The sequence below is a fragment of the Salmonella sp. NW884 genome (assembly GCF_051700745.1).
GTDB classification, from domain to species: domain Bacteria; phylum Pseudomonadota; class Gammaproteobacteria; order Enterobacterales; family Enterobacteriaceae; genus Salmonella; species Salmonella enterica.
This window is the reverse complement of sequence record NZ_JAMMDE010000012.1, coordinates 1-57,671: the sequence shown is the minus strand read 5'-3', so window position 1 is coordinate 57,671 and position 57,671 is coordinate 1. Positions and strand designations below refer to the sequence as shown.

Sequence of the window (57,671 nt, the reverse complement as noted above, 5' to 3'; positions counted from 1 at the left end):
GATCGCGGGCGGGATACTCGGATTCCTGCTGAGCCATTTTGGTTATCAGGCCGATGTTGAACAGACCGCGCGTTCACTCACCGGTATTGCGCTGATGATGACGCTCATTCCGGCTCTGTTCCACCTTGCGGTTGGGCTGCTGATGAAAAAATATCTGATTAACAATAAATATTATCGTGATATTCAGCTCGCCCTGGCGCAGAAACAGGCATAAGGAGGCGCAAATGAAGGCCATGAATAAGGTTTGGGTTATCGGTGATGCCTCCGTTGATCTGGTGCCGGAAAAACAGAACAGCTATCTGAAATGCCCCGGCGGAGCGTCGGCGAATGTGGGGGTATGCGTTGCCAGGCTGGGCGGAGAGTGCGGTTTTATCGGCTGTCTTGGCGACGATGACGCCGGTCGCTTCCTGCGCCAGGTTTTCCAGGATAACGGCGTGGATGTCTCTTCGCTGCGGCTGGATGCGGACCTGACTAGCGCGGTGCTGATCGTCAACCTGACGGCTGATGGGGAGCGCAGCTTTACCTATCTGGTGCATCCGGGGGCTGATACCTACGTTTCGCCGCAGGATTTGCCGCCGTTCAGGCAGTACGAATGGTTTTACTTCAGCTCAATTGGCCTCACCGACAGTCCCGCTCGCGAAGCATGTCTGGAAGGGGCGAGACGCATGCGAGAAGCCGGTGGCTACGTGTTATTCGACGTCAACTTACGCAGCAAAATGTGGGGGAATACCGATGAAATCCCTGAACTGATCGCCCGGTCCGCCGCGCTGGCTTCTATCTGCAAAGTCTCGGCAGATGAGCTGTGCCAGCTCAGCGGGGCCAGCCACTGGCAGGATGCGCGTTATTACCTGCGCGATCTGGGCTGCGACACCACGATCATTTCGCTGGGGGCCGATGGCGCGCTGTTGATTACCGCCGAGGGGGAATTCCATTTCCCCGCACTGCGCGTCGATGTTGTCGATACCACCGGGGCAGGCGATGCTTTTGTCGGCGGGCTGTTGTTCACCCTTTCCCGCGCAAATTGCTGGAATCATACCCTACTGGCGGAGGCCATCAGCAATGCTAATGCCTGCGGCGCTATGGCGGTGACGGCAAAAGGCGCAATGACCGCTTTACCGTTTCCTGACCAACTCAACACTTTTCTTTCCAGCCATTCACTGGCACAAGCCATGACCGTGAAATAAGGAGTCATCATGCACGTTGATCAAAACAAAATACTGGGATGCCTGGTGGGCGCCGCCGCCGCGGACGCGATGGGAGCCGCGACGGAAGTACGCACCCAGCAGCAGATAAAAGACTATTTTGGCGGCTGGGTGACGACCTTTCAAAAACCGCCTGCGGACACGTTTGGCCGCTGCAATGAAGCGGGTATGTGCACGGATGATTTTATTCAGGCGAAGTACATTATGGATGCGCTGCTGCGCCATCAGCGTGAAGTCAGCGACGAAGCGATGCGCGAAGCTTTTCAGCAGTGGCTGGATTACCCGTACTACGCCAACTTTACCGGCCCGACGACGCGTGCGGCAATGAAGGCAATATTCAATGATAACCGCGCCTCTTTACAGGGTGAGCTGGAAGGCGAAAAACAATCGGTACAGATCATTAATAAGGGTAATGCGGAGGCAACGAACGGCGCCGCCATGAAGATTTGGCCAGCGGCGGTGCTGCATCCGGGTGATATTGACGCGGCGATTGACTGCGCGCTGCAGATTTGCCGTTTTACGCATAATAACGTGCTGGCGATGTCCGGCGCAGCGGCGATGGCGGCGGCAACCAGCGAGGCGTTAAGAGCGCAGACCAATGCAGACAGCATTATTGCCGCCGGTATTTACGGTGCGCAAAGGGGCTATCTGCTGGCGCAGGAGCAAGGGGCGATGATGGTGGCCGGGCCTTCCGTTGCCCGACGCATTGAGCTGGCCGTAGATATCGGTAAACGTCATCGCCATTGGGAAACGGCGGTGGTGGAACTTGCTGATATTATTGGCTCCGGGCTGCACGTGAGTGAAGCGGTGCCAGCGGCCTTTGGCCTGTTCGCGTGTTGTCCGAATTCTGCCGTAGATGCTATTATCTCCGGCGTTAATATCGGCAATGATACTGATACTGTCGCCACCATGGTCGGGGCGATTTCCGGCGCATTCCATGGCGTGGAGGCTTTTCCCGCCGATTATTTAACGACTTTGGATCGTATGAATCATTTCGATTTGGCAGAACTGGCCAGGCAAATCGCAGGGTAGCGAATTCACCCTGCCGGGGACGGTAAAACGTCCCCTGCTGGCGAAGACGTGAGGTGCGCAGCTTGCAGGTTGATAAAACGAGCTTTACTCCGCTTTATAAGCAACTATTTTTTATCATCTGTCAGCAGATCCAAAATGGATCCCTGCCTTTAGGCAGCCAGCTGCCGACGCAAAAAGAGATTGCCAGATCCTACAACGTCTCGCTGATTGTGGTTAAACAGGCCTGGAGCGAATTAATCAATGCGGGCATTATTTCCTCCCAGCGCGGGAGTGGTTCGGTGGTGTGCTCGGTGCCGGAAGGCGTGAGCTACGGGCACACGTTTCGCGGTATTACCCGCGATCTCCAGGACGCCAGCGTGGAGATTGAGAACCGTATTCTGGAAATCGCGCCGCGCCGCGCGCGCGACGCTCAGGCAGACGGCTTGAGCCTGCCCGCACAGCATCACTATCTCTATATTTCGCGTATTCGTTGCCTGAATAACCGTCCGTTTAACCATGAGAAAATTTATCTCGATCTTAGCTTCTTTCCCGATCTGCAACTTACACCGCAGGCGCTGGAGCATACGTCGCTTTATTCGTTATTAAACGTCACAAGCGACTCGGCGATAGAAAAAGTTGAGGCGATTTTACCTTCCGCTGACCTGTGCGAAAAATTGCAAATCGCCGCCAATAAACCGCTGTTATCCGTCGCCAGACAGACGTTTCAGGCCGGGAAGGACAGCCCTTTTGAGTATTGCCGCTATTACGTGCTGTCTGAATACTTTGGTGAAATTCATTATCACTGATCTGTCCGCTTAATCCTGCGATAACCCCACTATATCTGGCGTTTACCTGCCTGACTGTCCGTCGTATTCTTGCTGAAAAAATCGTCAGGAGACAGGTATGTCGCTCTGGTTGTCCCATCCTCTGTTCCTCCCGTCCATCATCGTTGGCGTTACTATCCTTCTGTGGGCGACTTCGCTACTGCCGGAGTTTATGACCGCACTGCTATTTTTTGCTGTGGCGATGATCGCCAAAATCGCGCCGCCGGAGGTTATCTTCGGCGGCTTTGCTTCATCGGCCTTCTGGCTGGTGTTCAGCGGCTTTGTGCTGGGGATCGCGATTCGCAAAACCGGGCTGGCGGACAGGGCGGCGCGGGTGCTTTCGTCGCGGCTCACCGACTCATGGCCGCTGATGGTTGGCAGCGTGGTGCTGCTCAGCTATGCCCTGGCCTTTGTTATGCCTTCAAATATGGGGCGCATTGCGCTGCTGATGCCGATTGTGGCGGCCATGGCGAAACGCGCGGGGATTGAGGATGGCACACGCGGTTGGTATGGGCTGGCGCTGGCGGTGGGATTCGGTACTTTCCAGCTGTCGGCCACCATTTTGCCTGCTAACGTCCCGAATCTGGTGATGAGCGGCGCGGCGGAAGGTTCATACGGCATCCATCTGAATTATGTACCTTATTTACTTCTGCATACGCCGGTGCTCGGTTGGCTAAAAGGGGCGGTACTGATTGCGCTGATATGCTGGCTGTTTCCCGGTAAACCGCATCCGCCGCGCGACATGACGCCGCTGCCGCCGATGAGCCATGATGAGAAGCGCCTGGCATGGCTGCTGGCGGTGGTGTTGACGCTCTGGGTGACTGAAAGCTGGCACGGCGTGGGGCCAGCCTGGACGGGGCTGGCGGCGGCGGTGATAACGCTTCTGCCGCGCGTTGGTTTTATCAACGGCGACGAGTTTTCCAGCGGCGTGAATATCCGTACCTGTATTTACGTCGCCGGGATTCTGGGGCTGGCGATCACCGTCACTCACACGGGTATTGGCAGCGTCGTGGGAAATGCGCTGCTGCATATTATGCCGCTGGATAAAGAGAGTCCGTTTACCAGCTTCCTCGCGCTGACCGGAATTACCAGCGCGCTGAACTTTATTATGACCGCTAATGGCGTACCGGCGCTGTATACCACCTTCGCGCAGAGCTTTTCCGATGCTACCGGTTTTCCACTATTGAGCGCGATCATGATTCAAGTACTGGGGTATTCCACGCCGCTGCTGCCGTATCAGGCGTCACCGATTGTGGTGGCGATGGGACTAGGGAAAGTTCCTGCGCGGGCGGGAATGCTGTTATGTATCGCGCTAGCGGTGGTGAGCTATTTGATTCTGCTGCCGCTGGACTACCTGTGGTATCAGGCGTTGGGGAAACTGTAGCCTGTTCCGCTTGGGGATTTTCCCGGAGGCGGTGCTACGCACCTGTCCGGGCTACCAGGCGATAACCCCGGTTGCGAAGCGCGACCGGGGAAAGACCCGCTAAAGCGAATTACGCTTTTTTAGCAGCTTCTGCTGCTTTCACGATCACCGCGAAGGCGTCAGCTTTCAGAGAAGCGCCGCCTACCAGCGCGCCGTCGATGTCCGGCTGCGCGAACAGTTCGGCTGCGTTGGAGGCATTAACAGAACCGCCGTACTGGATAATGACCTGTTCAGCGATTTTCGCGTCAGCTTTAGCAATGTGGTCACGGATGAATTTGTGCACTGCCTGCGCCTGCGCAGGAGTTGCAGATTTACCGGTACCGATCGCCCATACGGGTTCGTAAGCGATAACCGCGCCTTCAAAGGCTGCCGCGCCCTGCGTTTTCAGTACCGCGTCGATCTGGCGTGCGCACACTTCTTCTGTTTTGCCCGCTTCGTTTTCCGCTTCGGTTTCACCGATGCACAGTACCGGCGTCAGACCTTGTTCTTTCAGTACGGCGAATTTTTTGGCGATCAGCTCGTCAGATTCTTTGTGATAAGTACGACGCTCGGAGTGGCCGATAATAATGTACTGCGCGCCGATATCCTTCAGCATTTCAGCCGAAGTTTCACCGGTGAATGCGCCAGACAGATTCAGATCAACGTTCTGCGCGCCCAGCATAATGTGGCTACCGGCAGCAGCGCGTTTCGCCAGATCGATATACATTTCCGGCGGAGCGATTGCCACGTCGCAGCCTGCTACGCCCGTCAGTTCTTTACGCAGGTTAGCCACCAGTTCGTTTACCATGTGGCGGCTGCCGTTCAGTTTCCAGTTACCCATCACTAAAGGATGTCGCATTTCATTTCTCCACGCTTAGTCAGCGAATTAAGGAAGATGGCCGCTCGTCAGAGCAGCATGGTCTGTGAAACAGTATAGAGATTCATCCCCGGAAAGGCTTTGCTTTTTGTCATCAATTCGCCCCTTCTAGATTTTCAGATAACGCCAGCTTAATCGGTTCAACCGCGAAGGTCAGCCCCTTTTCGCCGTTATCTGCGACAACATAACGTACCGCGCCTTCGGTCTCGGCGTAATAGTGTTTACCTTTACCGGCGATAAGCATCTTTTGCAGTTTTTTCTGGCTTTGCTCTTTTGTCAGCAACGGGGCGACAGTGCGAATAATGGCGGCCATATATTCCAGCGCTTTCGCTTTCGCCGCTTTCTGTTCCGGCCCCTGAATGGGCAGCCAGGTAATCTGCATACTTTTCACTTTGAGCGTACCGCGCTCCAGCGCCGTGGAGGCATACAGATTTTCGTTAATCTTACTGGCGGCGCGGGTCAGATTCGCCTTATCGCGGCTATTCTCAATGGCGCGAAATTCATTGAGCGGCAGATCGGGATTCTGGCGGTTAAAGTTCTCACGAAACTGGCTAATAGAAAGATCAAAGGTTGGCGAGCCCGCCAGCAGATAGGGCGCTGTCGTGGTCGATGAAGAGAGCTGCGCGTGCGCCGTTATGCTGGCGGTGAGAGCAGAAAACAACAGTAAAAACAGAGTACATCCTGGCTTCATCAATCTTACCTTTCGTTAGGACTGCTCACGATTAAAACGATAACTGTCGGGCTTGTCAAAAGGGTAAACTGTAGCGGAAGGCAAAATATAAGGAACTTACATGACCATACAGCAATGGTTATTCTCATTTAAAGGGCGTATCGGACGCCGTGATTTCTGGATTTGGATCGGCCTCTGGTTTGCCGGGATGCTGGCGCTATTTTCGCTGGCGGGGAAAAATCTGCTTGATATCCAAACGGCGGCATTTTGCCTGGTGTGCCTGCTGTGGCCGACCGCCGCCGTCATGGTCAAACGTCTGCATGACCGGGGACGCTCCGGCGCGTGGGCGTTGCTGATGATTCTGGCGTGGATGCTGCTGGCCGGAAACTGGGTGATGCTGCCGGGGATGTGGCAGTGGGTCGTCGGGCGATTTATTCCGACGCTGATCCTGGTGATGATGCTTATCGATCTGGGCGCGTTTGTCGGTGTTCAGGGGGAAAATAAGTTTGGGAAAGCGACACAGGACGTGAAGTTTAAGGCAGAGCTGTAACGGGCGGTAAACCGTAATTTGCCCGGTGGCGCTGACGCTTACCGGGCCTACAGATTGGTGATGATTTGCAGGCCGGATAAGCCCCAGCCGCCATTCGGTAAAACATCACCAGTAATGTTCAGCCGTCATATGCCCCGGTCGGCGGCGCAGATGTTTAGTCATCTGTCGGGTCTCTTTCAGCAGTTGCTGCGTATCGCGCACCATCTGCGGGTTCCCGCACAGCATGACGTGGCTGGTCTCTTTATCCATCGGTAATCCAACGGCTTTTTCCAGCTCGCCGTTTTCAATGAGCGCTGGCACGCGTCCGGTAAGCGAGCCTGGCACGCTCTCCCGGCTGACCACCGTTTGGATGCGCAGCTTGCCTTCATAACGCTGTTGCAGTTCCAGCATTAGCGGCAGATAGCTTAAATCGGCGGCGAAGCGTGCGGCGTGGACCAAGACCAGATTTTTAAAGCGCGCGACATCCTGCCCATATTGCAGAATAGACAAATACGGGCCAATAGCGGTTCCGGTCGCCAGCATCCATAGCGTCTCGCAGTCAGGCACTTCATCCAGTACAAAGAAACCCGACGCGTCGCTGACCACTTGCACCTCATCGCCAGGTTTTAGCGCCGCCAGCCGCGGGCTGAGCTTTCCTTGCGGCACCGTCACCAGATAAAACTCTAAATTCGGATTGTCAGGCGCATTGACATAGGAATACGCGCGCTGAACGCGCTCGCCATCGATCTCCAGTCCGAGTTTGGTAAATTGGCCTGCAGTAAAAGGATTAATGGGGGCGTGAACGGTCAGGCTGAACAGTGCGTCAGTCCAGTTTTGCACCTTAGTGACTTTACCTGTTACCCAATCGGCCATGGTTTTCTCCTGTTCTGAATCGCTAACCTTATCTTCGTTCGTCAGGAGAAAGATTTCCAGCCCCGCGAGGCTGGAAGGCTCTAACTAACAAATACGCTAGAGGATATGCGCCTGTACATCCGGATCTTTACGATCAAGATAGTGGATAGACTGAATGCGGCGGATGGTGCGTGATTTGCCGCGGATCAGCAGCGTTTCCGTCGTGGCGATATGGCCTTTTCGGCTAATTCCTTCCAGCAGATCGCCTTTCGTGATGCCGGTCGCGGAGAAAATAACGTTATCGCTACGCGCCATGTCGCCCAGGCATAACGCCTTGCCCGCTTCAATGCCCATTGCTTTGCAGCGCGCCAGTTCCTGTTCGCCAATGCGGCGGTTTTCTTCGCTGTCGCCTTTCACGTCATGGCGCGCCAGCAGACGTCCCTGCATATCGCCGTCCAGCGCGCGGATCACCGCTGCGGATACCACGCCTTCTGGCGCGCCGCCAATCCCGTACAGCACGTCGACTTCGCTATCCGGCATACAGGTCAGAATTGAGGCCGCGACGTCGCCGTCAGGAATGGCAAACACGCGTACGCCCAGTTTGGCCATCTCTGCGATGACCTCGTCATGACGCGGTTTTGCCAGAATGGTCACGGTCAGATCGCCAAGCGGTTTACCCAGCGCATCCGCGATGTTGTGCAAATTATCCGCCAGCGGCAGATTGAGATCGATCGCCCCTTTGGCGCCCGGACCGACAATCAGTTTTTCCATATACATATCGGGCGCATTCAGGAAACAGCCTTTATCGCCGACCGCCAGCACCGCCAGCGCGTTCGCCTGACCCATCGCCGTCATGCGCGTGCCCTCAATCGGATCGACGGCGATATCTACCGCATCGCCGTGGCCGGTACCGACTTTTTCGCCGATATAGAGCATCGGGGCTTCGTCGATTTCGCCTTCGCCAATCACGATGGTGCCGTCAATGTTGACCTGGTTGAGCATGATACGCATGGCGTTGACCGCCGCGCCGTCCGCGGTATTTTTATCGCCGCGTCCCAGCCATTTGTAGCCAGCCAGCGCCGCCGCTTCGGTCACACGGGAAAATTCGATGGCAAGTTCTCGTCTCATAACAAACTCGTAGCAAAAAGGAGTGGCGCGCAGTGTAGCACAGGGGAAGGAGGGAATAATTGATGTGTGTGCGGAGTTGCCTCCGCACAAAGATTTTGCCGGATGGCGACCTTACTTGTCGTGCTCTTCCCACGCCATTGCGCGTTTAACCGCTTTCTTCCAGCCGCTGTAACGGTAGTTACGCTCGGTGGTTTCAATGCCGGGGCGGAATTCTCGCTCAATGACGGCTTTTTCCTGCAGCTCGTCCAGGTTCTGCCAGTAACCGACGGCCAGGCCAGCCAGATAGGCGGCGCCCAGCGCGGTCACTTCGCGCACTTCCGGGCGTTCCACCCGCGTGCCGAGAATATCTGACTGGAACTGCATCAGGAAGTTGTTGGCCACTGCGCCGCCGTCCACACGCAGAGCGTGCAGGCGGATACCGGAGTCGGCCTGCATTGCTTCCAGTACGTCGCGGGTCTGGTAAGCGATGGATTCGAGCGTCGCGCGGATAATGTGATTAGAGTTCACGCCGCGGGTCAGGCCAAAAATGGCGCCGCGGGCATACGGGTCCCAGTACGGCGCGCCCAGACCGGTGAAGGCCGGAACCACGTAGACACCGTTGGTATCTTTCACTTTCGTGGCGAAATATTCGGAGTCGAACGCGTCGCTGATGAGCTTCATTTCATCACGCAGCCATTGAATGGACGCTCCCGCCATAAACACCGCGCCTTCCAGCGCATAGTTGACTTCGCCGCTTGGGCCGCAGGCGATGGTGGTCAGCAGGCCGTTTTCCGATTTTACCGCTTTCTCGCCGGTGTTCATCAGCATAAAGCAGCCGGTGCCGTAGGTGTTCTTTGCCATTCCTTCCTTTACGCACAGTTGGCCGAATAGCGCGGCCTGCTGATCCCCGGCAATCCCGGCGATAGGAATACGTGTACCGCCTTTACCGCCAATATTGGTCTGGCCGTAGACTTCGGAGGACTTACGTACCTGGGGCAGCATCGCGCGTGGGATATCCAGCACGTCCAGCATTTTATCGTCCCAGTCCAAATCATGGATGTTGAACAGCATGGTTCGTGAGGCGTTGGTGTAATCCGTAACGTGGACGCGGCCCTGCGTCATCTTCCAGATAAGCCAGGTATCCACCGTACCGAACAGCAGCTCGCCACGCTTCGCGCGTTCGCGCGAACCTTCCACATGGTCAAGGATCCATTTCACTTTAGTGCCAGAGAAGTACGGGTCGACGACCAGACCGGTATTGTCGCGGATGTAATCTTCCAGGCCGTCGCGTTTAAGCTGTTCGCAAATATCGGCGGTACGACGGCACTGCCAGACAATAGCGTTGTATATCGGTTTGCCGGTTTCACGTTCCCAGACGATCGCGGTTTCACGTTGGTTGGTGATACCGATAGCGGCAATCTGATCGGAACTGATATCGGCCTTAGCCAGCACTTCTACCAGCGTTGAGCTTTGGGACGCCCAAATTTCCATCGGGTCGTGTTCTACCCAGCCTGGCTTAGGATAAATTTGCTCAAATTCACGCTGTGATACGCTGACGATATTCGCGTCATGATCCATAACGACCGCGCGGGAGCTGGTGGTACCCTGGTCGAGCGCAACGATATATTTTTTTTCAGTCATAATTTTGTCCCGTAATCAGATTACAGCGAAGCATTTTGTTGTGTGGTCGCGGTGGAGTCCTTCTCTTCCACGACGCAGGTATCGCACGGCAAATGACGGCCAATAAATTTGCGATAAGCAAACGCGCCCAGAATGGCGCCGACGATGGGGCCAAACAGCGGCACCAGGAAGTAAGGAATGTCTCTACCGCCGGTAAACGCAATTTCACCCCAGCCGGCAAGCCCGGCGAACATTTTGGGGCCAAAGTCACGCGCCGGATTCATCGCAAACCCGGTCAACGGCCCCATAGAGGCGCCGATAACGGCGATCAGTAAACCAATGAGCAGTGGCGCAAGCGGACCGCGAGGTACGCCGTTTCCGTCGTCGGTCAGCGCCAGAATCAGCCCCATCAGAATAGCGGTAATCACCATTTCAACCGCGAAGGCCTGCACAAAATTGATATGAGGATTCGGGTAAGTTGAGAAAATGCCTGCGAGATCGAGACTTTCAACGCTGCCACGGACGATATGGTGGGTTTGTTCGAAGTCCACAAAAAGATTGTAATAAAGCCCGTAAACTAACGCCGCTGCGCAAAAGGCGCCGGCAACTTGAGAAATAATAAAAGGAACAACTTTACGTTTGTCGAAACAGGCAAATAGCCAGAGTGCGATGGTCACTGCCGGGTTCAGGTGTGCGCCAGAAACACCTGCCGTCAGGTAGATAGCCATCGCTACCCCCAGACCCCAGATGACGCTGATTTCCCACTGTCCAAAAGTAGCTCCGGCAACTTTAAGCGCAGCGACACAACCCACCCCGAAAAAAATCAACAACCCGGTACCGAGGAATTCAGCAATGCACTGGCCTTTTAAGGTTGATGTTTGACTCATAATCGGATCCTGAAGAGTATGTAATGTTTATTGGTATGCGAGGAGGTCATGGACATCCACGATGCCCTGTAGGCACACTGTTAATTTATCGTTAACGAGCAAAAACGAGAAATATCGAAATCAAAATGTGTGTACTGCGTCAATAAAATGAGCGTTATCGCGCCATGAGGCGCATTTTGAGACAGCAGAAGAGAGTGAATTGAATCATTTCATTAACCAATATGTTAACACTTTTAAGTTATTGAATGAATGTTACCAGGAGATGGATGAAAATTGCTGCAAACCGCGATCTACGCGGTATGTCGCTGGACAGCGAGAGCGGGGCTTCATACAATCGACACTATATATTGTGCGCGTTTACGTGAAGCGTCGCCTTGCAATTCAGGAGAGGTAAGATCATGTCTTTAGAAGTGTTTGAGAAACTGGAAGCAAAAGTACAGCAGGCGATTGACACCATCACCCTGTTACAGATGGAAATTGAAGAGCTGAAAGAAAAGAACAACAGCCTGACGCAGGAAGTGCAGTCTGCACAGCATCAGCGTGAAGAACTCGAGCGTGAAAATAATTCTCTGAAGGAACAGCAGAGCGGCTGGCAGGAACGTTTGCAGGCGCTGCTTGGTCGTATGGAAGAAGTCTAATCCTCGTCATATTTCACGTTATGGCGGCGTTGGCTGCGTGCGTTCACCCCAGTCACATAGTGGCCTATGCTCCTGGGGATTCACTTACTTGCCGCCTTGCCCTGACGCGAAATCTATAGAGGATTTAGAATGCGGACACCGGTGGGCCGGATAAGGCGTAAGCTGCCATCCGACAATCAGCGACAACGCATAAAAAAGGCACCTTGCGGTGCCTTTTTGATCACTCGATATCGAGCGGGTCTTCGGAAAGGATAATCCCGGTGTTGTCGGCATAGAGATGATCGCCGGAGAAGAACGTCACGCCGCCGAAATTGACGCGCACATCGCTTTCCCCAATGCCTTCACCTGCGGCGCCAACCGGAATGGCGGCGATCGCCTGAATGCCGATATCCAGCTCTTCCAGATCGTCCACCTGACGCACCGCGCCATAGATAACCAGCCCTTCCCATTCATTTTGCGTGGCCAGACGCGCCAGCTCCGCATCGACTAATGCACGACGGACAGAACCGCCGCCATCGACCAGCAGAACCCGACCACGGCCATTTTGTTCGAGCAGATCGTACAGCAACCCGTTGTCCTCGAAACATTTTACCGTGATGATTTGTCCGCCAAACGACGACCGCCCTCCAAAATTAGAGAACAGCGGTTCCACGACGTTGACATCTTCCTGATAGATGTCACAAAGCTCGGAAGTATCGTATTTCATAGGCTTAACGTTCAGTTGCTGCGAGAATTTTTAGTATATCGCGCTAAGTATACTGTTGGCAAAATCATCAATTGTTAATTGATATTTGTCAGTTAAACGGCCCACTGACTTAAGAGTATCCCAATCACAAATAACAGGTTGGTTAACAACGCGCCTTTAACGGTACGTTCAAGCATCGGGCGCATTGCCGCAGGCTCCCTTTCGCGCATTACGTAGCGCGCTTGTTTAATGAGCAAGGGCGCGGCCAGAATAAACAACCATCCCCACGGACTGTGTAGCGAGAGCAGATTAAACAGCGCCAGACAGAGCAGCGCGCCTAGCAACAGGCAGGCGTGATAACGACGCGCGTTGACATCGCCCAGTCGTACCACAAGGGTGTTTTTGCCGTTCTCTCTGTCGCTATTAATATCGCGCAGGTTATTAATATTCAGCACCGCCGTCGCCAGTAAACCGCAGGCGGTGGCCGGGAGAATCAGCGCCGGAATCAGCGTATGCGCCTGGAGATACCAGCTCCCCATGACACTTAGCCAGCCAAAGAATACCAGGACAGAGATATCACCCAGCCCGATATAGCCGTAGGGCCGATTACCCACGGTGTAGGTGATGGCGGCGATAATCGACAGCCCGCCCAAAATCAGGAAGCCGACAAAATCGGTTAACGTATGGCACGCGACCGCCACCAGCGCCAGTCCGGAGATACAGATCAGCACGACGGTAATGATTAACGCCCGCTTCATCTCCTGTCGGGTGATGACGCCTTTTTGCATCCCCCGCAGCGGCCCGATGCGATCCGGTTTATCGCTGCCTTTGACAGCGTCGCCATAATCGTTGGCGAGGTTGGATAAAATTTGCAACAGCCCGGCGGTGATAAGGGCCAGCAGTGCGACCAGAGGATCGAAATAGCCTTGCCACCATGCCAGGGCCGTACCGACGATAATCGCCGCGAAGGCGAGGGGTAAGGTTTTGGGTCGTAAGCTTTCCAGCCAGGCCTGGGTGCGGCTAATTTGTTGTTGTTCAGTCATATTTAGCGCCAATAAAAATGGGGCTTTTCAGCCCCATCAACAGTGATGAAAATGCATTGGACGCGATTATAAGATAAAACGGCTTAGATCTTCATCTGCGACCAGCGCATCCAGATGTTTGCTCACATATTCCGCATCAATTGTGATGTTTTGGCCGTGCAGATCGCTGGCGTTATAGGAAATCTCTTCCATCAGACGCTCCAGTACGGTATGCAGACGGCGCGCGCCGATGTTTTCGGTGGTTTCGTTAACCTGCCAGGCGGCTTCGGCAATACGTTTAATACCGGAATCGGTGAACTCGATATTGACGCCTTCAGTTGCCATCAGCGCTTTATACTGCACGGTGACGGACGCGTTTGGCTCGGTCAAAATGCGTTCGAAATCGCTGGTGGTCAGCGCCTGAAGCTCAACGCGAATCGGCAGGCGGCCCTGCAGTTCCGGGATCAGATCAGACGGCTTCGCCACCTGGAACGCGCCAGAGGCGATAAACAGAATATGATCCGTTTTGACCATCCCGTGTTTGGTCGAAACCGTGCAGCCTTCTACCAGCGGCAGTAAGTCGCGCTGTACGCCTTCGCGTGAAACATCCGGGCCGGAGGTTTCGCCACGCTTACAAATTTTGTCAATTTCATCGATAAACACGATGCCGTGCTGTTCAACCGCGTCGATAGCGTCCTGTTTCAGCTCTTCCGGGTTGACCAGCTTAGCAGCCTCTTCTTCAACCAACAGTTTCATCGCGTCTTTAATTTTCAGCTTACGCGGTTTCTGTTTCTGACCGCCCAGGTTCTGGAACATAGACTGCAACTGGCTGGTCATCTCTTCCATGCCCGGAGGCGCCATAATCTCTACGCCCATCGGCGCGGCGGCGAGGTTAATCTCGATCTCTTTATCGTCGAGCTGGCCTTCGCGCAGTTTTTTGCGGAACGTTTGACGGGCGGCAGAAGGCTCCTGCTGCTGTTCGGCCTGGCCCCAGTTATTTTTTGCGGGTGGGATCAGCACGTCGAGAATACGTTCTTCCGCCAACTCTTCCGCACGATAGCGGTTTTTCTCGATAGCCTGTACGCGAACCATTTTCACAGCGGCATCGGTCAGATCGCGGATGATAGAGTCCACTTCTTTCCCGACGTAGCCCACTTCGGTGAATTTGGTGGCTTCGACTTTAATGAACGGTGCGTTGGCGAGTTTTGCCAGACGACGGGCGATTTCGGTTTTACCGACGCCGGTCGGGCCAATCATCAGAATATTTTTCGGCGTTACTTCGTGGCGCAGCTCTTCATCAAGCTGCATACGACGCCAGCGGTTACGCAATGCAATCGCCACGGAACGCTTTGCGTTATCCTGGCCGATAATGTGTTTGTTCAGTTCGCTGACAATTTCGCGTGGGGTCATTTCAGACATGAGGGGTCCTTACGCTTTGGCGGTCAATTCTTCAATGGTGTGGAAATGGTTGGTGTAAATGCAGATATCGCCTGCAATATCCAACGCCTTTTCAGCAATTTCGCGCGCGCCGAGCTCGGTATTTTCCAACAGAGCGCGAGCGGCAGCCTGGGCATAAGGACCGCCGGAGCCGATAGCAATTAAATCGTTTTCAGGTTGCACGACATCGCCGTTACCCGTGATGATGAGCGAGGCGGTTTCATCCGCGACGGCCAGCAACGCTTCCAGTTTGCGTAGCATACGGTCGGTACGCCAGTCTTTCGCCAGTTCAACGGCGGCTTTGACCAGGTGCCCCTGATGCATTTCCAGTTTACGTTCAAACAGCTCGAACAGCGTGAATGCATCCGCAGTACCGCCCGCAAAGCCCGCAATGACCTTGTCGTTGTAGAGGCGGCGGACTTTCTTCACGTTGCCTTTCATTACTGTGTTACCCAGTGTGGCCTGACCATCACCGGCGATTACCACGTGGCCGTTACGGCGTACGCTTACTATTGTTGTCACGAGCAGACCCCTTGGTTACTAATGCTGAATTGCGGCCCCGTACGGCGTACGGGGCATAATGCAAGTATAGATGGGGGAGATTTTGAGGGTTTCAACCCCCGGTGGCGAGTCGAATGCAGTTTGTATGGCCCGCCATCTTCAGACGGTTAATGGTGCTGTCGGCATTTTCTTTACCTTTCACCGGCCCGATAACCACGCGATTCCAGCCGTTATTGGTGGTAATTTTGGAGTCAAAGCCTTCAAACGCCAGCTGAGCGCGGACGCTTTCTGCCTGCTCAGCGCCTTTGAATGAACCACATTGCACCATCCAGCGACGTTCATCTTTTTTCTCTGCTGTCGCCTTCGGCGCTTCAGGCGCGCGCGTAATGGGCGCGGCTTTTGGCGCTGCCGCGCTGGTATGCGCCGGCGTTTGCAGCAAATCCTGATAAGGTTGCTGCGAGGCCGTCTGCTTCGGCGGCTGACTTTGGCGCGCGGGTTGCGCCGGGGCGGACTGTACCGTGCGCGTTTGCGGCTGTTCGTTTACCCGCGGCTGCGTACGTGGTTGCTGAACAGGCTGCGTTTGAGCCCACTGCTGCTGCTGCGCCTGACGCTGGCGCTGTAGCGTTTGCTGGCGTTGTTCTGGCGTCTGCTCGTTCCACGGCACTTCGTTAAGTTGCGTCGGCTGCTGACGCATATCCGCCTGCATCTGCTCCAGAAGTTGACGCTGCTCGCTGGTGAGCTGATTCGGGTTCATGACTTCACCGCCGGCGGACGGTTCCGTTGGCGTACGCACGCCCGGCTGGCGACTTTCCAGCTCTTTGATGTAACGCCAGCGCTCTTCCGGTTTTGGCGGAAGCCCATTGCCGGTGACTTTCTGGTTTTGTAGCGTTTCGGACTCTTCTTTCTTATGGTGAGTAATGAAGTACAGACCGCCGATAAAGGTCACAAGGACGGCTGCCGCAATCGCGACCATTGCCGGCGAGACGGCAGGCATGTTGCTTTGCTTCTTCCGTGAGTTCCGTGAGGTGTTCTTTTTGCGCCGCGAAGGAGCCGGTTGGCCGCGACGTACATAATCTCGTTGTGCCACTATCGTTTCGCTGTATTTATTCGTTCGTCAGCCCGTCATGTTACTGAAGCGGCGGGCCTTTGACCAGACAGGTGAGTCTTAAAGCTATTTACTTTAGGGTAAAGCGCGCGTAGAACCGCGAATAATCAGCTCGCAATCCATTAAACGCGAGCCGCTGCTCACATTTTGCCCCTGCATCTGATCGAGCAACAGCAGCATCGCCTCGCGACCAATGTCAAAACGCGGCTGCGCCACGGTTGTCAACGGAGGGTCGCAAAACTCGGCCAGCGCGATATTGTCAAAGCCGATAATCGACAGATCGTCAGGCACTTTCAGACCCTGGCGCTTGGCCCAGGAGAGCGCGCCCAGCGCCATTACGTCGCTATGACAAAAGACGGCGGTAGGCGGCAACGGTTGCTCAAGCAACTGCTTTAATGCGTTTGCCCCGGCTTCGTAGGTAAAGTCGCCACGGGCGATGTAATGCGGATCGACCACAATGCCACTGCGTCTTAATGCCTGTACGTAACCTTGTAAGCGATAGTGACAGAGCGGCATGTCTTCCGGCCCCGCAATACAACCAATCCGCTTGTGGCCCAAATCCAACAGGTAATTCATGGCGTTGAACGCGGCGGTCAGGTTATCAATATGTACCGTCGGTAGTTCAAGCTCCGGCGCGAACTCATTCGACATCACCATCGGAGGCAAATTGCGCTGCTCCTCAACGCTGGCGTCAAAGGGCAGTCGGGAACTGAGAAGTACCATGCCGTCGATCTGTTTGGTGATGATGAGATTAAGAAAGGTTTTTTCTTTCTGGTTTTGATGGGCGCAATCGCCAATCAGCACCAGATACCCCTGTTCTGCCGCGGTCACTTCGATACCGCGGATAATTTCACTGAAGAAGGGATCGCAAATATCCGGGACAATCACCAGAATCGTACGGGATTCATTGCGTTTTACATTTCGCCCCATCGACTGCGGGAAATAACCCACTTCAAGCGCGGCCTGTTCAACCCGGCTACGGGTCGACTGGGAGACTTTATCGGGGTTCATTAACGCGCGGGATACGGTTGCCGTAGAGACTTTCGCCTTCAACGCAACATCCTTCATCGTAGCGGCAGTAACCTGCTTGTTCGATTTCACTCTTTCTCCTCGCCTGGGAACTGCTGGCGCAGATCTATCCCTGGTAACACTCATCGAAAACATTTTTATCAGATAGTGCGTGGAAGCGGTTACAGAATTTTCATAAAAAGTGTGATGGATCTTTAATTTTACGATCCGCCTCGCATCGTGAGGACTATCCTTCAATCGGATCGACGTCCAGAACCCATTTAACTTTCCGCGCTTCCGGGAGCGTATTGATCAACGCCAGCGTGCCGCTGATGATGTGTTGCAGGCGAATCCGTGAAGGATGCTGAAGTAAAATTTGCCAGCGATAGCGGCCGCCGCGTTTTGGCGCGAGGGCCGGAACCGGACCTAAGATCCACAGCTTATCGTCTGATAGCGGGCTGGCCTGAATCAGATTACGCAACTGTTGGAGAAAGACGGGCGCCTGCTGATTGTTGTGATCCTCTGCGCGAATAATGACGTGGCTGGTCCACGGCGGAAGCTGGAGCGTTTGCCGTTCCGCCAGCGCCTGCTCCGCAAACGCATCATAGCCTTTATACAGTAACGTTTGCAGCAGGGGATGCTCAGGATGGTGCGTTTGGAGCACCACTTCGCCCTGTTTGCCCGCGCGCCCGGCGCGGCCGGAAACCTGAGTGTAGAGCTGGGCGAAGCGTTCCGCCGAACGAAAATCTGCGGAAAAAAGCGCGCCATCGACATCCAGCAACGCCACCAGCGTGACATCCGGAAAGTGATGGCCTTTCGCCAGCATTTGTGTGCCTATCAGGATGCGTGCTCCGCCGCGGTGAACTTCCGCCAGATGCTGCTCCAGCGCGCCTTTACGACTGGTGGTATCACGGTCGATTCGTGAGATCGGCACGCCGGGGAAGAAGGGCGCCAGCACCTGTTCCAGCTGTTCGGTCCCTAACCCAACCGGTAGCATATGTGTGGAGCCGCAGGAGGGGCACTGACGCGGTACCGGACGCTGGCTGTCGCAGTGATGGCAGCGTAAATGATGCTGCGCCTGGTGCAGCGTGTAGTAGTGATCGCAACGCGGGCACTCCGCAATCCAGCCGCAGTCGTGGCAAAGCAGCGCGGGCGCGAATCCCCGGCGGTTAAGAAATAAAATTACCTGATTGTCGGCCTGGAGATGTTGGCGCATACGGGCGATAAGGGCGGGCGCCAGTCCCGCCTGAAGACGCTGGCCTTTTAAATCCAGCACATGCTGCAGGGCTGGGCGGGCGTTGCCTGCGCGCCGCGTCAGACGCAGCATCCGGTATTTTTTCTGCCGCACGTTGCATAGCGTTTCCAGGGCTGGGGTGGCGGAGCCGAGAATAATCGGGATCTGCTCGCTATGGGCGCGATACACAGCCAAATCGCGGGCATGGTAGCGCCACCCTTCCTGCTGTTTATAAGAGCTGTCGTGCTCTTCGTCGATGACAATCACGCCAAGATTTTTAAACGGCGTAAACAGCGAGGAACGCGTGCCGATAACAATCGCCGCTTCGCCGTTTTTCGCTTTCAGCCATGCCGAAAGACGCTCGCTGTCGTTTAGCCCGGAATGCAGCACTTCCACCGGCGCGTTAAAACGTTCGCGAAAACGGGCGATCGTTTGCGGCGTCAGGCCGATTTCCGGCACCATCACCAGCGCCTGTTTGCCCTGGGCGAGGACGTTTTCCAGCACGCTCAGATACACTTCGGTCTTGCCGGAGCCGGTTACGCCTGCCAGCAACCAGGCGGAGAAACCGTCCGACGCGCTGTGAATCGCGCCGACTGCTGTCGCCTGTTCGGTATTCAGCCGCAGGCGCTCTCCTGCGACGGCATAACGCTCCCGCCAGTCGGTAAACGCGGGCGTTTCACTGGCAAGCTCACAAAGTCCCTTACGCCGCAGCGTTTGCAGCGTGGCGTCAGTAAAATCAAGCTCGGCTACCTGATAGCGCCAGATCTTTCCTTGCCGTAGCGCCGCCAGCGCCTGTTGTTGTTTGGCGGAGCGTTTCAGGCTGTTGATATCGACGGCTTGCCCCTCTTCGGTGGCGAACCAATACCACAGGGGCGCGTTGCTGGCTGGTTTTCCCTGACGCAATAAAACCGGCAGAGCGTGAAACAGAACGTCGCCGAGGGGATGGTGGTAGTAATCCGCCGCCCAGAGGAGTAAGCGCCAGATGGAGGGAGAAAAGATTGGCTCGTTATCCAGGATTTCAATGACCGATTTTAATTCATCGAGCGGCAATTCGCTGTGGTCGCTAACCGAGACGACAATGCCCACGCGCTCTTGCTGCTTGCCGAATGGCACGCGCACGCGGCACCCGGCTTTGGCGACCCCGCCTTCCGGCAGCAGGTAATCAAAGGTTCGGGGAAGCGGAACGGGCAAGGCAACGTGCGCGACGGACATAGCATCTTCCTGACTTGAAATTTCGTCGGGTAGTATACACATTACGATAAGGGAGCGCGGATCAGTTTGCATACGGTGGTCAAATTCTGTATGATTCGCCGCCTTTGGTGCGTGTTGTGAGCATCAAACCCTTTACTATTAACTTCGCGTGGTGTCTGGCGTTAGGGCTGGAAGAGCGACGCGGCCTTACACTGAGGTTCCCCATGAAAAAAGGTATTCACCCGAATTACGTAGAAATTACTGCAACCTGTTCTTGCGGTAATGTTATCAAAACCCACTCTACCGTGGGTCACGACCTGAACCTGGACGTGTGCGGCAAATGCCACCCGTTCTTCACTGGTAAGCAGCGTGTTGTTGATACCGGTGGTCGTGTTGAGCGCTTCAACAAGCGCTTCAGCATCCCTGGCAGCAAATAAGTTACCGCCAGAAAAAAAAGCGCCGCAGGGCGCTTTTTTTGTTTTCTAGGGATAACAGTATTTGTTCAGACACATTCTGTGATCCGTAATCGCTTTCATTACGCTTCCTGCCGTGAGTTTTAACGAAGGATTTATAGTCAGTCCCGCGCTTTCCAGCCCCTTCGCTGTCCATTTATTGCAGGTATTGAGTATGCCGTAGCGGCCATTCGCGGCGTAAAACTGGCTATCGCCGTAAATTCCTTGTTTTAACGGAATCAGATTACCCTCTGCGTCACGCGCAAAGCTGCGGCCCAGATAACGCATCAGACTGTTACGCTGGTTTGTGTGCAGGAGTAGTGATTTTATCTCGCTACCGGCGAAATAGCGTTCTGGTTGACCGGAAAAGGCGACGATGTGCATAACCGCGCCGGATGACCAGAACATGGCCTGGAGCGTAAGCGCGGTGGTTATTTCTTGTGACTGATAAAAGCCCTTATCGCCCCAGCCGATTTCATACCACTGCGCCTCCTGAGCGAACCGTTTTTTAAGCTGTGGCAGAACGGTATTAACATCATGGGCCGGCGCAATAATTCCCGTGTGCCAGCCATGACTGACGATATAGATTTCCGTCGGGGAGGGCTGTCCGCCTGTCGTAGGTTTTACGGCTTGTGGAAAGGTTGTGCAGCCATATAGCAATAAACTTATCCAGGCGATAAAGAGATTTTTCATGATGTATCACCGGTAAAGGCGCGGTATATTGTGACGTTTGCCTAATGACGCTACGCTACTACAATACGTTTTAACCATTCAGGCGGAAGTTGGCTTCCGCCTGTTTTACTTTTACTCTCACGCTTTATTTTTTAAACATCTGCTCTGGATCGATAATCAGCGCCCGATAACCCAGCATGCCAGCACGGTTACTGTGTACTTTTAGCTCCAGCATCACATCCTGAGTACCGTCTTTGACTTCATCCAGAACGGAAACGATTGGATTTGTACCGCTCATTCCCGCTGTGGCCGAGTACATGAACATCGTTTTGGTTTCCGGGCGATATTCCGTGACGGAAGTAATGGCGCTGTACCAGTCAAAACCGCGCTCTTTACCATATTCCCACATTTGGGAAACCGTCATATTTTTTTCGTCAATCTGATATTCCACGCCGCGGGAATATTTCATTGACGGCATGGCCGGTTGTTCCATGCCGCGCGCATCGCCGTTATCAAAGGCGGTCACGACGGTTTTACCTCCGGTGCTTTTGGATGGCACTAACCAACCGGTATGTTGTGTCCATGTCCAGTCAAATCCACCGTCGCAGTGGTGAGCTTCGCAGGTTAGCGGTTTACCGTTGCTGTCTACGGGTTTCAGCACTTTTTTCGCCAGTTCGCCTTTCCAGCCGGATGGATCGGAAAGTATCCATTTCACTTTTTTATCGCGGCCAATTTTGATGATGGCAGACTGGTGGCGCGAGCTAATGATAATGCTGTCGTCGCGAGGATCGTAGCTGACGGAGTTAACATGCGCCCAGTTGCGGCCCGGGCCGGAGCCCGCGATATCGCCGAAGGGTTGTTTTGCAAGCTGCTCTTTGGTCATGACCTGACCGGAATGTTCGGCATCGACGCTCAAACATACCGCTCCCTGATCCATCGCCAGAATAACGTCGTCACGATAGGGGTCGAGGATTTTTGGCAGATCCCAGTAATCGACGGTATCGCCGTTCTGGTCAACTTCAAGAATATGATCACGCACAGTATTGATGGTGTATTTACCATTTAATGGATAATTTTCTTTTGCGACACGCAGCAGGTAGGTGCCTTTCGGCGTTTCGGTAATGGCGTGCGAAAAATCAATAAATCCTTTTGGCAGTCGTTTATCAGAAATAACGCGGCCTAAGAAATCATATTTAAAGTAACGTTGACCCTGGCCAAAAATAAGATTGCCATCGTTAACCTGATGGAAGCTCATCATGGAACCAAAGCGCGTTATATCATCCTGGTTACGGAATTTATCAATATTCATATAGCCGCGAACATCACCATTCGTATCGCTAATCCAGTTGATACCGGTATAATCCCAGTTCGCCGCGCCGCCTGCGACATGCATAATGTGGCCGGCTCTTGGCATCCCCGTTATATGGTTAAAAAGATATAAGCGATTTTTAAGCGAGCTATCGACTTTAACCGGTTCTACCGTAGGAAGAACGGCAGTTTGCCCGGTAGTAGAGGGTAATGATACCGGTGCGGCGTAAATGGACCACGTATAAGTTTGTTTTTTACCTTCTTCAGTCCAGTCAACTTTAACTTTATTGACATAATCTGGATACAAGCCAAATACAGGTATGCCGTCATGGGTATTTATAGCCTGCGGGCCGACATCATAACTGATCGGGATACCTTTTTCCCCTTTCCCTAAAACGGTAACCTTCACGTTCTGTACATTATGATTGGCTTTATTAATGATTGCTGTTAATGGGAAAACGCCGCCGTAGGGGGCGACATCGACCATACCTAATGGCCCCTCATGGACTGGAATGACATCTGCTGATGCGACCATTGGCCTGTTTGGGTCTAAAACGCCTGAGGCCAAAACGCTGCCGCTCAAACACAGGCAGCATAATACAGGTAAGACTTTCCTTGTAAATAACATATTTATTTCCCCATTCGATATTATCGATAAAATGAATGTATATTAACCTTCTTATTTATCGAAGATGAAAAAACATTTAAAAAAGTAAAACAATCCGCGGAGGGGAATAATGATGTTGGTCACAAATATGAGGTGTCCATGGTCTTTTTAACAATACTCATTGTTATACTATTTGTTCAGTAAATATATGGCGGTGTATTATTATTCATGTACGCTTTGCTACGTGAAAATTTAAATAAAGATTGGAAGTTTAAATATAATAAAATTATATCGGTTATGACATGTCGGGAATTTTTTTCAGGAAAATAACGAAGAGAAACTTATCATGTCTGACAAATTTATCCACCGAGGGCTATTCGGGAAGATGAACGGTTAGAAAAATGTCGGAGATAGCCGTGTACAGGGGAATCGTTAAAAAAGCGCGGCCAGAGGCGTTCTGACCGCATGCTTTGTTATCAGTATTCCCACGTTTCCGGGTCAATCCCCATCTCACGCATGATCTCTTTTGCCGCTTCCGGGATTTCATCGCTGCGCTCTTTTCGCAGATCGGCATCATCCGGCAAGGGTTGCCCGGTAAAGGCGTGCAGAAATGCTTCACACAACAGCTCGCTGTTGGTGGCGTGGCGCAGGTTGTTCACCTGACGACGCGTACGTTCATCGGTGAGGATTTTTAACACCTTCAGAGGAATGGAAACCGTAATTTTTTTGACTTGCTCACTCTTCTTACCGTGCTCAGCGTATGGGCTGATATATTCGCCGCTCCATTCAGCCATGAGATACTTAATCCTCTTCGTCATTAATATTGAGGTCTGAACCTGAGCCCGGACCATAATCGCGCGTAGTTTACCGTAGTGGCGCGGCCCTGACACGAAGTTAGCGGTCGCAGATGTGCGCTAATGCATATAATTTTAACGGCTATTTGCGGTTTGCTCAATCTATACGCAAAGAAGTTTAGATGTCCAGATGTATTGACGTCTATTGTGGTAGTGGTTAATCTGTGGTCTGACTTTCACCGACTCAGCCAGGAATATCTTCATATGACGCGTAAACAGGCCACTATCGCAGTGCGTAGCGGATTAAACGATGACGAACAATACGGCTGCGTTGTGCCGCCAATCCACCTCTCCAGTACCTATAACTTTACCGGTTTCAATGAGCCGCGCGCGCATGATTATTCCCGCCGCGGTAATCCCACGCGTGATGTTGTTCAGCGCGCATTAGCGGAACTGGAAGGCGGCGCGGGCGCGGTATTGACGAATACCGGCATGTCGGCGATTCATCTGGTCACCACCGTTTTCCTCAAGCCGGGCGATCTGCTGGTCGCGCCGCATGATTGCTATGGCGGCAGTTATCGTCTGTTTGACAGTCTGGCGACACGCGGCTGTTATCGTGTGCGGTTTGTCGATCAGGGCGATGAACGCGCCTTACAGGCGGCGCTGGAAGAAAAACCGAAGCTGGTACTGGTAGAAAGTCCAAGTAATCCATTGTTACGCGTGGTGGATATTGCGAAAATCTGTCGGCTGGCGCGCGAGGCGGGCGCAGTGAGCGTCGTTGATAACACGTTTTTAAGCCCGGCGCTGCAAAATCCGCTGGCGTTGGGTGCCGATCTGGTGTTGCATTCATGCACGAAATATCTCAACGGTCATTCGGATGTCGTGGCTGGCGTGGTGATTGCTAAAGATCCGGAAATGGTCACTGAACTGGCGTGGTGGGCGAATAATATTGGCGTCACTGGCGGGGCGTTTGATAGCTATCTGCTGCTGCGCGGCCTGCGAACTCTGGTGCCGCGTATGGAGCTGGCGCAGCGCAACGCGCAGGCGATTGTGAAATATCTGCAAACCCAGCCGTTGGTGAAAAAACTGTATCATCCGTCGCTGCCGGATAATCAGGGACATGAGATTGCCGCGCGTCAGCAAAAAGGCTTTGGCGCAATGTTGAGTTTTGAACTGGATGGGGATGAGGAGACGCTACGTCGTTTTCTGGGCGGGCTGTCGCTGTTTACGCTGGCGGAATCTTTAGGGGGAGTGGAAAGTTTGATCTCTCACGCCGCCACCATGACGCATGCCGGTATGTCGCCGCAGGCGCGTGCCGCCGCCGGGATCTCCGAAACGCTACTGCGTATCTCCACCGGTATTGAAGATGGCGAAGATTTAATTGCCGACCTGGAAAATGGCTTCCGGGCTGCAAACAAGGGGTAAACATGAGTGTGATTGCGCAGGCAGGGGCGAAAGGTCGTCAACTGCATAAATTTGGCGGCAGTAGTCTGGCGGATGTGAAGTGTTACCTGCGTGTCGCAGGCATTATGGCGGAGTATTCGCAGCCTGACGATATGATGGTAGTGTCCGCCGCAGGCAGTACCACCAACCAGTTGATTAGCTGGCTCAAGTTAAGCCAGACCGATCGCCTTTCTGCGCATCAGGTATTACAGACGTTACGCCGCTACCAGTGCGATCTGATTAGCGGGCTGCTTCCCGCCGACGCGGCAGATGATTTAACCAGCGCTTTTATTAGCGATCTGGAACGTCTTGCCGCCTTGCTCGACGGCGGCGTAACGGATGCCGTCTATGCTGAGATCGTCGGACACGGCGAAATTTGGTCGGCGAGATTGATGTCCGCCGTCCTGAATCAGCAGGGTCTGGATGCCGCCTGGCTGGACGCGCGCGCATTTTTACGCGCCGAACGCGCCGCACAGCCGCAGGTTGATGAAGGGCTATCTTATCCTTTATTGCAACAGCTACTGGCGCAGCATCCTGGCAAACGTCTGGTCGTGACCGGGTTTATCAGCCGCAATCACGACGGCGAAACAGTCCTGTTAGGCCGTAACGGTTCCGACTATTCCGCCACGCAAATCGGCGCGTTGGCGGGCGTTTCCCGTGTGACCATCTGGAGCGATGTCGCGGGCGTTTATAGCGCCGACCCGCGCAAAGTGAAAGATGCCTGCCTGCTGCCGTTGCTGCGTCTGGACGAAGCCAGCGAGCTGGCGCGTCTGGCGGCGCCTGTTCTGCACGCCCGCACGCTACAGCCAGTGTCCGGCAGCGATATCGATTTGCAGTTGCGCTGTAGCTACACGCCGGATCAAGGGTCAACCCGAATTGAACGAGTGCTGGCTTCCGGGACGGGCGCGCGTATCGTGACCAGTCACGATGATATCTGTCTGATTGAGTTTCAGGTGCCCGCCAGCCAGGATTTCAGGCTGGCGCACAAAGAGCTCGACCAAATTTTAAAACGGGCGCAGGCGCGTCCGCTGGCGGTGGGCGTGCATCGCGATCGCCAGCTATTGCAGTTCTGCTATACCGCCGAGGTAGCGGATAGCGTACTGAAACTCCTCGACGATGTCGGGTTGCCGGGCGAATTGCGCCTGCGACAGGGGCTGGCGCTGGTGGCGATGGTCGGTGCGGGTGTCACTCGTAATCCACTACACTGCCATCGCTTCTGGCAGCAGCTTAAAGGTCAGCCAGTGGAATTTACCTGGCAGTCGGAGGAGGGCATCAGTCTGGTGGCGGTGCTGCGTACCGGCCCGACTGAGAGCCTGATTCAGGGGCTGCATCAGTCGGTTTTCCGTGCCGAAAAACGCATTGGCCTGATGCTGTTCGGTAAGGGGAACATCGGTTCCCGTTGGCTGGAACTGTTTGCCCGTGAACAAAGCACGCTTTCCGCGCGTACTGGTTTTGAATTTGTGCTGGCGGGCGTGGTGGATAGCCGCCGTAGCCTGTTGAATTATGAAGGGCTGGACGCCAGCCGCGCGCTGGCATTCTTTGATGATGAAGCCGTTGAGCAGGACGAAGAGTCGCTATTCCTGTGGATGCGTGCGCATCCGTATGATGATTTAGTGGTGCTGGATGTGACAGCAAGCGAGCAACTGGCCGATCAGTATCTGGATTTCGCCAGTCACGGTTTTCATGTGATTAGCGCCAATAAACTGGCGGGCGCAAGCGCCAGCGATAAGTATCGCCAGATTCATGACGCGTTTGAAAAAACCGGGCGTTACTGGCTGTATAACGCCACCGTGGGCGCGGGATTGCCGATCAACCACACGGTGCGGGATCTGATTGACAGCGGCGATACGATTCTCTCGATCAGCGGGATCTTCTCCGGGACGCTATCCTGGCTGTTCCTGCAATTTGACGGCACGGTGCCGTTTACCGATCTGGTGGATCAGGCCTGGCAGCAGGGGCTGACCGAACCCGATCCGCGCGTCGATCTTTCCGGAAAAGATGTCATGCGTAAGCTGGTGATTCTGGCGCGCGAGGCGGGATACGACATCGAGCCGGATCAGGTGCGTGTAGAATCGTTGGTGCCGGCGCACTGTGAAGAAGGGTCTATCGATCACTTTTTCGAAAACGGCGACGCGCTGAATGAACAGATGGTGCAGCGTCTGGAGGCAGCCCGCGAACTGGGGCTGGTGTTGCGTTACGTGGCGCGTTTCGACGCCAATGGCAAAGCGCGCGTCGGCGTTGAAGCGGTACGTCCGGAACATCCGCTGGCGGCGCTGCTGCCGTGCGATAATGTCTTTGCTATTGAAAGCCGCTGGTATCGCGATAACCCGCTGGTGATCCGTGGGCCGGGCGCGGGTCGCGATGTGACCGCCGGGGCGATTCAGTCGGATATCAACCGCCTGGCGCAGTTGCTGTAATAAAGGCAAGTTCGTGAGCGAAGCGCCGGGTTGCGCTTCGCTCCCTCATCAATACGTTATGCAGTCATTCTGTAGATACTGATATACGAAGCGCCATCCGATTGCTGACGAAACATTATGGCGTGATGCTTTTTACATTCTCAACCCGGACATCCATCCGGGGGTAAGGAATATTGATGCCGTTTTCATCCATCGCTTCCTTGATATTTTCCAGAAGATCGTAGTAAGTACTCCAGTACTGAGCGTTGGGCACCCATACGCGAACATAGAAATTCAGGCTAGAGGGCGCAAGTTCGCCCAGGCGGACCGTAATATCGCGGGTTTTATCAATGCGATGATCTTGCTCAATAATACGATGTATCACGCTTTTTACGTCAGCAATACGGCTTTGGTAATCCACGCCAATAATCAGATCAATACGTCGATAGGGGTGTCGTGAATAGTTGATAATATTATCAGCAATAATTTTACCATTCGGGATGACAACTTCTTTGCTATCCGCAGTGAGCAGAGTGGTGGAGAAAATATGGACCTTTTCTACTGTGCCGATAACCAGGCCAATTTGTACAATTTCCCCGGCGCGGAAAGGGCGCAGGGAGACAAGCAGTACGCCTGCGGCAAAGTTGGAAAGTGACCCTTGCAACGCCAGGCCAATGGCTAAACCCGCCGCGCCGATAACGGCAATAATTGAGGAGGTTTCTATACCGATACGGCCAAGAGCGGCTACTGCCGTGAAAGCTATCGTGATGTAGCGAACCAGCGCGGAGAAAAAGTGGACAATAGTGGCATCCACTTGCCGCCTGAGAAGTAATTTTTCCAGCCCCCTCGATAGTAAGCGAGCTATTAACTTACCGATGAAAAGTAGAATGATGGCGGCAACAACATTCCAGCCAAAATGAATTACCGAGTCACTGTGCTCGGCCATCCATTTGATCGCGCCTTTAATTTTTGGAAATAACTCAAAACCTTCCATGTTTATCCTCTGTCAGCAGTATCCGCGGTATTAGCGGTAATAAAACGGTTCATTTTTGCCTGGATAATCGCCGCGCCGACGGGTGGCAGCAGTAACGCCCAGAATAGTGTCCAGCCGGTTCGTATTCCGCCATCTTCGTTTTTATTCGCCAGCAGAGCGCGGATTTCATCGCTAAGCGTCAGACACAATATGGCTGTGCCAAACGGCATAATGGCTGACAGCCATCCCGCGCCACATGCGGTCATGAGTCGGGGCGAAGGCGCCACAAATTGCATTTCCCGGTGAATTCTGAAGAACCAATAAATAATATAAAATGGAATGAAAAAGGCCAATAATGCGACGACAACGGGTTCTGCGCACTCAGGTCGCTGGGTTGATGAGAACCTTTTGGGTGGTGCAATATAGAAAAGTTCTTTTTTGAGCGGTAATAGTAGCAAAAATGCGATAACCGCTAAAGTAATCGCGATTATTCCTATATAAGGAATTGAGTATATAAATATAGACAGACAGCCAGCGATGATAAATTTGAACAGTAAGCAGAGGCTAAATAAAATAACAAATGTCTGTGTACTGCCGATAGCGCTGAAAAGCAGCATGGGGACTAACAGCGTTACGATCCCCACACCCAGACTAATTAAAAACTGCGCTATGATAAGCCTGAGTACGTCAGACGGGCCATTTACGCAGAAGGAACAGACCACGCTAATGATTAACAGGAGCGCAACAAAGTAGAAGGGGTAACAATTTTTTATACGGCAGACAAACCAGCTGGCAACCATACCCAGGAGGTATCCCAGTTGGCCGCAAACGAGAATAACACCAATACGATCGGCTGGAATAGACAGTGATTTACTCCAAAAATAAACACCATACGACGATCCCAGCGAACTGATAAAAGAGAGCACCAAAAAGAAAAAAGTGATCCCCCAGAATTGATAGCTACTCAGGAGATCGGCGCAGGTCCATTTTTTATCTGACATTGACGGTAAAGTAATTTCCATATTTATCCCTTGTTTTCCATAGAAAATAAGAATGTATAGAACTATTTAAATTGATAATAAATATTGATTATGTGAATAACGTTTATAGCCGATTTTAACTTAAAACGAAGGGCCATTTTATCAAATAGTTCTATTCTTTTTCAGCGTATAAAAGCAGGATGTGAGGTGATTAAATCTATAGCGCCTTCTGAATGATAATCTGTGATTTTTTATGCGTGGCATTACATCATTGGGTTAAATGTGATTCCATTGTGAGTTATATTTTTCCGTCAGCAAATACAGAATTTGCGTGACGCGTTTGGCGGAATAGTGGGCGCTTTGCTGGAATTCAGGTTGTTGCCATAGCCAGGTAACAAAGCGGCGACTGGCCGCCAGATTAACGGCGACACCTTGTTCTAAGTGGGAACCGGTTAACGAACAGACCATTTTGCGGTTGTGACCTTGCCCCCAGAGTTGCCACTGATTTTGCCACCATCCCTGCCATGTTTTGCCTAACAGTTGCCACTCTGCGCGGCAATCGTCATCGTTTATCTCTTCCTCAACGAACCACAGCGAGGAGAGACGCTGGCGAAACCGCTCCGCCCATGCCGTAATGACCGCGCCGCGCAAAAAACACTCATGGGCAATGATGTGTGTCGCGACATCAGGAAAGCGGTTTTTCAGCACCCGAAAATGACCATGCGCCGTAATGACCGGGCGAAGTATTGTCCCTTGCGCGTTACGTTTAAGCGCCGCCGGGCCATACTGAATCTCATCGAACTGACTGCGCTGTAAAAATTGCCGTTCTTTAATGGCGATACGGTGAATAATATCGCCATTCTCACCCTCGGGCGGCGCAATTCCTTTCCAGTGGTAATGCAAACTCTTTCCGGCAGAAAGTAACGTGAAATTGCTGGAAAGGTGAAGAACATTGCCGCGAACAGCGTCAAAACTGAATAAAAAGTACAATTGTTGGAAGGCATTCGCTCCCTGAAACGGTATGAGCAGCGGAATACTGCAAATCTGTTCCGGCGTTTCGGCGACATTCAGCGCGTGCTGTTTTGGCGTCCAGACTTTCTTACAGTACTGGCACTGAAGTCGCTGCGTTCCGCCGGGATTACGTCCATAGCGAATCCATGTTTTTTGATAGCAGTCGGGACAAAAGTGACCATGCTCTTTGGCATATTGCGCGATATAAGCAGACGCCCAGCGGCGAAATTCCCCCTCGTTGAAGAGCGGCGGATAACTGCCGCAGGCTCGACAATGCAATGCCGGATAACCCAGGCGATAGTCCGGCCACACATAATCCGGCGAGTCAGGCAGCCCAAGATTGCGACAACCAGCGCTTTTGCAGGCATTAATGGTGAACAGAGGCGGCATATATTTTACCAACGATTTTGGCAGGTCGTTGATTCTGCCTTCATAAAACGGTACGCGGGTGTGAGGACTCTCACATAAAAAAACCTTTCAGAACATAACGTAGCGAATCTTTATATGACTGAAAGGGACTTATTTATGAAAGTAAAACTGCTTGCTGCCGGTATTTTGTTCACGCTGCCGTTCTGGGCCTGCGCCAAAGATGTCACCATTATTTACACCAACGATCTACACGCTCATGTGGAGCCTTATAAAGTGCCGTGGATTGCTGACGGTAAACGCGATATTGGCGGTTGGGCCAATATCACTACGCTGGTGAAGCAGGAAAAAGCCAAAAATAAGGCGACGTGGTTTTTTGATGCCGGAGATTACTTTACCGGACCGTATATCAGCAGCCTGACGAAGGGTAAAGCGATTATCGATATTTTGAATACCATGCAGTATGACGCTGCCACTATCGGTAATCATGAGTTCGATCATGGCTGGGACAATACATTGTTGCAACTGAGCCGGGCGAAATTCCCTATCGTACAGGGCAATATTTTTTATGAGGACAGCAGTAAATCCTTCTGGGATAAGCCGTACACCATTGTTGAAAAAGATGGCGTCAAGATTGGCGTAATCGGCTTACACGGTGTCTTTGCTTTTAATGATACGGTATCCGCCGCGACGCGCGTGGGCATTGAGGCACGCGATGAAATTAAGTGGCTGCAACGTTACATTGATGAACTTAAAGGTAAAGTCGATCTGACCGTGGCGCTGATTCACGAAGGTACCCCGGCCCGCCAGTCCAGCATGGGGAATACCGATGTGCGACGCGCGCTGGATAAAGATATTCAGACCGCAAGTCAGGTAAAAGGGCTGGATATTTTGATTACCGGCCACGCGCATGTCGGTACGCCGGAACCGATTAAAGTCGGTAATACGCTGATCCTCTCAACGGACAGCGGCGGTATTGATGTGGGTAAACTGGTGCTGGATTACAAAGAGAAACCACACCACTTTACGGTGAAGAACTTCGAGCTGAAGACCATTTTTGCTGATGAGTGGAAGCCCGATCCACAAACGAAACAGGTGATCGACGGCTGGAACAAAAAGCTCGATAAAGTCGTGCAGCAGACGGTGGCGCAGTCGCCGGTTGAGCTGACCCGCGCGTATGGCGAATCGTCGTCGCTGGGGAATCTGGCGGCGGATGCGCTGCTTTTTACGGCGGGGAAAGACACCCAGTTAGCGCTTACTAACTCTGGCGGTATCCGCAACGAAATCCCGGCTGGCGCGGTGACGATGGGTGCGGTAATCAGTACCTTCCCGTTCCCTAATGAACTGGTCACGATGGATTTAACCGGTAAACAATTGCGCAGCCTGATGGAGCATGGCGCTGGATTAAGCAACGGCGTATTGCAGGTGTCTAAAGGGCTGGAGATGAAGTATGACAGCAGCAAACCTGTCGGCCAGCGGGTTACCGTGCTGACGCTCAATGGCAAGCCGATTGACGATGCTACGGTTTATCACATCGCTACCAACAGCTTCCTTGCCGACGGCGGCGATGGTTTTGCGGCATTCACGGAAGGCCAGGCGCGGAATACCTCCGGCGGCTACTATGTGTCGAATGCGATAGTCGATTACTTTAAGGCGGGCAACACCATCACGGATGAGCAGCTCAAAGGGATGCGCGTTGCGGATGTGAAGAAGTAATTTCCCCTGCCGCGGCGCGTTCAGTGCCGCGGCGTGACATGAAGAAAATTCAACTTTGCTGAATATTCCTCATTCTTTGGCGTGATTTTTCAGTTGACGTCCTTCCGCTTTTCCGTCATTTTTACATCTGGACGTCTAAACGGATAGATGTTTACAACACAACAAATAATAACATGCGATTGATGAGGTAAGGTATGAGCTTTTTTCACGCCAACCAGCGGGAAGCCCTGAATCAGAGCCTGGCGGAAGTACAGGGTCAGATTAACGTTTCGTTTGAATTTTTCCCGCCGCGCACCAGTGAAATGGAGCAAACCCTGTGGAACTCCATCGATCGCCTGAGCAGTCTGAAACCGAAGTTTGTTTCGGTAACGTATGGCGCCAACTCCGGGGAACGCGACCGCACTCATAGCGTTATTAAAGGCATTAAAGAGCGTACTGGGCTTGAGGCCGCGCCGCACCTTACCTGTATTGACGCCACCCGCGATGAACTGCGCACCATCGCCCGCGACTACTGGAATAACGGTATCCGCCACATTGTCGCTTTGCGCGGCGATTTGCCGCCGGACAGCGGTAAGCCGGAGATGTACGCCGCCGATCTGGTTGGTTTGCTCAAAGAGGTGGCCGATTTCGATATTTCAGTAGCGGCCTATCCGGAGGTACATCCGGAAGCGAAAAGCGCGCAGGCCGATCTGCTTAATCTGAAGCGTAAAGTGGATGCTGGCGCTAACCGCGCGATAACCCAATTTTTCTTCGATGTGGAAAGCTACCTGCGTTTTCGCGACCGCTGTGTTTCTGCCGGTATCGACGTAGAGATTATTCCCGGCATTTTACCGGTGTCTAACTTTAAACAGGCGAAAAAATTTGCCGATATGACCAATGTCCGCATTCCGTCCTGGATGTCGCTGATGTTTGAGGGGCTGGATGATGACGCGGAAACCCGCAAGCTGGTGGGCGCTAACATTGCGATGGACATGGTGAAAATTTTAAGCCGCGAAGGAGTGAAGGATTTCCACTTCTACACGTTGAATCGTGCGGAAATGAGTTATGCCATTTGCCACACGCTGGGCGTAAGACCGGGTTTATAACCTCCAGCTCCCTGCCGGGAGCTTTATTACAACTCATATTGATCTACATCTCTGTAACTAAAAATATAAAAGGTATTAGCTATCGAATCTGTGGATTAATTCAACTATATCTATTTGCTCCTGGTGTATATCGTAACGGTAACACTTTAAAAGGGAGCTGAGATATGAGCACGACCGACGATACCCATAACACGTTATCCACTGGAAAATGTCCTTTCCATCAGGGGGGGCATGACCGAAGCGCAGGCGCAGGGACTGCCAGCCGCGACTGGTGGCCGAACCAGCTTCGCGTGGATCTTTTGAATCAACATTCCAACCGTTCTAACCCGCTGGGTGAAGACTTTGACTACCGCAAAGAGTTTAGCAAGTTAGACTACTCCGCCCTGAAAGGGGATCTCAAGGCGCTGCTGACCGATTCACAACCGTGGTGGCCCGCCGACTGGGGCAGCTATGTCGGTTTGTTTATTCGTATGGCCTGGCATGGCGCTGGCACCTACCGTTCTATTGATGGTCGTGGCGGCGCGGGTCGTGGTCAACAGCGTTTTGCGCCGCTTAACTCCTGGCCGGATAACGTCAGCCTGGATAAGGCGCGTCGTTTGTTGTGGCCGATTAAGCAGAAATATGGCCAGAAAATTTCCTGGGCTGACCTGTTTATTCTGGCGGGTAACGTGGCGCTGGAAAACTCCGGCTTCCGTACCTTCGGTTTCGGCGCCGGGCGTGAAGATGTCTGGGAACCGGATCTGGATGTGAACTGGGGCGATGAAAAAGCCTGGTTGACTCACCGACACCCTGAAGCGCTGGCAAAAGCGCCGCTGGGCGCGACCGAGATGGGCCTTATCTACGTTAACCCGGAAGGGCCGGATCACAGCGGCGAACCACTTTCTGCCGCCGCCGCCATTCGCGCCACCTTTGGCAATATGGGGATGAACGACGAAGAAACCGTGGCGTTGATCGCTGGCGGGCATACCCTCGGTAAAACCCACGGCGCGGCAGCGGCATCCCATGTAGGGGCCGATCCGGAAGCCGCGCCGATTGAAGCGCAGGGCTTAGGTTGGGCCAGCAGCTATGGTAGCGGCGTTGGCGCGGATGCTATCACCTCCGGGCTGGAAGTGGTCTGGACACAGACGCCGACCCAGTGGAGCAACTATTTCTTCGAGAACCTGTTCAAATATGAGTGGGTACAAACCCGTAGTCCGGCTGGCGCTATCCAGTTTGAAGCGGTAGACGCGCCGGACATCATCCCGGACCCGTTCGATCCGTCGAAAAAACGTAAGCCAACCATGCTGGTCACCGACCTGACGCTGCGTTTTGATCCGGAGTTCGAGAAGATTTCCCGTCGTTTCCTTAACGATCCGCAGGCCTTTAATGAAGCCTTTGCTCGTGCCTGGTTCAAACTGACGCACAGAGATATGGGACCAAAAGCGCGTTACATCGGACCGGAAGTGCCGAAAGAAGATCTGATCTGGCAGGACCCGTTGCCGCAACCGCTCTACCAGCCAACGCAGGAAGACATTATCAACCTGAAAGCGGCGATCGCTGCATCCGGGCTTTCTATTAGCGAGATGGTTTCGGTTGCCTGGGCATCCGCGTCTACTTTCCGCGGCGGCGATAAGCGTGGCGGCGCTAACGGCGCGCGTCTGGCATTAGCGCCTCAGCGCGACTGGGATGTCAACGCCGTTGCGGCTCGCGTTCTGCCGGTATTAGAAGAGATCCAGAAAACGACGAATAAAGCTTCGCTGGCCGATATTATTGTGCTGGCGGGCGTGGTCGGTATCGAGCAGGCGGCCGCTGCTGCGGGTGTCAGCATCAGCGTACCTTTTGCGCCGGGCCGGGTGGATGCGCGTCAGGATCAGACCGACATCGAGATGTTCTCGCTGCTTGAACCGATTGCCGATGGATTCCGTAACTATCGTGCGCGTCTGGATGTGTCGACGACCGAATCGCTGTTGATTGATAAAGCGCAGCAGTTAACGTTGACCGCGCCGGAAATGACGGTACTGGTTGGCGGGATGCGTGTGCTGGGAACCAACTTTGACGGCAGCCAGAACGGTGTCTTTACCGACAGACCGGGCGTGCTCAGCACTGACTTCTTCGCTAATCTGCTGGATATGCGTTACGAGTGGAAGCCCACCGACGACGCTAATGAGCTGTTCGAAGGCCGGGATCGTCTGACTGGCGAGGTAAAATACACGGCGACCCGCGCCGATCTGGTGTTTGGTTCCAACTCCGTACTGCGCGCGCTGGCGGAAGTTTACGCGTGTAGCGATGCGCACGAGAAGTTTGTGAAGGACTTCGTCGCAGCATGGGTGAAAGTGATGAACCTGGACCGTTTCGATCTGCAATAATCTGACAGGTTAATTCGTCAGCGGCTGCTATTCGGTAGTCGCTGACGTTTTCCGCGTTTAATGCGAAAAATAACGAAAATGCCCCGTGACTTTCCAGTTAAATAATACATCTTCCTCCTGTGCTCCCGCGCCTATGTTATGCACAACCAGCGGCACCCCTTCAGGCGTGACGTTCAGGGATACCACGCCAATATGCGCAAGGCCGTTATCCAGTCGCCAGGAGACAATATCTCCCGGTTGATAATCGCTATATTTATCTGTCACCGGTAACGCTTTGTTGTGGCGCTGGAACCAGGTTTCCAGATTCGGAACGCGGCGATGGTCGATATTGCTGTCCGGGCGTTTCAGCTTCCAGTTATTCGGGTAGGCAGAGAAATGCGCCTGCATGTCTTCATGTACCCGTTTCTGTAAATCAACCTGCTGACTGCGCAGCGCGCGGATGACGACATCTGCACATACGCCACGCTCCAGCGGAAGATCGCCATTCGGATAATCCAGACGAACATAGGCAGCATCATAAAATAGCGTCTTACCTATTTGTGTCCCGGCACTTTGGGCGATTGCAGCATTAGTTTGCGCCTGAACGGTTATTGGTCTGGTATCAGAGCGTGGCGAATGATGAGAGATATGGCTAATAAAAAAAGCAGCAAGAATACCGATAAGCGCCTGTGCGAATTTCATCTTCTTCGTCCGTGAAGTGTGTCAGTACGTCATTTGACTTTCCGCGGAGAGAATGGTGCGTGATAAAAAAGTCTATTTCAGGACAAAATGGACTGATTCCAGGCTATGGAATACCTGATGATAGCGCTTCGCTTACCCGGCCTGGATGATTGGATAACAAGGCCAGATAAGGTGCCTGTGTCGATATTCGGCAACTGAATTCTGTTGGGTCAGCAAGCTGAAATACTCCTGACTATCGTCAGGAGTATTGCTCAGACCTTATTCCCATTCCTGCAAAAAGCGTTGACCGTACTGGTCGGCGACCAGCAGCGCGGCGTACACTTCATCCGGCGTTGCACCGCCAGGCATGTTATGAATAGTTTCACCTTCTGCGCAGGAGGCTTCCGCGACGATGCGCATTTTGGCCGGGATATCCTGTTTAATATCCAGTTGCGCCAGCGTAATCGGCAGGCCAACGGAATGGCACAGCGCCGCAACGGTTTCGATTTCTTCGACCGGCGCGTTTTCCAGCACCAGTTGCGTCAGCGTACCGAAAGCGACCTTCTCACCGTGATAATAGTGGTGCGCATCCGGAATCGCCGTTAAACCGTTATGAATCGCGTGCGCTGCGGCCAGACCGCCGCTTTCAAAACCGACCCCGCTCAGGTAGGTGTTGGCTTCGATGACGCGTTCCAGCGCTGGCGTGACGACGTGCTGTTCGGCGGCCAACATGGCTTTTTCGCCTTCTTCGATCAGCGTGTTATAGCATAGCTCCGCCAGGGCCAGCGCGGCCTGTGTACACTTGCCGCCCGCCATTGTGGTGGCGCCGCTGCGTGAGCAGGCGCGCGCTTCAAACCAGGTCGCCAGCGCATCGCCGATACCGGCTGCCAGCAGACGCGCCGGCGCGCCCGCCACTATCTGCGTATCGACAATAACCATATTCGGGTTATGCGGCAGCAGCAGATAACGGTCAAACTCACCGGCATCGGTATAAATAACCGAGAGTGCGCTGCACGGTGCGTCGGTAGAGGCGATGGTCGGCGCGATAGCGACCGGGACGTTCATAAAGTGCGCCAGCGCTTTGGCGGTATCCAGCGTTTTACCGCCGCCGATACCCAGTACGGCGCCACACTGACTTTTTTCGGCGACGGCGCGCAGCCTGTCGATCTCATTTTGCGAACATTCGCCGCCAAACGGGGCAATTTCTACTGACAAACCGGCATCCGTCAGGCTTTTGCGCAGCGTCTCTTCGGCAAATCCCAGCACGAATTTATCGCCCACAACCAGCCAGTTGTTCGCCATTGGTTTTAAATAATCGCCAAGACGCGCGATGACGTTTGCACCCTGAATATACTTACCTGGTGACTGAATAATGCGATCCATACATTTCTCTCCTACAGGTTCAGATTACCAAAAGCGTTTTTCCAGTCTTGCTCAAACTTCTCTATTGCCGACTCTACCGCAGGCGTATTGAGCATTTGTTGCGCTACATCTAAAGGAAGGGTAATCGCCTGGCAACCTGCCAGTAAGCAATCCAGCGCCTGCCGCGGCGTTTTAAAGCTGGCCGCCAGTACCATGCTGTCGGGCGCGTGATGTTCCAGTAGCGTTTGCAGCTCCTGAACCATACGAATGCCATCGCCGCCCTGCGCATCAACGCGGTTGACGTAGGGAGCGACATATTTTGCACCCGCCAGCGCCGCCAGCAGGCCCTGCGATGCGCTGTAGACGGCGGTGCCCAGCGTCACGATGCCTTCTTTTTTCAGCAATTTAATCGCTGCAAGACCTTCGGCGGTCACCGGAATTTTAACCACAATGCCGGGGATGGCGTTATTCAGTCGTTTGGCTTCTTCCACCATCCCTTTCGCGTCGCGGCTCATGGTCTGCGCAAATAAAGTGCCTTCTTCGCCGATGGCGTTTTGCAGCCTGGGCAGCACATCCCAGATAGATTCTTTGCTGGCTGCCACAATGCTTGGATTGGTGGTGACGCCGGCAATCGGGAAAATGCGCGCCAGACGTTCAACTTCCGCCACGTTAGCGGTATCCAGATAGAGTTCCATAGTCTTTCTCTTCGTGAGTTTTCGTTATGGACAGGATAAAGGAGCGTGCCCCGGATGCGCTATGTGACAAATCTGCCAAAAACTGGACAAATGTGATGCTCTTGGTAAAGTGTGATTTACTTCACAAGTTGGTGATGGTTAACGTATAACGTGCTGTTGTATGCCATGTGGGGGAGTGAGGTTTTTGCATTGATATTACAATAATCCAGTAAATGCGCGTTTTATCTACTGTATTCTCTTTACTGGCGTGTGGATTATTTTTCCGTTAGCTGGCTGTGATACTGGCGGCGATACTCCGACGGCGAACGTTCCGTATTTTTGCGAAACAGGCGGCAGAAATAGTTACTGTCGACAAAGCCGCAGCGGTGCGCCACCTCTTTCACTTTCAGGTCATAGCCCTTCAGCAACGTTTTGGCGTGTTCCAGTCGCGTATGGTTCAGGTATTCGTTAAAGCCGATGGCCCCCGTTTTCTGGAACAGGTGCGAGAGGTAATTTGGCGAGATATAAAACGCCTGTGCTACCGATTCACGCGTCAACGGCGCGGCGTAGCGTTCATCAATATACTCCCGAATGGCTTCAAAAAGCGCGCGGCTGCGGGAGGCGGTCTGGATTTGGCTGCCGAGCAGATCGCGGCAATGGCTTAGTAGGCTGGCGACAATCAATCTGGCCGTTTGCTGCTCTTGCGGCTGCATCTGCATCTCATTAAGCGTTTGTAACAGGAAAGAGCCGATACGCGGGCCGCGGCGCGCAACGTGCTGTTTCGTGAGGTTTTGATGCTGCTGACCGTTCCAGTGGATCACGCTGAAACCTAACTGCTGTTTGCCAAACAGAATGCTCAGGGTGGTGACGGGCGTTTGCCATTGCGGGATGTTCCAGCCGCCAGCCGGAACGTAGAGAACATCGCAAGGAATGAGCGGGGCGGTAATGCTCATGTCAGTAAGCTCGCCCTCCAGCACAATCTCCAGCCGCGGAAAATCCACCTGGTACGCCAGTTCCGGCGCTGGGCCGCTGGCGCTGGCAAAATAAATCTGGCGCAGCGGCAGCGGGCCGTTGATGAGACGGGAGAGAAGGTGGCTGACGTCGTGATACATGATAATCCCCTGCCGATCGCAAACAGAGGAAACAGTAACGTCGAAAACCGATGTCCTCAAGCAATTATTGCCGGATAGCGGCGCTTTGCGCCTTATCCGGACTACGGAAGAGAAGAACGCCAGGCCCGATAAGCGTTAGCGTTATCGGGCAACATACAGGCTATTGATTACCGACCTGATCGCCATACGGCAACGTATCATAATCAATCAGTGCATTTTTCTTATATGGGTTGCCAATCCAGCGCGTGGTCTCTTTGAACTGCGGGTTGGTGATGGAACGCGTCGGGTCGTAGCCATCATAGGTCAGGCCCGCTAAGTCCGACCAGGTGTGGATAAGCTCGGAACTGCTGTACTTACGATCGACATCCTGTGAGAAGTCGCGCGGATGCGCTGCCTGCCATTTCTCTGAGGTCCACAGCAGGAACGGCACCGTATACATATGACGGGTTGGCGAATCTTCGTTTCGTCCCTGCGTCTTATGCGGCGGCGTGTCATACACTTCTTCACCGTGATCGGAGAAGTAGAGCAGGAAACCGTTCGGATCGGTCGCTTTATAGTCCTTAATCAGGCTGGCGACAACATAGTCGTTATACAGATTCGCGTTGTCGTAATCGTTATACGACTCCAGTTCGTCGCTGCTTAATCCCGGCGGAACATGGTCGGTTTTACCATCAAACTTGCCCTGGTTTTCTGGATAGCGGAACTTGTATTTAATGTGCGTTCCCAGCAGATGCACAATAATGAATTTTTTCGGCGCCGGGTCGGCTAACACCGCTTTAAACGGCGCCAGCACGTTGCTGTCATATTCGCGCGCGCTTTGAGTGCGCTGCTGGTTCATATAGAACTGCTTATCAGTCTGCTTAGAGAACACGGTCAGCATGGTATTACGCGCCGTCATCGTCTGCTGGTTAGTGATCCAGAAGGTTTTATACCCGGCCTGTTTCATCATATTCATCAGCGATGGCTTCGTCAGATACCAGTCCGGGTTCTTTTCGTCCGCGAACGTTAGCGCCTGTTGCAGGATCTCAATGGTGTACGGTCGCGAAGTTACCACATTATTAAACACGGTCAGCCCGGGGTCGGTTTTATGCAGCGCGTCCAGTTCCGGCGTGGTTTCGCGCGGATAACCGTACAGACTCATACGGCCACGCTGGGTCGATTCGCCAATCACCAGTACCAGCGTGCGCGGCGCATCGCCGGAGTGGTCCTGGAAGTTAGCCAGCGGCGGCAGGGCATCGTTTTCATTCAGCAGTTTATTCAGCGAGGCGAGCTGTAAACGGTACTGATAGTAGCCAGTAATAAATTGCCACGGCGCGGCGGGTTCCATTCGTGACGCCAGGCTATCCAGCGTTTTCTCCATCGACTTATGCTTGATAAAGGTATTCATCGCGATGGGATGGAGGATCAGCCCGTACAGCAGGGCAAACGACACCAGATAACGCCAGGGCGATGGAATATAAACCGGGCGCAGACGTGTCCACAGCAAAATCGCCGCCACCGTATAAGCCAGCGCGACAAGAACAATTTTCAGACTGAAATATTGGCTTAAATATTCGCTGGCTTCATTGGCGTTGGTTTCAAACATCACAAACAGCACGCTTTGCGAGAACTCCTGCCCGTAGATTACGTAATAGCTCAGCGCCGCCAGCGAGGCGGCCCAGAGTACGACGCCAATAACGGCAGCAATAACCCGGATGCGGCCTGGAAACAGAAAGACCGGGATCAGCCACAGTGAGCTGTACAGTAGCGAATCCCGCAGACCGTTTGTCCCGCTGTATCCGGTGAGATAAATAATGGCCTGCAGGAGGGTGGAAAAGAACCAAAAGTAGAGCAGTGCCCAGCCCAGGGCTTTCCAGCTAAACGCGGGTTTAGTCTGGAGTAATGTGGATTGCATAATGAGAGCCTGTCTTTAATCGTAGCGCCAAACGTAACGCCTGAACCTTAAAAGAATCTGAAGCAAACCTGCTTTATGCCGCACGTTTTGCTAAGAAAGATTTACAAATGCATAAAATGCAGACAGGAATATATTGAAAAAATGACGAGGATGACAGCAGTATTTCATGCCGCCCCCACATAACTGCGTGAGAGCGGCTCTCTTTTTGCGTTAGCCGGTGTTGCGCATACCGGCGGCGACGCCCGCAATCGTGACCATCAACGCCTGTTCGACGCGAGGATCGGGCGATTTGCCCTGCTCTTCAGTCAGACGGGAACGATACAGCAACTCGGCCTGCAACACGTTTAATGGATCGGTATAAACGTTTCTTAACTGAATGGACTCCGCAATCCACGGTAAGTCGGCCATCAGGTGCGAATCGTTGGCAATCGCCAGCACCACTTTAATGTCTTCTTCCAGTAGGTCTCGTAGCTCTTTGCCCAGCGGCCAAAGCGTTTTCGCCACCAGGCGCTGATCGTAATAGTCGGCCAGCCACAGGTCGGCTTTCGAGAACACCATTTCCAGCATCCCAAGACGCGTGGAGAAGAACGGCCAGTCGCGGCACATGGCTTCCAGTTCGCTTTGTTTACCGTCTTCCACCACTTTTTGCAGCGCAGTACCCGCGCCCAGCCAGGCTGGCAGCATCAGGCGGTTTTGCGTCCAGGCGAAGATCCACGGAATCGCGCGCAGCGATTCGACGCCGCCAGTTGGACGACGTTTCGCCGGACGTGAGCCGAGCGGCAATTTGCCCAACTCTTGCTCCGGCGTCGCGGAGCGGAAGTACGGTACAAAGTCTTTATTTTCGCGCACGTAGCCGCGGTAGGTTTCACAGGAGATGACGGAAAGCTCATCCATAATATGACGCCAGCTGTCTTTCGGTTCCGGCGGCGGTAGCAGGTTTGCTTCCAGAATTGCGCTGGTGTAGAGCGAGAGGCTGCTAACGGTGACTTCCGGCAGGCCGTATTTGAAGCGGATCATCTCGCCCTGCTCGGTCACGCGCAGACCGCCTTTCAGACTGCCTGGCGGTTGCGAAAGCAGCGCCGCGTGGGCTGGCGCGCCGCCACGGCCAATAGAGCCGCCGCGGCCGTGGAAGAGGGTAAGCTCGATGCCGGCTTTTTCACAGGTTTTGATCAGGGCGTCTTGCGCCTGATACTGCGCCCATGACGCGGCCATAACGCCGGCGTCTTTCGCCGAGTCGGAGTAGCCGATCATGACCATCTGCTTACCCTGAATCAGCCCGCGATACCAGTCGATATTCAACAACTGGGTCATCACGTCGTCGGCATTGTTCAGGTCGTCGAGGGTTTCAAACAGCGGCGCGACCGGCATGGCAAAGCCGATACCTGCCTCTTTCAGCAACAGATGCACAGCCAGCACATCAGACGGCGTTTTCGCCATTGAAATTACGTAGGCGGCGATCGACCCTTTTGGTGCTTCGGCAATAACCTTGCAGGTTTCAAGCACTTCGCGGGTATCGTTGCTCGGCTCCCAATTACGCGGCAGTAGCGGACGTTTGGAGTTCAGCTCGCGGATCAGGAAGGCCTGCTTGTCGGCTTCCGACCAGCTTTCGTAGTCGCCAATACCAAGGTAGCGGGTAATTTCGCCCAGCGCTTCGGTATGGCGGGTGCTCTCCTGACGGATATCAATACGCACCAGCGGTACGCCGAAACACTTCACGCGGCGGAGCGTGTCGAGTAACTCGCCGTTGGCGATAATGCCCATGCCGCAGGCCTGTAACGACTGGTAGCAGGCGTACAGAGGTTCCCAGAGCTGCTCGTTTTGCGTCAGCAGGCCAGCCGGTTTGGGCAGCTTCTCGCCTTTCAGACGCGCTTCCAGCCAGGACTGGGTCGCCATCAGACGGGCGCGCAATTTTTTCATCAGGTAGCGATACGGCTCAGACGCGCCTTCTTCGCCCACTAACGCCAGCAGCTCCGGCGTGGCGTCGACCATCGACAGTTCTGATACCAGAACATGAATGTCTTTCAGGAACAGATCGGTGGCTTTCCAGCGGCTTAACAAGAGTACGTGGCGGGTGATATCCGCCGTCACGTTCGGGTTGCCGTCACGGTCGCCGCCCATCCAGGAGGTAAAACGTACCGGCACAAAATCCACCGGCAATTTGTAGCCGAGATTTTCTTCCAGCTGTTCGTTCAGTTCACGCAGATAGTTAGGTACGCCCTGCCACAGGCTGTTCTCAACCACGGCGAAGCCCCATTTGGCTTCATCCACCGGGCTTGGGCGCTGCTTGCGGATCTCATCCGTATGCCAGGATTGGGCAATCAACTGGCGCAGGCGACGCATCACCTGGTGGCGTTCGTAGTCGGCGATATCGGTATTATCAAGCTGTTTCAGACAGTTATTGATTTCCCCCATCTTGTGAATAAGCGTACGGCGGGTAATTTCTGTCGGGTGGGCGGTTAGCACCAACTCCAGAGACAGCGACTCTACCGCTTTTTTGATGGTTGCGTCGTTGAGGTCCGGTTGGTTTTTCAGTTTACGCAGAGTACGGGCAATCACTTCCGGGTTGCTGGCGGCTTCGCCTTTTGGCGAAATGCTGTGGTATTGCTCGGCAGTATTGGCCAGGTTCAGGAACTGACTAAACGCGCGCGCAACTGGCAGCAGCTCGTCATTAGACAAATTTTGTAGCGTGGTGAGCAGCTCCTGGCGATTAGCTTCATTGCCGGCGCGTGAAGATTTGGATAGCTTACGGATTGTTTCTACGCGATCAAGAATGTGTTCTCCCAGCGCATCCTTGATGGTTTCTCCCAGCACCTTGCCGAGCATACTGACATTACTACGCAACGCGGAATATTGTTCGTTCATATGACCCCAGACACCCCATCTTTAATGTAATTGCCCTGTCTCTTTCATGCCACAGCGGCAGTGGCTGCGCTCGCCCGTATGCCAGTTCTGCGGAATGGGCTCGTTTGCCGCCTTGCTGTGACGTGAAATTTTTCGGACTTTGCTTTTTAGCCGTCTTTTATAAAGCCACGTAAAACCCGTGGCGTCAATTACTGCGAAATCGGTTCAGCAAACGAAAAAATGGCGGTAATTTATTAAAGTTAATTCGCATCGTGCCAAATAAGAAATGCTTATGAACATGTGGCGTAGAGACGCCGGATGGCGCTGCGCTTATCCGGCCTACAAGACGGGGTAGGCCCGGTAAACATCACGTCACCGGGCAATATGCATTAATGCCAGCAAAAATGGTGTACTACCTGGGTAATCAATTCCCGGGTTGGCTTAATAAAACGCGTTTCGAGATATTCATCCGGCTGATGAGCCTGATTAATTGAGCCCGGACCAAGCACCAGCGTTGGGCATAATGTCTGCATAAACGGCGCTTCAGTACAGTAGTTCACCACGTCGGTTTTCGTTCCCAACAGTTTTTCTACTACTTCAACCAGTTGGTGGTCCGGTGGACACTCGTAACCTGGAATCGGCGGATGTAATTCCGCCACCGTCAGGCGGCCCGGCCAGCGTTCGCTTACCGGGGCCAGCGCGTCGTTAAGCAGTCCATTAAGGTCGTTTAACGTCATGCCCGGCAGTGGACGAATATCCATATGCAATTCGCAGCAGGCGCAGATACGGTTTGAGGCATCGCCGCCGTGAATATGGCCCAGATTCAGCGTTGGATACGGAACGGTAAACGCCTCGTAGTGATACCGCGCTTTCAGCGAGTCACGCAGTTGCATGATATGGCCAATCGCATCGTGCATCAGTTCAATGGCGTTAACCCCACGCGCCGGGTCGCTGGAATGACCGGACTGCCCCAGGACGCGAACGACATTAGAGATATGCCCTTTGTGCGCGCGTATCGGTTGCAACGACGTCGGTTCGCCAATGATCGCGCAGTCCGGACGTAATGCCGTGGTTTCGGAAAAATAACGCGCCCCCGCCATGCTGGTCTCTTCATCGGCGGTCGCCAGAATGTAGAGCGGCTTTTTCAACTTTGTGACGTCAACGTCACGTAGCGCGTCCAGAATAAAAGCGAAGAAGCCTTTCATATCCGCAGTGCCCAGACCATAGAGCTTATTGTCGTGCTCGGTCAGCGTGAACGGGTCGCGCGTCCAGCGTCCGTCATCAAAGGGAACCGTGTCGGTATGGCCGGTCAGCAGCAAACCGCCCGCGCCATGTCCGGTGCTGGCGAGCATATTAAATTTGTTTCGCGTTCCTGGAACCGGTTGAACCTCTACGTTGAAACCAAGATCGCTGAACCAGCCTGCAAGCAAAGTGATTAAAGACGCATTACTTTGATCCAGGGATTCTTCGGTTGCGCTTATCGACGGTGTGGCAATCAGAGCGCGGTAAATCTCGATAAATGGCGGTAAAACGTTTTTCATTGTTGACACACCTCAGGTCATGATAGTATCAATATTCATGCATTAATTATGAATAAAAATACATTAACGTTGAGCATAAAGGAACCCGATGTTGAATACGCTGATTGTAGGCGCTAGCGGTTATGCGGGCGCAGAGCTTGTAAGCTACGTAAATCGCCACCCACATATGACCATAACCGCTTTGACCGTCTCAGCGCAAAGCAATGATGCAGGAAAGTTAATTTCTGATTTACATCCGCAGTTAAAAGGGATTGTCGACCTGCCATTGCAACCGATGTCGGATGTACGTGACTTTAGCGCAGATGTTGATGTGGTGTTCCTGGCGACAGCGCATGAAGTGAGCCACGATCTGGCGCCGCAGTTTTTACAGGCCGGATGCGTCGTATTCGATCTTTCCGGCGCGTTTCGGGTAAACGATCGCGCCTTCTATGAAAAGTACTACGGATTTACTCATCAGTATCCTGAGCTGCTGGAGCAGGCGGTGTACGGTCTGGCGGAGTGGAATGCCGATAAACTGAACACGGCGAATCTGATTGCGGTTCCTGGTTGCTATCCAACCGCAGCGCAGTTGTCGCTAAAACCGCTGATTGACGGCGGGCTTCTGGATCTGACGCAGTGGCCGGTAATTAATGCCACCAGCGGGGTGAGCGGCGCGGGGCGCAAGGCAGCAATTTCGAACAGTTTCTGTGAAGTGAGTCTGCAACCGTATGGCGTGTTTACGCATCGTCATCAGCCGGAAATCGCCGTCCATCTGGGCGCGGAGGTCATCTTCACCCCGCATCTGGGGAATTTCCCGCGCGGGATTCTGGAAACCATTACCTGCCGCCTGAAAGCGGGAGTAACCCATGCGCAGGTCGCCGACGTGTTGCAAAAAGCCTATGGCGACAAACCGCTGGTGCGCCTGTATGACAAAGGCGTTCCGGCGTTAAAGAACGTCGTCGGGCTGCCGTTCTGCGATATTGGTTTTGCCGTCCAGGGCGAACATCTGATTGTGGTGGCAACCGAAGACAACTTGTTGAAAGGCGCAGCGGCGCAGGCGGTACAGTGCGCTAATATTCGTTTTGGCTTCGCTGAAACGCAGTCTCTTATTTAAGGGTGAAATGATGAATCCATTAATTATCAAGCTGGGTGGCGTATTACTGGATAGCGAAGAGGCTCTGGAACGTCTTTTTACCGCGCTGGTCAACTATCGTGAGTCCCATCAGCGTCCGCTGGTGATTGTTCATGGCGGCGGTTGCGTGGTGGATGAGCTGATGAAAGGGCTTAATTTGCCAGTGAAAAAGAAAGACGGCCTGCGCGTGACGCCTGCCGATCAGATTGGCATCATTACCGGCGCGCTGGCGGGAACCGCTAACAAAACTCTGCTGGCCTGGGCGAAGAAACACCATATCGCCTCTGTTGGTCTGTTTCTGGGCGATGGCGACAGCGTAAACGTGACTCAACTCGATGAAGCGTTAGGCCACGTCGGGCTGGCGCAGCCGGGGTCGCCGAAGCTGATTAACATGCTGCTGGAAAACGGCTTTCTGCCGGTGGTCAGCTCCATTGGCGTAACAGACGACGGCCAACTGATGAACGTCAACGCCGATCAGGCGGCAACCGCGCTGGCGGCGACGCTGGGGGCCGATCTGATCCTGCTTTCCGACGTGAGCGGTATTCTGGACGGCAAAGGCCAGCGTATCGCCGAAATGACGGCGTCCAAAGCCGAGCAGCTTATCGACCAGGGCATTATTACCGACGGGATGATTGTGAAAGTGAATGCGGCTCTCGATGCTGCGCGGGTGCTGGGTCGCCCGGTGGATATCGCTTCCTGGCGTCATGCGGAACAATTGCCTGCACTGTTTAACGGCACGCCGATTGGCACGCGTATTCTGGCTTAACTATTTGTTCGCCCGATGGCGGCTGCGCCTTATCGGGCCTGCGTGAACAGAAATTATAGGCCGGATAAGCGTAGCGCTATCCGGCAGTGAAATTCGAAGAATTTAAGGAAGTCTATTATGGCACTTTGGGGTGGGCGTTTTACACAGGCGGCAGACCAGCGGTTTAAACAATTCAATGATTCGTTGCGCTTCGATTACCGTCTGGCGGAGCAGGATATTGTCGGTTCTGTGGCCTGGTCCAAAGCATTGGTCACGGTAGGCGTACTGACTGCCGATGAGCAACGACAGTTGGAAGAAGCGCTGAACGTGCTGCTGGAGGAGGTTCGCGCGAATCCGCAGCAAATCCTGCAAAGCGATGCGGAAGATATCCATAGCTGGGTGGAAGGTAAGCTCATCGACAAAGTGGGTCAGTTGGGTAAAAAGCTGCACACCGGGCGCAGCCGTAACGATCAGGTGGCGACGGACCTGAAACTGTGGTGCAAAGAGACGGTGAGGGAACTGCTCACCGCTAACCGTCAGCTACAGAGCGCGCTGGTGGAAACCGCGCAGGCGAACCAGGACGCGGTAATGCCGGGATATACCCATCTGCAACGCGCGCAACCAGTGACTTTCGCCCACTGGTGTCTCGCGTATGTCGAAATGCTGGCGCGCGATGAAAGCCGCCTGCAGGACACGCTTAAACGTCTGGACGTGAGTCCGCTAGGCTGCGGCGCGTTGGCGGGAACGGCCTATGAAATTGACCGTGAACAATTGGCAGGCTGGCTGGGCTTTACGTCTGCGACCCGCAACAGCCTGGACAGCGTGTCCGATCGTGACCACGTACTGGAACTGCTTTCTGATGCGGCTATCGGCATGGTGCATCTGTCACGCTTCGCGGAAGATCTGATTTTCTTTAATTCTGGTGAAGCGGGCTTTGTAGAGCTTTCTGACCGCGTGACTTCCGGTTCATCGTTAATGCCGCAGAAGAAAAACCCGGACGCGCTGGAGCTGATTCGCGGTAAGTGCGGTCGCGTACAAGGGGCGCTAACCGGCATGATGATGACCTTAAAAGGTCTGCCGCTGGCGTATAACAAAGATATGCAGGAAGACAAAGAAGGGCTGTTCGATGCGCTCGATACCTGGCTTGACTGCCTGCATATGGCGGCGTTGGTGCTGGACGGTATTCAGGTGAAACGCCCACGTTGTCAGGACGCGGCGCAACAGGGGTATGCCAACGCCACGGAGCTGGCGGATTACCTGGTCGCGAAAGGCGTGCCGTTCCGCGAAGCGCACCATATTGTCGGCGAAGCGGTGGTAGAAGCTATTCGCCAGGGTAAGCCGCTGGAAGCGTTGCCGCTGGCCGATTTACAGAAATTCAGCCGCGTGATTGGCGACGATGTGTATCCGATATTGTCTTTGCAGTCGTGTCTGGATAAACGGGCGGCAAAAGGCGGCGTTTCTCCACAGCAGGTGGCGCAGGCCATCGACGATGCCAGGGCGCGCCTCGCGTTGTAGGCCTTATAAGCGTAGCGCCATCAGGTAATACTGCCCGGCCGAGCATCAGCGACGCCGGGCTTTTTTACGCAAAAAAAAAGCGGACCAGAGGTCCGCAAAAGTTCACGTTGGCTTTAGTTATTTCGGGTTCGAGAGATACCCTCTAAACGGGCGGTGTCTTCAAGGGTTAAACGAGAAACCGCTCCGTTCTGTGATGTATTATTAATCAGAAAGGTTGATAGGGATAATCGTTCGTTGCTATGCTACCTATCGCCATGAACTATCGTGGCGACGGAGGATGAATAATGAATATTCGTGATCTTGAATATCTGGTGGCGTTAGCCGAACATCGCCATTTCCGGCGAGCGGCGGACTCCTGTCACGTCAGCCAGCCAACCCTTAGTGGGCAAATACGTAAGCTGGAAGATGAGCTGGGCGTTATGCTGCTGGAGCGTACGAGCCGTAAAGTGCTGTTTACCCAAGCGGGCTTACTGCTGGTGGATCAGGCGCGTACCGTACTGCGTGAGGTCAAGGTGCTCAAGGAGATGGCAAGCCAACAAGGCGAGACGATGTCCGGCCCGCTGCATATTGGTTTAATCCCAACAATTGGTCCCTATTTGCTGCCGCTTATCATTCCAATGTTGCACCAGACTTTCCCGAAGCTGGAAATGTATCTGCATGAGGCGCAAACGCACCAGCTGTTAGCGCAACTCGATAGCGGCAAGCTTGACTGCGCTATTCTGGCGCTGGTGAAAGAGAGCGAGGCGTTTATCGAAGTGCCGCTGTTTGATGAGCCCATGATGCTGGCTATTTATGAGGATCATCCGTGGGCGAATCGCGATCGCGTGCCGATGTCCGATCTGGCGGGCGAGAAATTGCTGATGCTGGAAGATGGCCACTGTCTGCGCGATCAGGCGATGGGGTTCTGTTTTGAAGCGGGAGCGGATGAAGATACCCATTTCCGGGCGACCAGTCTGGAAACGCTGCGCAACATGGTGGCGGCGGGCAGTGGTATTACACTACTCCCCGCGCTGGCCGTACCGCAGGAGCGGAAGCGCGACGGCGTGGTTTATCTGCCATGCATTAAGCCGGAGCCGCGTCGTACCGTGGGGCTGGTTTATCGCCCGGGATCGCCGCTGCGTAGCCGTTATGAGCAACTGGCAGAGGCCATCCGTGGCGCAATGGATGGCCATTTCGACAAGGCGTTAAAACAGGCGGTTTAAGCCGTTCAACGCCGCAACCCGATAAGCTTCCGCCATGGTTGGGTAGTTAAAGGTGGTGTTAACGAAGTATTCGATGGTGTTACCGCCACCTTTCTGCTCCATGATCGCCTGGCCGATATGAATAATTTCGGCGGCGCGTTCGCCAAAGCAGTGAATCCCCAGAATTTCTTTGGTTTCGCGGTGGAAGAGAATTTTTAGCGTGCCGACGTTCATGCCGACGATTTGCGCTCGCGCCAGATGCTTAAACTGCGCGCGGCCCACTTCGTAAGGCACTTTCATTGCCGTTAACTGCTGCTCGGTTTTGCCGACAGAACTGATTTCCGGAATGGTATAAATCCCGGTGGGGATATCTTCGATAAGATGCGCGGTCGCTTCGCCTTTCACCAGCGCCTGCGCTGCAATACGCCCCTGATCGTAAGCGGCGGAGGCCAGACTGGGATAGCCAATCACGTCGCCCACCGCATAGACGTGCGGCAGGGCGGTCTGGTACATACTGTTGACTTTGAGCTGTCCACGGCTGTCTGTTTCCAGACCAATATTCTCCAGCGCCAGCGAATCGGTGTTACCGGTACGGCCATTAGCATAGAGCAGGCAGTCAGCCTTCAGTTTTTTGCCGGATTTCAGGTGCATGATGACGCCATCATCGCAGCCTTCGATTTTCTCATACTCTTCATTGTGGCGAATAACCACGCCGCTATTCCAGAAATGGTAAGAGAGAGAGTCGGACATCTCCTGATCGAGAAAGGCCAGCAGGCGATCGCGGGTGTTGATCAGATCCACTTTCACATCCATACCGCGGAATATGGACGCATATTCGCAGCCGATAACGCCTGCGCCGTAAATAATAACGTGGCGCGGTTCATGGTGGAGACTCAGGATTGAGTCGCTGTCATAAATGCGCGGATGCGAGAAATCCACATCACTGGGATGGTAAGGACGCGAACCACAGGCAATAACAAATTTTTCTGCCGTCAGGGTTTCAACCGTGCCGTCATGGCATTCCAGCGCCAGGGTATGTTCGTCAATAAAATGGGCGTTGCCCTGCAAGATTTCACAGTGGTTACGCTCATAAAACCCCTGACGCATACGCGTTTGTTGATTAATCACGTTATCGGCATGATTAAGGATATCGGCGAAAGAAGAACGAAGGAGACGGGAGTGGTCGCTATAGAGCGGGTTTTGATTAAATTCAATAATGCGGCTGACGGCGTGGCGAAGGGCTTTGGATGGGATGGTGCCCCAGTGGGTACATCCGCCGCCAACGTTATGATAACGCTCAATCACCGCGACGCGTGCTCCTTGCTTAACCAGACCCATTGCAGCGCCTTCACCGCCGGGGCCTGACCCTATGACGACTGCATCATAATCCCAGGAATGTGGCATGGTATTACTCACCTGTTTTTATACATAAAATAAACACGATGATAACATTTGCCCAGCTTTAACCCAATTATCGTTGTGCTTTTTTGCGAAGCCGGAGCACAAACTGTCTGTAAACAATCATTCACAATCCAGTGTGAACCCGTTACTTTTATTCTCTGGTATAGTGCCGAATAAGGCATATGGAAGGATTCAGACATTGTGATGGGTGTTAGAGCGCAACAAAAAGAAAAAACCCGGCGTTCGCTGGTGGAAGCCGCATTCAGCCAACTGAGCGCTGAGCGGAGTTTCGCCAGCCTGAGTTTGCGTGAGGTGGCGCGTGAAGCGGGCATTGCGCCAACGTCGTTTTACCGTCATTTTCGCGATGTCGATGAACTCGGTCTAACGATGGTGGATGAAAGCGGTCTGATGCTGCGTCAGTTGATGCGTCAGGCGCGACAGCGCATCGCGAAAGGCGGCAGCGTCATTCGCACGTCGGTCTCCACATTTATGGAGTTTATCGGCAACAACCCCAACGCCTTCCGTCTGTTATTGCGTGAGCGTTCCGGCACTTCAGCGGCGTTTCGTGCCGCCGTCGCGCGGGAGATTCAGCATTTTATTGCGGAACTTGCCGACTATCTGGAACTCGAAAACCATATGCCGCGCGCGTTTACTGAAGCCCAGGCCGAAGCGATGGTGACTATTGTTTTTAGCGCGGGCGCAGAGGCGTTGGACATCGGCGCTGAACAGCGTCGGCAATTAGAAGAGCGGCTGGTATTGCAACTGCGCATGATTGCGAAAGGGGCGTATTACTGGTATCGCCGTGAGCAAGAGAAAATAGCACATCATTCCGAATAACGTGAAGGACGAGTAATGAAACAGTCAGGTCAAGATAAAGGTACGCTGTTGCTGGCGCTCATCGCTGGCTTATCGATTAACGGCACATTCGCGGCGCTGTTTAGCGCTATTGTGCCGTTCTCCGTATTCCCGGTTATCTCGCTGGTGCTGACGGTATATTGTCTGCATCAGCGCTACCAAAATCGTACTATGCCGGTAGGTTTGCCGGGGTTGGCCGCCGCCTGTTTCATTCTTGGCGTTTTACTGTATAGCACCGTGGTGCGTGCAGAATATCCGGATATTGGCTCTAATTTCTTCCCGGCGGTGCTGTCGGTGATTCTGGTATTCTGGATTGGCTTTAAGCTGCGTAACCGCAAGGAGGACACCGCGGAATAGTGTGCGAAGGCCGGATGGCGGTATAACCGGCCATCCGACGTACATTTTACCTTGCGGTGAGTAATACTCCGCATTCCATATGATGCGTATACGGGAACTGATCGAATAGCGCCAGGCGAGACACCGTGTGCGTCTGGCTTAACGTTTCCAGGTTTTTGCACAACGTTTCCGGATTGCAGGAAATGTACAGAATACGTGGATAAGCCTGCACCATTTTTTCCGTTTCGCTGTCCAGACCGCTGCGCGGCGGATCGACAAAAATGGTTTCGCACTGATAGCGCTTCAGGTCGATCCCCTGCAGGCGGTTAAACTCACGAACGCCATTCATCGCCTGGGTAAACTCTTCCGCCGCCATGCGAATAATTTGCACATTATCAATATGATTAGCGGCAATATTGTACTGTGCGGCAGCGACGGACGGTTTGGCGATTTCGGTTGCCAGCACGCGGTCAAAATTGCGCGCCAGCGCTAAAGAAAAATTGCCGTTGCCGCAATACAACTCAAGCAGATCGCCTTTTGAGTCTTTCGTCACCTCCAGCGCCCACTCTAACATCTGAATATTCATGGCGGCGTTTGGCTGCGTAAAGCTGTTTTCGACCTGGCGGTAGATCATCTCTTTACCTGCCACAGGCAGACGCTCATCAATATAATCCTGATCCAATTCGATTTTAGTTTTAGTGGCCCGGCCAATCAGGTGTACGTTCAGACCTTGCGCGCGTAAAGCATCGCGTAACGCAGTGGCGGCTTCACGCCACTCTTCGTCCAGCTTCTTATGGTACAGCAACGACACTACCGCCTGGTTGCTCAAGGTCGTGAGATAATCGATCTGGAACAGCTTATGCCGCAGTGCATGATTATCGCGCACGCCGGCAATCATCGCCTTCATTAAGGTATTAATCAGTTGGCTGGCCGCCGGGAAGGTGTCAACGCGAATCCGGCTTTTGGTCTGCTGATCAAACATAATGTGGTACAGGTCATCGCCGTCATGCCATAGGCGAAATTCCGCACGCATACGATAGTGACTGACCGGCGAGCGAAATACTTCCGCAACCAGGCCAGAAAACGGCGCCATCATACTCTGCAAGCGCGCCACTTTTTCGGCCAGCTGCGCCTCATACTGCTCTGTCGGAAGATGTTCGGGGGTCATATCGCATCCTGAATAATAAAAGTACGCGGGGATTGTAGGGATTGCTCAGTGGATGTCCAGCTATTGATGATTTCTGATTTGTGATGCGCGGTCTGGACAGGGTGTTGTGACAGACGGTAGCATCCGTGGGCCGGTCCTGTGAGTTAATAGGGAATCCAGTGAAAATCTGGAGCTGACGCGCAGCGGTAAGGAAAGGTGAGATGAGAGCGTAAGCAGACACTGCCTCCGGCGGGAAGTCATCATTTCTGCTATCCAGCCAACGGATAACCCTCCAAGCCCGAAGACCTGCCGGCTAACGTCGCATCTGGTTTTTCATCATCGCGTACTATCGATGAAGCCTGCGGCATCCTTCTTATATTGTGGATGCTTTACAATGATTAAAAAAGCTACGCTGCTGACGGTGTTCTCCGTCACGGCCTTTTCCGCTTGGGCGCAGGACACTAGCCCGGATACCCTGGTTGTCACCGCCAACCGTTTTCAGCAGCCGCGCAGCGCGGTTCTGGCGCCCGTTACCATCGTGACGCGTCAGGATATTGAACGCTGGCAATCGACCTCCGTAAATGATGTTCTACGCCGTTTGCCTGGCGTCGATATTGCGCAGAGCGGCGGCGCCGGACAAAACTCCTCCATTTTCATTCGCGGCACCAACTCCAGCCATGTACTGGTATTGATTGACGGCGTGCGTCTGAATTTAGCAGGCGTGAGCGGGTCCGCCGATCTCAGCCAGTTTCCGGTGTCGCTGGTACAGCGCATTGAATATATTCGCGGTCCGCGCTCCGCTATTTATGGTTCCGATGCTATCGGCGGCGTAGTGAATATCATTACGACGCGCGATAACCCAGGCACAGAATTAACCGCTGGATGGGGAAGCAATAGCTACCAGAATTACGACATCTCGACGCAACAGCAACTTGGCGAAAACACGCGGGCGACGTTGATCGGCGATTACGAATACACCAAAGGGTTTGACGTGGTAGCGAAAGGCGGTACCGGGATGCAGGCGCAGCCTGACCGGGACGGCTTTTTGAGTAAAACGCTTTATGGCGCGTTAGAGCATACCTTTTCTGATCGCTGGAGCGGATTCGTGCGTGGTTATGGCTACGATAACCGTACCGATTACGACGCCTATTACTCGCCGGGCTCGCCGCTGATTGATACACGCAAACTTTATAGCCAAAGCTGGGACGCCGGGCTGCGCTTTAATGGCGAACGTATTCAGTCTCAGCTGGTTTCAAGCTATAGCCACAGTAAAGATTACAACTATGATCCGCACTATGGCCGGTATGATACCTCCGCCACGCTGGATGAGATGAAACAGTACAATGTTCAATGGACCAACAGTGTGGTCGTGGGGCACGGTAATGTTGGGGCGGGCGTAGACTGGCAGAAACAGACTACCACGCCAGGTACCGGCTATGTGCCCGAGGGATATGACCAGCGTAATACCGGGGTTTACCTGACAGGATTACAACAGTTGGGTGACTTCACTCTGGAAGCGGCGGCGCGCAGTGATGACAACTCCCAGTTTGGTCGTCATGGTACATGGCAAACCAGCGCGGGATGGGAGTTTATAGAAGGTTATCGCTTTATTGCCTCCTACGGAACCTCCTACAAAGCGCCTAATTTGGGCCAACTGTATGGTTATTACGGTAATCCGAACCTGAATCCTGAAAAGAGTAAACAGTGGGAAGGCGCATTTGAAGGGCTCACCGCTGGCGTCAGCTGGCGTATTTCAGGTTATCGTAACGATATTAATGACATGATCGATTATGACGATCATCTGCAAAAATATTACAACGAAGGCAAGGCGCGCATTAAAGGTATTGAGGCGACGGCGAATTTCGATACCGGACCGTTAACGCATACGGTCAGTTATGATTACGTTGATGCGCGTAATGCGATTACCGATACGCCATTACCCCGGCGTTCCAAACAGATGGCAAAATATCAACTTGACTGGGACGTTTACGATTTTGACTGGGGGGTGACATATCAATACCTTGGTTCCCGCTATGATTCGGATTACTCCGCTTACCCATACCGGACAGTAAAAATGGGCGGCGTCAGTTTATGGGATCTTACGGTTGCATATCCGGTCACCTCACATCTGACAGTTCGTGGTAAAATAGCCAACCTGTTCGACAAAGATTACGAGACAGTTTATGGCTACCAAACTGCAGGACGAGAATACACCTTGTCTGGCAGCTACACCTTCTGAACCACGTCCCACCGTGCTGGTATTTGATTCCGGCGTCGGTGGATTGTCGGTCTATGATGAGATTCGGCGGCTCCTGCCGGATCTCCACTATATATATGCTTTCGATAACGTGGCGTTCCCCTACGGGGAAAAGAGCGAAACGTTTATCGTCGAGCGCGTTCTCGAGATTGTGACTGCGGTACAGCAGCGCTATCCCCTTTCACTGGCGGTGATTGCCTGCAATACCGCCAGTACGGTCTCACTTCCCGCATTACGTGAAAAGTTTGCCTTCCCGGTGGTGGGCGTTGTGCCTGCGATTAAACCAGCGGCGCGGCTGACCGCAAATGGCGTCGTCGGGCTACTGGCGACGAGAGCGACGGTCAAACGTCCTTATACTCACGAGCTGATTGCGCGCTTCGCCAATGAATGTCAGATAGCGATGTTGGGGTCGGCAGAACTGGTGGAACTGGCGGAAGCTAAATTACATGGCGATTCGGTATCGCTGGAAGAACTGCGCCGCATATTACGCCCATGGCTACGAATGCCGGAGCCGCCTGACACGGTCGTTCTGGGGTGTACGCATTTCCCTCTATTACGGGACGAGCTTTTGCAAGTCCTGCCCGAAGGGACGCGGTTAGTGGATTCCGGCGCGGCGATAGCGCGTCGTACAGCCTGGCTGTTGGAACATGAAGCGCCGGATGCGAAATCAACCGATGCCAATATTGCTTATTGCATGGCAATGACGCCAGGAGCTGAACAATTATTACCCGTTTTACAGCGTTATGGCTTTGAAACGCTCGAAAAACTGGCGGTTTAATGGCGTTTTGGGTAAATACCAGGCACTTGAGAAATTATTTTAAATTTCCTCTTGTCAGGCAGAAATAACTCCCTATAATGCGCCACCACTGACACGGAACAACGGCATACAGGCCGCCGGGTCAGCGGGGTTCAGACCAGAACCTCACGGAGAAAAGCGAAAATAAACGCTTGACTCTGAAGCGGGAAAGCGTAATATGCACACCCCGCGCCGCTGAGAAAAAGCGAAGCGGCACTGCTCTTTAACAATTTATCAGACAATCTGTGTGGGCACTCGAAGATACGGATTCTTAACGTCGCAAGACGAAAAAT

50 protein-coding genes and 1 riboswitch (1 of these 51 running past the window's edge) are annotated in these 57,671 nt (G+C 53.5%); of the genes, 21 read left to right on the top strand and 29 right to left on the bottom strand.

Annotation, left to right across the window (positions count from 1 at the left end):
* From NA197_RS20315 to NA197_RS20295, 5 genes are all read left to right on the top strand, one after another.
* Nucleotides 1–214, top strand: partial view of an MFS transporter gene (locus tag NA197_RS20315; protein ID WP_064043059.1) — the final stretch only. Its footprint begins 1,121 nt before the window's first position; only the last 214 of its 1,335 coding nucleotides appear in the window; its start codon lies beyond the left edge, outside the window; it ends in the stop codon at nt 212–214.
* Nucleotides 215–224: 10 nt separating this feature from the next.
* Nucleotides 225–1,184 (top strand): aminoimidazole riboside kinase, encoded by a 960-nt coding sequence (locus NA197_RS20310; RefSeq protein WP_064043060.1) that lies wholly within the window; start codon nt 225–227, stop codon nt 1,182–1,184.
* 9 nt (nt 1,185–1,193) lie between these two features.
* Nucleotides 1,194–2,234, top strand: a complete 1,041-nt coding sequence (locus NA197_RS20305; protein ID WP_000557878.1) for an ADP-ribosylglycohydrolase family protein — start codon at nt 1,194–1,196, stop codon at nt 2,232–2,234.
* A 62-nt stretch (nt 2,235–2,296) separates the two neighbouring features.
* Nucleotides 2,297–3,019, top strand: coding sequence for a GntR family transcriptional regulator (locus tag NA197_RS20300; RefSeq protein ID WP_023227083.1), 723 nt, complete (start codon nt 2,297–2,299; stop codon nt 3,017–3,019).
* Nucleotides 3,020–3,116: 97 nt separating this feature from the next.
* Nucleotides 3,117–4,421: an SLC13 family permease gene (locus tag NA197_RS20295; RefSeq protein ID WP_000061007.1), complete on the top strand. Its 1,305-nt coding sequence runs from the start codon at nt 3,117–3,119 to the stop codon at nt 4,419–4,421.
* A 109-nt stretch (nt 4,422–4,530) separates the two neighbouring features.
* Here the strand turns inward: NA197_RS20295 and tpiA are convergent, their stop codons facing one another.
* Nucleotides 4,531–5,298, bottom strand: a complete 768-nt coding sequence (gene tpiA, locus NA197_RS20290) for a triose-phosphate isomerase (RefSeq protein WP_017441865.1) — start codon at nt 5,296–5,298, stop codon at nt 4,531–4,533.
* A gap of 112 nt (nt 5,299–5,410) precedes the next feature.
* A complete protein-coding gene (locus tag NA197_RS20285) occupies nt 5,411–6,007 on the bottom strand; it encodes a YiiQ family protein (RefSeq protein WP_000802241.1) in 597 nt (198 codons plus the stop codon).
* 100 nt (nt 6,008–6,107) lie between these two features.
* Between NA197_RS20285 and NA197_RS20280 the strand changes: the two genes are divergently transcribed.
* The gene (locus NA197_RS20280; RefSeq protein WP_000155236.1) at nt 6,108–6,536 is read left to right on the top strand and encodes a DUF805 domain-containing protein; all 429 of its coding nucleotides are present in this window, start codon (nt 6,108–6,110) and stop codon (nt 6,534–6,536) included.
* A 105-nt stretch (nt 6,537–6,641) separates the two neighbouring features.
* On the opposite strand, the gene fpr is transcribed toward NA197_RS20280, so the two are convergent.
* The 4 genes from fpr to NA197_RS20260 all read right to left on the bottom strand — a co-directional run bounded on the left by fpr (nt 6,642) and on the right by NA197_RS20260 (nt 10,981).
* Nucleotides 6,642–7,388 carry a ferredoxin--NADP(+) reductase gene (gene fpr, locus NA197_RS20275; protein WP_000796303.1) on the bottom strand — a complete coding sequence of 249 codons (747 nt, stop codon included), beginning with the start codon at nt 7,386–7,388 and terminating at the stop codon, nt 6,642–6,644.
* 96 nt (nt 7,389–7,484) lie between these two features.
* Nucleotides 7,485–8,495, bottom strand: a complete 1,011-nt coding sequence (glpX, locus tag NA197_RS20270; protein ID WP_001250617.1) for a class II fructose-bisphosphatase — start codon at nt 8,493–8,495, stop codon at nt 7,485–7,487.
* 111 nt (nt 8,496–8,606) lie between these two features.
* A complete protein-coding gene (gene glpK / locus NA197_RS20265; protein WP_000136809.1) occupies nt 8,607–10,115 on the bottom strand; it encodes a glycerol kinase GlpK in 1,509 nt (502 codons plus the stop codon).
* 20 nt (nt 10,116–10,135) lie between these two features.
* Nucleotides 10,136–10,981: an MIP/aquaporin family protein gene (locus tag NA197_RS20260; RefSeq protein ID WP_000084285.1), complete on the bottom strand. Its 846-nt coding sequence runs from the start codon at nt 10,979–10,981 to the stop codon at nt 10,136–10,138.
* A 398-nt stretch (nt 10,982–11,379) separates the two neighbouring features.
* Here NA197_RS20260 and zapB point away from each other — a divergent pair, with 398 nt between their 5' ends.
* On the top strand, nt 11,380–11,619 hold the full coding sequence (gene zapB, locus NA197_RS20255; RefSeq protein WP_000051370.1) for a septal ring assembly protein ZapB: 240 nt from the start codon (nt 11,380–11,382) through the stop codon (nt 11,617–11,619).
* A gap of 220 nt (nt 11,620–11,839) precedes the next feature.
* Here the strand turns inward: zapB and rraA are convergent, their stop codons facing one another.
* The 7 genes from rraA to priA all read right to left on the bottom strand — a co-directional run bounded on the left by rraA (nt 11,840) and on the right by priA (nt 19,823).
* The gene (rraA, locus tag NA197_RS20250) at nt 11,840–12,325 is read right to left on the bottom strand and encodes a ribonuclease E activity regulator RraA (RefSeq protein ID WP_000872918.1); all 486 of its coding nucleotides are present in this window, start codon (nt 12,323–12,325) and stop codon (nt 11,840–11,842) included.
* Between the two features lie 92 nt (nt 12,326–12,417).
* On the bottom strand, nt 12,418–13,347 hold the full coding sequence (gene menA / locus NA197_RS20245) for a 1,4-dihydroxy-2-naphthoate polyprenyltransferase (protein WP_000139639.1): 930 nt from the start codon (nt 13,345–13,347) through the stop codon (nt 12,418–12,420).
* A gap of 66 nt (nt 13,348–13,413) precedes the next feature.
* Complete coding sequence (hslU, locus tag NA197_RS20240; RefSeq protein WP_001293360.1) at nt 13,414–14,745, bottom strand: HslU--HslV peptidase ATPase subunit; 1,332 nt, start codon at nt 14,743–14,745, stop codon at nt 13,414–13,416.
* A 9-nt stretch (nt 14,746–14,754) separates the two neighbouring features.
* Nucleotides 14,755–15,285: an ATP-dependent protease subunit HslV gene (gene hslV, locus NA197_RS20235; protein WP_000208240.1), complete on the bottom strand. Its 531-nt coding sequence runs from the start codon at nt 15,283–15,285 to the stop codon at nt 14,755–14,757.
* Between the two features lie 91 nt (nt 15,286–15,376).
* The gene (gene ftsN / locus NA197_RS20230; protein ID WP_064043061.1) at nt 15,377–16,351 is read right to left on the bottom strand and encodes a cell division protein FtsN; all 975 of its coding nucleotides are present in this window, start codon (nt 16,349–16,351) and stop codon (nt 15,377–15,379) included.
* Nucleotides 16,352–16,444: 93 nt separating this feature from the next.
* A complete protein-coding gene (gene cytR, locus NA197_RS20225; RefSeq protein WP_000841339.1) occupies nt 16,445–17,470 on the bottom strand; it encodes a DNA-binding transcriptional regulator CytR in 1,026 nt (341 codons plus the stop codon).
* Between the two features lie 154 nt (nt 17,471–17,624).
* The gene (priA, locus tag NA197_RS20220) at nt 17,625–19,823 is read right to left on the bottom strand and encodes a primosomal protein N' (RefSeq protein ID WP_000109397.1); all 2,199 of its coding nucleotides are present in this window, start codon (nt 19,821–19,823) and stop codon (nt 17,625–17,627) included.
* Nucleotides 19,824–20,026: 203 nt separating this feature from the next.
* Between priA and rpmE the strand changes: the two genes are divergently transcribed.
* Complete coding sequence (gene rpmE, locus NA197_RS20215) at nt 20,027–20,239, top strand: 50S ribosomal protein L31 (protein WP_000715284.1); 213 nt, start codon at nt 20,027–20,029, stop codon at nt 20,237–20,239.
* Between the two features lie 45 nt (nt 20,240–20,284).
* On the opposite strand, the gene NA197_RS20210 is transcribed toward rpmE, so the two are convergent.
* The 3 genes from NA197_RS20210 to metJ form a co-directional block, all read right to left on the bottom strand.
* The gene (locus NA197_RS20210; RefSeq protein ID WP_061375763.1) at nt 20,285–20,947 is read right to left on the bottom strand and encodes a TIGR02117 family protein; all 663 of its coding nucleotides are present in this window, start codon (nt 20,945–20,947) and stop codon (nt 20,285–20,287) included.
* Between the two features lie 124 nt (nt 20,948–21,071).
* On the bottom strand, nt 21,072–22,862 hold the full coding sequence (locus NA197_RS20205) for an aryl-sulfate sulfotransferase (RefSeq protein WP_023260237.1): 1,791 nt from the start codon (nt 22,860–22,862) through the stop codon (nt 21,072–21,074).
* 455 nt (nt 22,863–23,317) lie between these two features.
* Nucleotides 23,318–23,635, bottom strand: a complete 318-nt coding sequence (gene metJ / locus NA197_RS20200; protein WP_000852811.1) for a met regulon transcriptional regulator MetJ — start codon at nt 23,633–23,635, stop codon at nt 23,318–23,320.
* A 264-nt stretch (nt 23,636–23,899) separates the two neighbouring features.
* Between metJ and metB the strand changes: the two genes are divergently transcribed.
* Together metB and metL are read left to right on the top strand one after the other, a co-directional pair.
* Nucleotides 23,900–25,060 (top strand): cystathionine gamma-synthase, encoded by a 1,161-nt coding sequence (gene metB, locus NA197_RS20195; RefSeq protein WP_000197212.1) that lies wholly within the window; start codon nt 23,900–23,902, stop codon nt 25,058–25,060.
* Between the two features lie 2 nt (nt 25,061–25,062).
* Complete coding sequence (gene metL, locus NA197_RS20190; protein ID WP_000110811.1) at nt 25,063–27,495, top strand: bifunctional aspartate kinase/homoserine dehydrogenase II; 2,433 nt, start codon at nt 25,063–25,065, stop codon at nt 27,493–27,495.
* A 115-nt stretch (nt 27,496–27,610) separates the two neighbouring features.
* Here the strand turns inward: metL and mscS are convergent, their stop codons facing one another.
* The 3 genes from mscS to NA197_RS20175 form a co-directional block, all read right to left on the bottom strand.
* A complete protein-coding gene (mscS, locus tag NA197_RS20185; protein ID WP_000398244.1) occupies nt 27,611–28,468 on the bottom strand; it encodes a small-conductance mechanosensitive channel MscS in 858 nt (285 codons plus the stop codon).
* 2 nt (nt 28,469–28,470) lie between these two features.
* Nucleotides 28,471–29,469 (bottom strand): hypothetical protein, encoded by a 999-nt coding sequence (locus NA197_RS20180; RefSeq protein ID WP_064043062.1) that lies wholly within the window; start codon nt 29,467–29,469, stop codon nt 28,471–28,473.
* A 234-nt stretch (nt 29,470–29,703) separates the two neighbouring features.
* Nucleotides 29,704–30,828, bottom strand: a complete 1,125-nt coding sequence (locus tag NA197_RS20175) for a hypothetical protein (protein WP_064043063.1) — start codon at nt 30,826–30,828, stop codon at nt 29,704–29,706.
* Nucleotides 30,829–30,963: 135 nt separating this feature from the next.
* Between NA197_RS20175 and NA197_RS20170 the strand changes: the two genes are divergently transcribed.
* The 3 genes from NA197_RS20170 (at nt 30,964) to katG (ending at nt 35,950) form a co-directional block, all read left to right on the top strand.
* A complete protein-coding gene (locus tag NA197_RS20170; RefSeq protein WP_000865252.1) occupies nt 30,964–32,520 on the top strand; it encodes a bifunctional metallophosphatase/5'-nucleotidase in 1,557 nt (518 codons plus the stop codon).
* A gap of 194 nt (nt 32,521–32,714) precedes the next feature.
* Nucleotides 32,715–33,605 carry a methylenetetrahydrofolate reductase gene (metF, locus tag NA197_RS20165; protein ID WP_000007504.1) on the top strand — a complete coding sequence of 297 codons (891 nt, stop codon included), beginning with the start codon at nt 32,715–32,717 and terminating at the stop codon, nt 33,603–33,605.
* A 164-nt stretch (nt 33,606–33,769) separates the two neighbouring features.
* Nucleotides 33,770–35,950 (top strand): catalase/peroxidase HPI, encoded by a 2,181-nt coding sequence (katG, locus tag NA197_RS20160; protein ID WP_000108103.1) that lies wholly within the window; start codon nt 33,770–33,772, stop codon nt 35,948–35,950.
* A 57-nt stretch (nt 35,951–36,007) separates the two neighbouring features.
* On the opposite strand, the gene NA197_RS20155 is transcribed toward katG, so the two are convergent.
* From NA197_RS20155 to argE, 7 genes are all read right to left on the bottom strand, one after another.
* A complete protein-coding gene (locus NA197_RS20155) occupies nt 36,008–36,631 on the bottom strand; it encodes a DUF1287 domain-containing protein (RefSeq protein WP_000666688.1) in 624 nt (207 codons plus the stop codon).
* Nucleotides 36,632–36,889: 258 nt separating this feature from the next.
* Nucleotides 36,890–37,993, bottom strand: coding sequence for a bifunctional L-1,2-propanediol dehydrogenase/glycerol dehydrogenase (gldA, locus tag NA197_RS20150; RefSeq protein WP_048591542.1), 1,104 nt, complete (start codon nt 37,991–37,993; stop codon nt 36,890–36,892).
* Nucleotides 37,994–38,004: 11 nt separating this feature from the next.
* Nucleotides 38,005–38,667 carry a fructose-6-phosphate aldolase gene (gene fsa, locus NA197_RS20145; RefSeq protein WP_000424866.1) on the bottom strand — a complete coding sequence of 221 codons (663 nt, stop codon included), beginning with the start codon at nt 38,665–38,667 and terminating at the stop codon, nt 38,005–38,007.
* Nucleotides 38,668–38,921: 254 nt separating this feature from the next.
* Nucleotides 38,922–39,758 carry a helix-turn-helix transcriptional regulator gene (locus NA197_RS20140; protein WP_064043065.1) on the bottom strand — a complete coding sequence of 279 codons (837 nt, stop codon included), beginning with the start codon at nt 39,756–39,758 and terminating at the stop codon, nt 38,922–38,924.
* Nucleotides 39,759–39,918: 160 nt separating this feature from the next.
* A complete protein-coding gene (locus NA197_RS20135) occupies nt 39,919–41,652 on the bottom strand; it encodes a phosphoethanolamine transferase CptA (protein ID WP_001192092.1) in 1,734 nt (577 codons plus the stop codon).
* Between the two features lie 210 nt (nt 41,653–41,862).
* Nucleotides 41,863–44,514, bottom strand: a complete 2,652-nt coding sequence (gene ppc / locus NA197_RS20130; RefSeq protein WP_001005548.1) for a phosphoenolpyruvate carboxylase — start codon at nt 44,512–44,514, stop codon at nt 41,863–41,865.
* Nucleotides 44,515–44,882: 368 nt separating this feature from the next.
* Complete coding sequence (gene argE / locus NA197_RS20125) at nt 44,883–46,034, bottom strand: acetylornithine deacetylase (RefSeq protein ID WP_000800208.1); 1,152 nt, start codon at nt 46,032–46,034, stop codon at nt 44,883–44,885.
* An 88-nt stretch (nt 46,035–46,122) separates the two neighbouring features.
* Here argE and argC point away from each other — a divergent pair, with 88 nt between their 5' ends.
* The 4 genes from argC (at nt 46,123) to oxyR (ending at nt 50,607) form a co-directional block, all read left to right on the top strand.
* Entirely contained in the window at nt 46,123–47,127 is a 1,005-nt protein-coding gene (gene argC, locus NA197_RS20120) for an N-acetyl-gamma-glutamyl-phosphate reductase (RefSeq protein ID WP_000935336.1), read from the top strand.
* 7 nt (nt 47,128–47,134) lie between these two features.
* Nucleotides 47,135–47,911: an acetylglutamate kinase gene (argB, locus tag NA197_RS20115; RefSeq protein WP_139379250.1), complete on the top strand. Its 777-nt coding sequence runs from the start codon at nt 47,135–47,137 to the stop codon at nt 47,909–47,911.
* 117 nt (nt 47,912–48,028) lie between these two features.
* On the top strand, nt 48,029–49,405 hold the full coding sequence (gene argH, locus NA197_RS20110) for an argininosuccinate lyase (protein WP_001230054.1): 1,377 nt from the start codon (nt 48,029–48,031) through the stop codon (nt 49,403–49,405).
* Between the two features lie 284 nt (nt 49,406–49,689).
* Nucleotides 49,690–50,607, top strand: coding sequence for a DNA-binding transcriptional regulator OxyR (oxyR, locus tag NA197_RS20105; protein WP_001025919.1), 918 nt, complete (start codon nt 49,690–49,692; stop codon nt 50,605–50,607).
* Here oxyR and sthA read toward each other — a convergent pair.
* Nucleotides 50,590–51,990, bottom strand: a complete 1,401-nt coding sequence (gene sthA / locus NA197_RS20100; RefSeq protein ID WP_001120791.1) for a Si-specific NAD(P)(+) transhydrogenase — start codon at nt 51,988–51,990, stop codon at nt 50,590–50,592. The two genes, oxyR and sthA, sit on opposite strands and share 18 nt — an antisense overlap.
* Nucleotides 51,991–52,188: 198 nt before the next feature.
* Here sthA and fabR point away from each other — a divergent pair, with 198 nt between their 5' ends.
* Both fabR and NA197_RS20090 read left to right on the top strand, forming a co-directional pair.
* Nucleotides 52,189–52,824: an HTH-type transcriptional repressor FabR gene (fabR, locus tag NA197_RS20095; protein WP_000971958.1), complete on the top strand. Its 636-nt coding sequence runs from the start codon at nt 52,189–52,191 to the stop codon at nt 52,822–52,824.
* 15 nt (nt 52,825–52,839) lie between these two features.
* Complete coding sequence (locus NA197_RS20090; RefSeq protein ID WP_000813837.1) at nt 52,840–53,199, top strand: YijD family membrane protein; 360 nt, start codon at nt 52,840–52,842, stop codon at nt 53,197–53,199.
* A 46-nt stretch (nt 53,200–53,245) separates the two neighbouring features.
* Here the strand turns inward: NA197_RS20090 and trmA are convergent, their stop codons facing one another.
* Nucleotides 53,246–54,346, bottom strand: coding sequence for a tRNA (uridine(54)-C5)-methyltransferase TrmA (gene trmA, locus NA197_RS20085; RefSeq protein WP_064043066.1), 1,101 nt, complete (start codon nt 54,344–54,346; stop codon nt 53,246–53,248).
* A 114-nt stretch (nt 54,347–54,460) separates the two neighbouring features.
* A riboswitch (cobalamin riboswitch) is annotated at nt 54,461–54,653 on the top strand.
* Between the two features lie 66 nt (nt 54,654–54,719).
* On the opposite strand from trmA, the gene btuB reads away from it, so the two are divergent.
* Together btuB and murI are read left to right on the top strand one after the other, a co-directional pair.
* Nucleotides 54,720–56,564 carry a TonB-dependent vitamin B12 receptor BtuB gene (gene btuB / locus NA197_RS20080; RefSeq protein WP_000591417.1) on the top strand — a complete coding sequence of 615 codons (1,845 nt, stop codon included), beginning with the start codon at nt 54,720–54,722 and terminating at the stop codon, nt 56,562–56,564.
* Nucleotides 56,509–57,360 (top strand): glutamate racemase, encoded by an 852-nt coding sequence (gene murI, locus NA197_RS20075; RefSeq protein ID WP_052932710.1) that lies wholly within the window; start codon nt 56,509–56,511, stop codon nt 57,358–57,360. Before btuB ends, murI begins: the two co-directional genes overlap by 56 nt.
* 131 nt (nt 57,361–57,491) lie before the next feature.
* Here murI and NA197_RS20070 read toward each other — a convergent pair.
* A partial coding sequence (locus NA197_RS20070) for a hypothetical protein (protein ID WP_204376822.1) occupies nt 57,492–57,671 on the bottom strand: 180 nt, incomplete at its 5' end.

Bases quoted from the DNA above. Each gene is read 5' to 3' on its own strand.
- NA197_RS20310 (WP_064043060.1), top strand. From the start codon at position 225: ATGAAGGCCATGAATAAGGTTTGGGTTATCGGTGATGCCTCCGTTGAT.
- menA (WP_000139639.1), bottom strand. From the start codon at position 13,347: ATGACTGAACAACAACAAATTAGCCGCACCCAGGCCTGGCTGGAAAGC.
- sthA (WP_001120791.1), bottom strand. From the start codon at position 51,990: ATGCCACATTCCTGGGATTATGATGCAGTCGTCATAGGGTCAGGCCCC.
- fpr (WP_000796303.1), bottom strand. From the start codon at position 7,388: ATGGCCGATTGGGTAACAGGTAAAGTCACTAAGGTGCAAAACTGGACT.
- metL (WP_000110811.1), top strand. From the start codon at position 25,063: ATGAGTGTGATTGCGCAGGCAGGGGCGAAAGGTCGTCAACTGCATAAA.
- argE (WP_000800208.1), bottom strand. From the start codon at position 46,034: ATGAAAAACGTTTTACCGCCATTTATCGAGATTTACCGCGCTCTGATT.
- zapB (WP_000051370.1), top strand. From the start codon at position 11,380: ATGTCTTTAGAAGTGTTTGAGAAACTGGAAGCAAAAGTACAGCAGGCG.
- metF (WP_000007504.1), top strand. From the start codon at position 32,715: ATGAGCTTTTTTCACGCCAACCAGCGGGAAGCCCTGAATCAGAGCCTG.
- NA197_RS20260 (WP_000084285.1), bottom strand. From the start codon at position 10,981: ATGAGTCAAACATCAACCTTAAAAGGCCAGTGCATTGCTGAATTCCTC.
- metB (WP_000197212.1), top strand. From the start codon at position 23,900: ATGACGCGTAAACAGGCCACTATCGCAGTGCGTAGCGGATTAAACGAT.
- NA197_RS20090 (WP_000813837.1), top strand. From the start codon at position 52,840: ATGAAACAGTCAGGTCAAGATAAAGGTACGCTGTTGCTGGCGCTCATC.
- rpmE (WP_000715284.1), top strand. From the start codon at position 20,027: ATGAAAAAAGGTATTCACCCGAATTACGTAGAAATTACTGCAACCTGT.
- btuB (WP_000591417.1), top strand. From the start codon at position 54,720: ATGATTAAAAAAGCTACGCTGCTGACGGTGTTCTCCGTCACGGCCTTT.
- NA197_RS20140 (WP_064043065.1), bottom strand. From the start codon at position 39,758: ATGTATCACGACGTCAGCCACCTTCTCTCCCGTCTCATCAACGGCCCG.
- rraA (WP_000872918.1), bottom strand. From the start codon at position 12,325: ATGAAATACGATACTTCCGAGCTTTGTGACATCTATCAGGAAGATGTC.
- NA197_RS20305 (WP_000557878.1), top strand. From the start codon at position 1,194: ATGCACGTTGATCAAAACAAAATACTGGGATGCCTGGTGGGCGCCGCC.
- tpiA (WP_017441865.1), bottom strand. From the start codon at position 5,298: ATGCGACATCCTTTAGTGATGGGTAACTGGAAACTGAACGGCAGCCGC.
- glpK (WP_000136809.1), bottom strand. From the start codon at position 10,115: ATGACTGAAAAAAAATATATCGTTGCGCTCGACCAGGGTACCACCAGC.
- NA197_RS20295 (WP_000061007.1), top strand. From the start codon at position 3,117: ATGTCGCTCTGGTTGTCCCATCCTCTGTTCCTCCCGTCCATCATCGTT.
- oxyR (WP_001025919.1), top strand. From the start codon at position 49,690: ATGAATATTCGTGATCTTGAATATCTGGTGGCGTTAGCCGAACATCGC.
- katG (WP_000108103.1), top strand. From the start codon at position 33,770: ATGAGCACGACCGACGATACCCATAACACGTTATCCACTGGAAAATGT.
- argH (WP_001230054.1), top strand. From the start codon at position 48,029: ATGGCACTTTGGGGTGGGCGTTTTACACAGGCGGCAGACCAGCGGTTT.
- NA197_RS20280 (WP_000155236.1), top strand. From the start codon at position 6,108: ATGACCATACAGCAATGGTTATTCTCATTTAAAGGGCGTATCGGACGC.
- NA197_RS20155 (WP_000666688.1), bottom strand. From the start codon at position 36,631: ATGAAATTCGCACAGGCGCTTATCGGTATTCTTGCTGCTTTTTTTATT.
- NA197_RS20175 (WP_064043063.1), bottom strand. From the start codon at position 30,828: ATGCCGCCTCTGTTCACCATTAATGCCTGCAAAAGCGCTGGTTGTCGC.
- priA (WP_000109397.1), bottom strand. From the start codon at position 19,823: ATGTCCGTCGCGCACGTTGCCTTGCCCGTTCCGCTTCCCCGAACCTTT.
- metJ (WP_000852811.1), bottom strand. From the start codon at position 23,635: ATGGCTGAATGGAGCGGCGAATATATCAGCCCATACGCTGAGCACGGT.
- glpX (WP_001250617.1), bottom strand. From the start codon at position 8,495: ATGAGACGAGAACTTGCCATCGAATTTTCCCGTGTGACCGAAGCGGCG.
- hslU (WP_001293360.1), bottom strand. From the start codon at position 14,745: ATGTCTGAAATGACCCCACGCGAAATTGTCAGCGAACTGAACAAACAC.
- murI (WP_052932710.1), top strand. From the start codon at position 56,509: ATGGCTACCAAACTGCAGGACGAGAATACACCTTGTCTGGCAGCTACA.
- NA197_RS20180 (WP_064043062.1), bottom strand. From the start codon at position 29,469: ATGGAAATTACTTTACCGTCAATGTCAGATAAAAAATGGACCTGCGCC.
- fsa (WP_000424866.1), bottom strand. From the start codon at position 38,667: ATGGAACTCTATCTGGATACCGCTAACGTGGCGGAAGTTGAACGTCTG.
- NA197_RS20170 (WP_000865252.1), top strand. From the start codon at position 30,964: ATGAAAGTAAAACTGCTTGCTGCCGGTATTTTGTTCACGCTGCCGTTC.
- mscS (WP_000398244.1), bottom strand. From the start codon at position 28,468: ATGGAAGGTTTTGAGTTATTTCCAAAAATTAAAGGCGCGATCAAATGG.
- argC (WP_000935336.1), top strand. From the start codon at position 46,123: ATGTTGAATACGCTGATTGTAGGCGCTAGCGGTTATGCGGGCGCAGAG.
- NA197_RS20205 (WP_023260237.1), bottom strand. From the start codon at position 22,862: ATGTTATTTACAAGGAAAGTCTTACCTGTATTATGCTGCCTGTGTTTG.
- NA197_RS20210 (WP_061375763.1), bottom strand. From the start codon at position 20,947: ATGAAAAATCTCTTTATCGCCTGGATAAGTTTATTGCTATATGGCTGC.
- argB (WP_139379250.1), top strand. From the start codon at position 47,135: ATGATGAATCCATTAATTATCAAGCTGGGTGGCGTATTACTGGATAGC.
- ppc (WP_001005548.1), bottom strand. From the start codon at position 44,514: ATGAACGAACAATATTCCGCGTTGCGTAGTAATGTCAGTATGCTCGGC.
- trmA (WP_064043066.1), bottom strand. From the start codon at position 54,346: ATGACCCCCGAACATCTTCCGACAGAGCAGTATGAGGCGCAGCTGGCC.
- NA197_RS20285 (WP_000802241.1), bottom strand. From the start codon at position 6,007: ATGAAGCCAGGATGTACTCTGTTTTTACTGTTGTTTTCTGCTCTCACC.
- NA197_RS20135 (WP_001192092.1), bottom strand. From the start codon at position 41,652: ATGCAATCCACATTACTCCAGACTAAACCCGCGTTTAGCTGGAAAGCC.
- gldA (WP_048591542.1), bottom strand. From the start codon at position 37,993: ATGGATCGCATTATTCAGTCACCAGGTAAGTATATTCAGGGTGCAAAC.